Genomic DNA, 57671 nt, shown 5'->3' on the forward strand with positions numbered 1-57671 from the left:
CTTGAGAGCCTACAAGGATAAGAATTTGAAGCTGTTGAAATGGCATTGGATGTCAGCAATTAAGATGCTTCAAAATTTAGTAAGGGACCCACAAGCATCCTATTAAATTCGTGGGGATCCCTCAGCTTCAGAATCAACTTTATCCTGCGTTAAATCTTGCTACGGTGAATCAAGGCTTAATATTACAATTAGATCAAACGATCCAATCGGCTATTACAACAGGCGAAGAAGATGCACTAGATGTTGCCAATACTATGGTGTTGCAAATATCAGCTAACTTACGTCAGCTCGTCGATTTACAGCCCCAAGAAACCAATGTAACTCGACAACTTAATAAGGACGTAAACCTCTACTATAATAATGCTCGCAGTTTAGCTGCTGAGTTTATTAAAGATGATGTCGACTTTAGTAAAATTCAACGTCAGGCGGCGGAAAATGCTAAACGATATCAATTATTGGTTGAACAATTTTCTGAAAAGAAATCGATTTTATCTGAACAATTTCAACAGAGTATTCAAGCAACTATTACGAGCTCAAACCAGGCAGAAAATAGCGTTTTACTCATAGGTGTTATTGCGACGTTGCTAATGGTGATTATGGGGCTACTCGTTAATCGCTCCATTATTAATACCATAGACAATGTGACTCAGTCTTTGCGCAATATTTCTGAGGGTGAAGGCGATCTTCGGTCGCAGATCCACTATGCAGGTAAAGATGAAATTGCTCAGTTGGTTTACTGGTTTAATCAATTTGTGTCTAAACTTCAATCTTCTATTGCCGATACAAAGAATACCACTGAACATTTAACCGAAGTAGCTGCAACGTTACTCAGTGGTAGTCAATACAGTGAACTCAATGTGCAGCAACAAAATGAAGCCATTGAGCAGATATCGCAGGCAATGAAAGAAATGTTTGTCAGTGTCACTCATATTGCTGAGTACGCCTCAAGTGCGGCACTTGAAGCAGAAAATGCCAACACTGAAGCAAAACAAGGCGGGATCATTGTTAATGAAGCCATTATTACTATTAATACCCTGGCTGAAGAAGTACAGCAAACTGCGGCTGTCGTTAATCAATTAGACGCATATACCCACAACGTTAATGACATATTAGACACAATCAGAAGTATTGCAGATCAGACAAATTTACTGGCCCTTAACGCTGCTATTGAAGCAGCGCGTGCTGGTGAACATGGGCGTGGGTTTGCAGTAGTTGCCGATGAAGTCAGAACATTGGCCTCTAGAACACAAACCTCAACTCAAGAAATCCAACAAGTGCTACAAGAATTACGCTCAACCTCTAAGCAAGCCGTTGACGCGATGGCTCGTGGTATTAACACTGCTGCAATAGGGGTTAAATCAGCCTCTTTAGCCGGTGAAGCGTTACAGCGTATTACAGAAAAAGTAAGTGCAATATCAGAAGTTAATGACCAAATTGCGGCTGCTACCGAGGAGCAACATACAACTTCAGTGTTGATCCAGCAATATGTAACTGAAATGGAAGTCGGTTCACAAAAAGTCAGAGTAACGACTGCGGATATGGGCGGTATTAGTGTCGATATTCAAAATGTAAGTGAAAGACTTCAATCTATTACCAGTCAATTTAAGGTATGAGATTGATTGTAAATGCAGTACCAAAAAACCAAAAATATAAGCCCAAAGGGCATATGAGTGATGATCAAGGAGTAACACCATGCAATTTAATTTAAAAATATTATCCGTTGCGATATCAATGGCGATAGTCCCAAGTTTAGCAGTGGCAGATGAAGCCGCTGATGCTAAAATTGCCAAACTAGAGCAGCAGGTACAAACGTTGCAGGCGCAGCAAAATGCAAGCCTAGCCGACAAGGTCCAATTTAACGGGTTTATTAGCGGAGCCTATATCAGCTCTGATAATGATGCTGGCTACAATAATGCTGATTCGAGTGCTAACTTTAGCGAAGACAGTAAATTAGGTCTACAAGGGACATTTAACATTTCTGACAATACTCAAGCAGTATTACAGCTAATGATGCGCGGTAAATACGACTGGGAAGTTGAAGCTGAATGGGCCTATTTATCCCATCGCTTTGACAACGGCGTTAAGATTCGTGGCGGTAAACTGCGTGTGCCTTTATTTATGTACTCTGATTACTTAGATGTTGGATATGCACAGCCTTTCGCGCGCCCACCACAAGAAGTATACGGTACCATCCCGTTTTCATCTTACACTGGTGCAGGTGTTTCTTATGATGTGGAATACGATGACTCAACACTAACAATGCAAGCATTTGGTGGTGAGTCCGACGTTAAAAACTCAGCGGTTGAATTAAGCAACCTTATGGGTGCTAACGTAAGTTGGACTGATGAAATTTGGACTTTACGTGCTGTATATGCACAAGCCAAATTAGATGGTCCAATTGTCTCAGAAGTAACAGTGCCTTTAGCCGCAGGTGTAAATACTCAAGCTAACTATACCGTATTAGAACTTAATGATGAGAAAGGTTCATTCGTTGGGGTGGGTGCAAGTTACGACAATGGTGAAGTGATTGCTATTACTGAATGGACTCGCTCAGAAATTGATAACGCTTACCCTGACACTGATTCTGGTTACTTAACGCTGGGCTACCGTATTAAGGAATTCACACCTTACGCTACAGTTGCATACATGAAGACTCAAGATAATGATGAGCGTCTGCCACTATCAACAGCGACTGCAATTCAAATGGTTGCATTTAATGCTGAGCGCATGGCTTACAGTATTGGTTTACGTTGGGATGCTATTGATAACGTCGCGATAAAATTTGATGTCACTTATGCTGAAGATTTTGGTGACACTTCAGGTGGATTCACGGGCAACAGCATCGACACATCAACAGGTAAGTTTACTTATGATGACACCTTGATTTACACCGTTAAATTCGACGCAGTATTTTAAGGAGTATGATAATGAAAAAGTTACTAACTATTTTAGCACTAAGTTTAACCGCTGTTACCTCCGCTAACGCTGCTGTAGTTGTTATTGGTAATCCTGCTGCTGCAGACATTTCAATTAATGACGTTAAAAAAGCTTTTTTAGGCAAAGGCAACTCTTCGGTCGTCGTTTACGAATTAGAAGAAGGCAATCCTATTCGCAGTGAGTTTCATCAAGCTGTTACAGGTAAGTCTGATGCACAACTAAAAGCATTTTGGTCTAAGCAAGTCTTTACCGGTAAAGGTACTCCACCACCTGCGGTTTCTGGTGCTGCAGCGATGAAATCTGCAATTGCAAGTAATCCAAATGCCATTGGCTACATTGATGAAGCAGACGTTGATGCCACAGTTAAAGTCATTATTAAACCATAAAGATAATGATCCTGTGATTTGCATGCATCAATAGTGTGGAAAGATAACCACCGATTTTTTTGATGATAAACCAAAGCATAAACCGAGCAATTATTGTGATTGCTCGGTTTTTTTGTTACAAACAAATCAAAAACCTTATGTTAATAATGTGTAAAATTAATATCAACATATAACAATCCATACCCAATAATTCATCAAAACCCGCTTATTCAGACAATAAACAAAAGAGGACAAGATATGAAGGGCATACCCCTTAAACCCCTTTTCGCCAGCATCGCGGTAATATTTGCACTAAATGCCTGCTCCATGTCAACCGTATCCCAAACGACCAATGACCCCACGCCATTAACAGCTGCACAAATAGAACAACAACATGCTGATAATCCGTTTTTTAAACCTTACGGTACATTTTTTGAAATCCCTGATTTTGCCAATATTACAACCGATGATTATATCCCAGCCTTTGAAGCTGGAATGACTGAGCTGCAAGAGCAAATTAGTACTATCGCAAATAATCCTCAGCCCCCAACTTTTGAAAATACGATTGAAGCAATGGAATTTTCGGGCGATTTACTAACCCGAGTATCATACGTATTCTTTAATTTGGCGGGCGCAGACACTAACGATGCGTTACAAGCTATATCCAAACAGATTTCACCTAAACTATCGTCATCACAAGATGATATTTTCCTAAATCCAATGCTGTTTCAACGAGTAAAAACTTTACATGAACAACGTAATAGCTTGTCCTTGAATACTGCACAGGCAAAATTACTGGAAGATACATACAAATCATTCACCCGAGGCGGAGCAAATTTATCAGCAGAAGATAAAATTACCCTCCGAGGTTTAAATGAACAAATTAGTAAGTTAAGCCTTACTTTTGGCGATAATTTATTAGCTGAAACCAATGGCTTTCAACTCATCATTGACAACCAAGAAGACCTTTCCGGTTTACCACAAGATGTGGTGGACACTGCAGCTCGTAAAGCTACAAAACTGGGTCATCCAGGTAAATGGATTTTTACTCCTCATCGCCCATCAATGACCCCATTTTTGACTTACGCTGATAATCGAAAACTGCGTGAAACCCTATTTAAGGCTTACCTTGCTCAAGCAAATAATGACAATGAATTCGATAATAAAAAGATTCTCGCCAAAATAGCCTCAATACGTTCACAACGAGCTCAGCTTATGGGATATCAATCTCATGCTCATTTTGTACTTGAATCTCGCACTGCTAAGACCCCAGAGAATGTCTATGCTCTATTAGATAAAGTGTGGCCAGCTGCATTAAAGCAGGCTAAAAGTGAAGTGGCAGACATGCAAGCGCTAGTCGATACCCAAGGTACCGATTTGACCATTGAAGCATGGGATTGGTGGTATTATTCAGATAAAATTCGCGTCGCTAAATACAGTTTCAATGAACAGCAAACTAAGCCCTATTTCTCACTTGAGAGTACCTTGAAAGGGGTATTCTATACCGCTAATCGTTTATATGGCATTACTGTCAAAGAACGTACGGATTTGCCCAAGTATCACCCAGATGTTCGTACCTGGGAAGTCTATGATAAAGACGGTAGCTTGCTCGCTATATTTATGGGCGACTATTTTGTCCGTCAAAGTAAGCGAGGCGGCGCGTGGATGAACGTATACCGTCAACAATATAATATGAATGGAGTAGAATCAAAGCCGATTGTGGTTAACGTACTTAACTTCCCTCGCCCAGCAGGTAATGAGCCAGCACTACTGACATTTGACGAAGCCAGTACTCTGTTTCACGAATTTGGACATGCATTGCACGGCATACTTTCTAATGTGACTTACCGTTCTCAATCCGGTACTAGCGTACCAAGTGATTACGTTGAGTTTCCATCCCAAGTAATGGAAAACTGGATGACACAGCCGGAAGTATTATCACAATTTGCAAAGCATTATCAAACGGGTGAAATTATCCCCCAATCTTTAATAAGTAAAATTCAAGCCGCTAGCCAATTTAATCAAGGTTTTGCCACTGTCGAATATATGGCTGCCACTTACTTAGACTTAGATTGGCATTCTCTTAAAGATAGCAAACTACGCGATGCGAAAGAGTTTGAATTGGCCTCATTAAATAAAATGGGCTTAATTAGCCAAATAGCCCCTCGTTATCGCAGCACATACTTCTCGCATATTTTTGCAGGCGGTTATTCGGCTGGATACTACAGTTACCTTTGGTCTGATATTTTAGGTGCTGATGCTTTCGAAGCGTTTAAAGAAAATGGAATTTTTGATCCAAAAACAGCTCAAAAATTCCGTGATAGTATTTTATCCAAAGGCGGCAGTGCAGATCCGATGGAATTATACAAACAATTTAGAGGTAAGGATGCAGGTATTGAACCGCTATTACGTAGCAGAGGTTTATTAAAAGAAAAACTTTAATATTAAAAATTGAATGATGATATTAACAATGGCTTCGACAGCCATTGTTAATATTGCCAAATTTAATATGGATATTTACTTCCTGGTAAACAGACTCTAAGTATTTAAAGGTATAAATTCTATTCATACCAAATCATAAAACAAGTTCATATTACATCCATTAATATCAATCCTTATCAAACACACAAAAAATTTACATGAAACGTATTAATAGCTTGTCGGCTTTTTATCACCTTTTACGCCTATTAATTGCACGAACGCACTCATTAATCATATTAATTTAGCGTTACATCACAATTTATTCATATCTTATGCTTATAATCTCCGCGGTGTTTTCATTTTATTATCAAAATAGTTAAGGATCGTTAACACTACGTAAGAGGCATAAAATAAAAATACGCCTCGGGGTCAAATAAATATAGAGAGTAAAATATGTTAAATAAAAAAATACTTGCTGTTGTCATCGCTGCCGCACTGGGGCTAGGTGGTTGTAATTCAGATGACGACAAGCAAGAAAATATTGTCGTTGCTGATATTAAGTTACGTGTAATGGAAACCACAGATCTTCATACTAATATGATGGATTACAACTATTACTCAGGCAAAGAAGATAAGACTATCGGCCTAGTGCGTACTGCCAGTCTAATTAATGCTGCACGTGCTGAAGTCACAAACTCTGTACTGGTCGATAATGGCGATTTATTACAAGGTAGCCCTATGGGCGACTATATTGCTAATAAATTCAAAACTGAAAGCAACATGCTTACCGATACTCACCCTGTTTACAAAGCGATGAATACGCTTGATTATGAAGTTGGTAACATTGGTAACCACGAATTTAACTACGGATTATCATTCCTTGAGCAATCGTTAGACGGTGCAAACTTCCCTTATATTAATGCTAACGTAATTTGTGCTGATAAAGATGGTTGCTGGGATGATGTATTATTCAGTGAAAACATGTTCACACCGTATATTATTAAAGACAAAGTCGTTACCGATGTTGATGGTAATGAACATACAATAAAAATTGGTTACATCGGCTTTGTACCACCACAAATTTTACAATGGGATAGAGCTAACTTAGACGGTAAAGTTGAAGTATTAGGCATTGTTCAAGCGGCGAATAAATTTGTGCCACAAATGAAAGCAGAAGGTGCTGATATTATTTTAGCCATTCCGCATTCAGGTATTGGTTCAAGTGAAAATCCTGGCGACCCATGGGCAGAAAACGCAACCTATGCATTAACCAACGTCGATGGCATTGATGCAATTTTCTTTGGTCACAGCCACTCTGTATTCCCATCTGCAACTTACAGCGACTTACCCAATACTGACGTAGACAAAGGTTTATTGAATGGCGTTCCTGCCGTAATGCCTGGCCGCTGGGGTGATAACTTAGGTGTCGTTGACTTAGTTGTACGCCAAGTAGAAGGAAAATGGACCGTAATTCATGAAGAATCAACGGCTAAAGCACGCCCAATTTACGACAATACTAATAAAGTAGCATTGGTTGAAGGTGAAGCTAGCTTACGTGATGCAATTGAAATTGAACACAATGGTACTATTGAATATGTTAGCCAACCCATTGGGGTTGCTGCCGCTAACATGTACAGCTTTTTAACGTTAGTTCAAGATGATCCAACGGTTCAGATTGTATCTAATGCTCAAATAGCGCGTGTTAAAACATTAATTACTGATGATCTAAAAGATTTGCCAATCTTGTCAGCATCGGCACCATTTAAAGCCGGTGGACGTTATGCTGAAGGAGATGCAAGCCAATATGTACAAGTTGATGCTGGCGACCTTTCGTATAAGAACGCTGCTGACTTATACCTATACCCAAATACTATGGTTGCAGTTAAAGCTACCGGTGCGGAACTAAAAGATTGGTTAGAATGTTCAGCCAACCAGTTTAATCAAATTGACCCAAGCGTCAGTGCTCCACAAAATTTGATTAATCGCGCAGGTCACCCAACTTATAACTTCGACGTTATTGATGGCCTAACTTACAAGATTGATGTAACTCAACCCACTAAGTTTGACCGAAGCTGTGCTGTCGTTAACGCTAATGCAAATCGTATTGTTGACTTAGCATACACAGCACCTGACGGAACGGTTATTACGGGTGATGAATTAGCAGCGATGTCGTTTGTTGTGGCTTCAAATAACTACCGTGCTTTTGGTGGTTCATTTGCGGGTACCGGTTCTGACCACGTAGTGCTAGAACTGCCAGATACCAACCGTGATGCATTATCAGCTTATATTACTGAGCAATCACAACCAAATGCGACTGGTGGATATGATGCTATGGTTGATCCATCAGCTGATTACAACTGGGATTTTAAAACTATTGATAATGCGACTGTTGCATTAGACATTCGTTTTGAAACCCAAGACAGCGATGTTGCTGACAAGTTTGTTGCTGATAATCAACAACGTAAAATGGTGAAGTTACCTAAAACAGCTGATGTTGTAGCTGGCTTTGCGATTTATAGCATCGATCTAACTACACCTGTTGCTGCGAAGTAATTACTCGCGGACTAAATGCAAAAAAGGCGCTTTATGCGCCTTTTCTATTTTTATTACTCAGTCCTGAAATATGGCCACACAACTTAAATACTGTAACTATCATTTAACCATTTAACAAATCACTTCCACGTTACTACTCTTCAAACAACTGCGCCATTTTTTGAATATGCACCAATGAAACTTGATGTTGATTTCGTTGCACACAAAGCTGTTGATGTTGGTCGTTACCTGGCTGCCCAACCAATACCACTTTAACTTGATAGCCTAACGCTTTTGCAGCGGCTTCATAAGCCATAAACTCCCATTTCGCGATATTAGTATTATCACAAATAACTATCGGTTCTTTACGCGCCAACGCCTGAATAAAAGCCGTTAAATTAGTCTGATGATATTGGCCGATTTTTTGCGGATTAAAGCGGTACTGCCCCTGTTGATAAAAATAGCGGTCTGTAGAGAACAGGCCATGCTGACGGATATGAATCGCCTGCTCAATGCCTTGAGAAGTAATAAATTGTTCAACCCAATAAGATTTACCACTGCCAGGTAAACCACGCATAATAATCGCCAGCTTTGTCGGCATCACGTCACTAACGGCTTGCTCTAATAATGCTTCACTCACTACCAATCACCTTACCCGCTAGAATATCGTCGACTAACTTAGGTAAGAGAGCACCCGCTTTACCGGTAAAATGATATTGAAACTGGCTATGACGGTCTGCAGGATCAAGGTTAACCTCTACGGTTTGAGCACCGTGGTGATTCGCACTATCGACAAAACCTGCCGCAGGGTAAACCGTACCCGATGTACCAATCGCAATAAATAAGTCACAGTGATCTAAGGCATCGTGAATTCTGTCCATACCAAAAGGCATTTCACCAAACCACACAATATGTGGCCGCAGGCGTTTCCCGGGTATGCAACAGGTGCAGCAATTATCAACACCGAAGGGTTCACGTAATACAAAGGTTTGTAGCGATTGTGGGCATCGACCTTTTGCTAATTCGCCGTGCATATGCAGTAATCGTTTAGAACCCGCACGCTCGTGTAAATCATCAACATTTTGGGTTATTACTAGCAATTCACCCGTAAATTTTGTTTCAAGTTTAGCTAGTGCTAAATGTGCTGCATTGGGAATGACATCATCATTGTGTAATTGTTGCCAGCGGCTATTATAAAAACGCTCAACTAATTCTATATCTCTTGCATAGCCTTCTGGGGTGGCAACATCTTCAATATGATGCTGTTCCCACAAGCCATGCTGATCTCTAAATGTGCTCATACCCGACTCAGCTGAAATACCTGCGCCGGTCAGCACTACAATTTGCCGGTACATTGTTTGTCCTTTATTGTGATGATGTAAAATAAAATGTAATGACTTTTAATACCATATCAAAAATAAGTGCTCAGGTTACAAAATGTTGTCATTAGACGGTCTAAAAATTCACATAAAATTCATGTTATAGATTTGATAATGATATCGGATAACAGAATAGGCACAATAATCCCTTAGTATAAGTAAGCTTATTGTGCGATCCATAACAAATACTATCAGCTTAAGTGACTGTTTTACTAAATATCCTCTATATAGGTTGATAAAGCAGCTTAAGAGGTTTATGTTTTTAGACTCAAGACATATAATGATTAGAATATCCACCGATGAACCGATTGGTTCTGCAATCAAGAGATTAGCAATGACAGATGGAAATCAAGCACTCAAAAAAGCCGGATTAAAAATAACCCTGCCGCGAGTTAAAATTCTAGAACTGATGCAATCCCCAGATAACCAGCATATCAGTGCGGAAGACTTATATAAGAAGTTACTCGAAATAGGTGAGGAAATTGGCCTTGCAACTGTATACAGAGTATTAAACCAGTTCGATGATGCGGGCATTCTAAATCGTCATCATTTTGAAAGTGGTAAAGCGGTGTTTGAAATGTCGACTCAACAACACCATGACCATTTAGTGTGTTTAACCTGTGATAAAGTGATTGAGTTTTCTGACGACGTGATTGAACGTCGCCAGGATGAAATTGCAATGCGTCATAACATCAAGCTGACTCACCATAGCTTGTACCTTTATGGTCATTGTACCAATGATACTTGTGATCACGCTGACGAATAGTCTGTATGTGAGCAACAAACAAACCAGCAAATTTGCTGGTTTGTTTGTTGGCTAACATTTATCATAAGCTTTCAGAGTTTACTTAAATCAATAATGTAAGCCATAGGCTAAAACTAAACACTGATAACAAGGTCGATAATACTACTGTGCTACCCAAAGTCGATTCATGCTGTTTAAGTTCAGTGGCAATAAGATAAGCGTTGACGCCAAGCGGAGAAGCACTGAGCAACACCAACATCGCAGTGCTTGATGTGGTTAGCTCAAATACAAACTGCGCCATAATATAAACTAATGCTGGCAATAAAATAATTTTTAAACAACTAGCCATTAAGGCTAAACGCCAATGTTCACCTATACGATAAAAACTTAAATTAGCACCTAGCACAAACAATGCACACGCCAAAGCGGGCTTAGCTAATAGCGCTAAACCATCATCTAATTGTTGTCCCAAGTTAATACTTAACGCATTAGCCAAAATGCCTAGTCCAATACTCATTACTACCGGATTAAGTACCATAGAGCGAGCAAACCGTCGCCACGAGAAACCTTGAGGCTGCGCTCGTGCCGCTAAGACAAAAGTCAGAGCAAACAAGGTGGCGCTATGAAAAGTAATGATCATAAATACCTGCCCAATCATTGCTGGGCCTAATGCAGCGATAATAATGGGTAAACCTACCAATACCGTATTGGAATAACTGGCACCCAACGCGAATACCGCACTGGCATCACGCCCCTGCAGCGCTATTGGACTAAAGAGGCGATTAATTCGGTAACCTATAGAAAACACTAACAACACTGGTAAATAAAAAGCTAGCAGTGCAAATGGGTCTATGCTTTGCGCCAACGGTGCTGCGAGCATATTGATAAATAGAAATGCCGGGATACTGACGTAAAAAGTGAACCTGCTTATCCCAGTAATGTGTTCTTTGTTAAAGAATCCAACTCGGGTTAATACATAGCCTAATAACACCATAAAAATTAAGGGGAAAATAATGCTGATGATGGCCATAATTACCTTGCAAAGAATTAAAGGAATCGCAACAGATTGTCTATTAAAATACTATTAAATATAACCGCTTGAAAAAATGAAGAAAAACCAATAAAAAAGGCGCCTAAGCGCCTTTTTATCAAGAAGGTATAATTACCAACCTGTTTTGATACGCAGTGCTTTACCAATGTCAGCTAAAGAGCGAACAGTCGTAACGCCAGCAGCTTCTAGAGCAGCAAACTTATCTTCAGCAGTACCTTTACCGCCAGCGATAATTGCGCCAGCATGGCCCATGCGCTTACCTTCTGGTGCAGTAACACCAGCAATGTAAGATACAACAGGCTTAGTTACGTGTGCTTTGATATAAGCAGCTGCTTCTTCTTCAGCATTACCACCGATTTCACCGATCATAACAATCGCTTCAGTCTGTGGATCGTTTTGGAACATTTCCAATACGTCGATGAAGTTAGTGCCAGGAATTGGGTCGCCACCGATACCTACACAAGTAGATTGGCCGAAACCTTCATCAGTAGTTTGCTTAACCGCTTCGTACGTTAATGTACCAGAGCGAGAAACAATACCGACTTTTCCAGGTAAATGAATGTGACCAGGCATAATACCAATCTTACATTCACCAGGAGTGATAACACCTGGGCAGTTAGGACCGATCATGCGAACGCCAGTTTCTTCAAGTTTCACTTTCACTTGAAGCATATCAAGTGTAGGGATGCCTTCAGTAATACAAACGATTAGCTCAAGGCCTGCATCGATTGCTTCAAGGATAGCGTCTTTACAAAAAGGAGCTGGTACGTAGATAACAGTTGCAGTTGCACCGGTTGCTGCTACAGCGTCTTTAACAGTGTTAAACACTGGAAGACCTAGGTGAGTTTGACCACCTTTTCCAGGAGAAACACCACCAACCATTTGCGTGCCATAAGCAATCGCCTGCTCAGAGTGGAAAGTACCCTGACCACCAGTGAAACCTTGACAGATTACCTTGGTATCTTTGTTAATTAAAACAGACATTATTTGCCTCCCGCAGCTTTAACAACTTGCTCAGCCGCGTCAGTAAGACTTGTAGCCGCGATGATATCAAGACCAGACTTAGCCAATACTTCACGACCTAATTCGGCGTTAGTACCTTCAAGACGTACAACTACTGGCACTTTAACGCCAACTTCTTTAACCGCACCGATAATACCTTCAGCGATCATATCGCAACGCACGATACCACCGAAGATGTTAACCAATACTGCTTTAACATTGCTGTCAGAAAGAATGATCTTAAATGCTTCAGCAACACGTTCTTTAGTTGCTCCGCCGCCAACGTCTAAGAAGTTAGCTGGCTTGCCGCCGTGTAGATTTACGATGTCCATTGTACCCATTGCTAGGCCGGCACCGTTAACCATACAACCTACGTTACCGTCTAAAGCAACATAGTTTAATTCAAATTTAGCTGCATGCGCTTCACGAGCATCATCTTGTGATGGATCATGCATTGCTTTAATTTTAGGCTGACGGAATAATGCGTTGCCATCAATACCAATTTTGCCATCTAAACAATGAAGGTTACCTTCAGTGGTGATAACAAGCGGATTGATTTCTAATAATGCAAAATCATGGTCATTGAACATGTTCGCTAGACCCATAAAGATCTTAGTAAACTGCTTCATTTGTGTTGGGTTTAAACCTAACTTGAAGCCAAGATCACGAGCTTGGAAAGCTTGAGGACCTGTTAACGGATCAATGATAGCTGTGTGGATAAGCTCTGGCGTATGTTCAGCCACAGTTTCGATATCAACACCACCTTCAGTCGACGCCATAAACACAACGCGACGAGTGCTACGGTCAACTACTGCACCTAGGTACAATTCGTTAGCGATGTCAGTACAGCTTTCAACTAGAATTTTAGCAACTGGCTGACCTTTAGCGTCAGTCTGGTACGTTACTAAGTTCTTACCTAACCAGTTTTCAGCGAATGCTCTGATTTCGTCTTTATTACCGGTAACTTTAACGCCACCTGCTTTACCACGGCCGCCTGCGTGTACTTGACACTTAACAACCCATAAGTTTCCGCCAATGTGACCAGCTGCTTCTACTGCTTCTTGAGCAGTATCACATGCAAAGCCTTCAGAGACTGGTAAACCATATTCGGCAAATAAAGATTTTGCCTGATACTCATGCAAATTCATGATGATCTATCCATATACTTCTAATCAAATCCAACTGGCTCAATATGAGCCAGCGACGAGGGTTTATCTACCTACTTACAGATCAAGTAGCAGACGAGTTGGATCTTCTAAGAAGTCTTTAATCGCGACTAAGAAGCCAACTGACTCACGACCATCAACAATACGGTGGTCGTAAGAGAGTGCTAGGTACATCATAGGCAGGATTTCAACCTGACCATTGACTGCCATTGGGCGATCTTTAATGGCATGCATGCCTAAGATTGCGCTTTGTGGCAGGTTCAAAATTGGCGTAGACATGAGTGAACCGAAAACACCACCGTTAGTCACAGTGAAGTTACCGCCAGTCATGTCTGCAACCGATAATTTACCGTCACGGCCTTTAATGGCTAATTCACGTACTGCTTTTTCGATTTCAGCTAAGTTCATGGTATCAGTGTCACGTAGTACTGGTGTTACCAGACCACGAGGCGTTGATACAGCGATGCTGATGTCGAAATAGTTATGATAAACAATGTCATCACCATCAATAGAAGCGTTAACTTCTGGGAAACGTTTTAGCGCTTCTGTCACAGCTTTGATATAAAAAGACATAAAGCCTAAACGAATACCATGGCGTTTTTCGAAAATGTCTTGGTACTGCTTACGAATATCCATGATTGGCTTCATGTTAACTTCGTTAAACGTAGTTAACATTGCCGTTGAATTTTTCGCTTCTAAAAGACGTTTTGCGATAGTTTTACGAAGACGTGACATTGGTACACGCTTCTCACTACGACCTTCTAACGGTGCCACAGGAGCAGCTGGTGCAGCGGCTTTAGCAGGAGCTGACTTAAGGAATGCATCTACATCATCCTTAGTTACACGTCCGCCCACACCAGAACCTTTAATTTTACTGGCATCAAGATTATGTTCTGCAATCACACGACGAACAGATGGGCTTAATGCATCATTAGATTCATCAGAAGCAGCTTCGGTTGTTGCCACGGCAGCAGGCCCTGACGCTTCAGCTTTAGTCACTTCTTGGCCAGACACAACACCAGCGACAAAATTAGCAATCACTTGCTCACCTAAAACGGTATCGCCTTCTTGGAATAACAATTCAGAAATTGAACCGTCTTCTGGTGCTACCACTTCTAACACAACTTTGTCTGTCTCGATATCAACTAAGTTTTGATCACGAGTAACCTGTTCGCCAGGTTTAACATGCCAAGTAGCAATAGTTGCATCAGCAACAGATTCTGGTAATACGGGTACCTTAATTTCGATACTCATGGAAAGCTTCCCTTATATAAATTATCTATTACGACAGTTTTAATGCGCTATTTACTAATGATTCTTGCTGCTGTACATGCAACCCAGGGTAACCACATGCTGGTGCAGCAGAAGCTTCACGACCGGCATAAGTTAATTGAGCACCTGCAGGAATATTAGCCCAGAAATGATGCTGACTACAGTACCATGCCCCTTGGTTTTGCGGCTCTTCTTGACACCAAACAAAATCAGTAACATGTTGATATGTTTCTAACGCCGCACGCAATTCCACATCAGGGAACGGATACAGCTGCTCAACTCGCACAATGGCAACGTTGGTCACATTCTCTTTACGACGCTTTTCAAGTAACTCGAAATACACCTTACCGCTACAGAATACAACGCGGTCAACTTGACTTGCATCTAAGGTATCTATCTCGCCAATGATATTTTGGAAAGTACCTTCGGCAAGTTCTTCTAAGGTAGACACCGCTAATGGGTGACGTAGCAAAGATTTAGGTGACATTACCACTAACGGGCGACGCATAGGACGCACAACTTGGCGACGCAACATATGATAAACCTGCGCCGGAGTTGATGGCACACACACTTGCATGTTGTGGTTAGCACATAATTGCAAGAAACGCTCTAAACGGCCACTTGAATGCTCAGGTCCCTGACCTTCATAACCATGAGGTAACAACATAGTCAGACCACATAAACGGCCCCACTTTTGCTCACCAGATGATAAGAATTGGTCAATCACTACCTGGGCACAGTTAACGAAGTCACCAAACTGCGCTTCCCAAATGGTCAAGCCACCTGGTTCTGCAGTTGCGTAACCATATTCAAATGCCAACACTGATGCTTCTGATAATACTGAGTCAATAATATCAATTGGCCCTTGTTCATCAGCCACATTACGCAAAGGTAAATAGGTAGAACCGTCTTTTTGGCTATGCAATACAGCATGACGATGGAAGAACGTGCCGCGACCAGAGTCTTGACCCGTAATGCGCACACGCTTTTTATCTTCAAGAATAGAAGCATAAGCTAACGTTTCAGCGAAACCCCAGTCCAATAACTTCTCGCCTTTAGCCATCGCAGTGCGATCAGCACAAATTTTGGCAACACGAGATTGAAGCGTATGATTTTCAGGAATATCAACTAACTTATTGGCTAAGTTTTGCAGACGTTCCATCGACATTGAACCGGCGTATTCTTCATCCCATTCGCGATTTAAATAAGGTGTCCAGTCAACTGTATGCAACGTCATAGGACGCCATTCTTTAACCACACAATCACCTGCATCTAATGCATCACGATAATGGTTAATCAGTCCGGTCACTTCATCTGCAGGAATGCTGTTTTCAGCTATCAACTTATCAGCATAAATTTTACGTGGCGTAGGGTGTTTTTTGATTTTAGCGTACATTAACGGCTGAGTAGCACTAGGCTCATCAGCTTCGTTATGGCCATGACGGCGATAACACACTAAATCAATCACTACATCACGTTTAAATTCATTACGATAATCCACTGCAAGTTGAGAAATAAACGCAACGGCTTCAGGATCGTCAGAATTGACATGGAAAATCGGTGCCTGAACCATCTTAGCGATGTCAGTACAGTATTCGGTTGAACGTGTGTCAGCTTGGTTTGATGTGGTAAAACCAACTTGGTTATTAACCACAATTCGAATACTACCACCAATAGTAAAACCACGTGTTTGAGACATGTTGAACGTCTCTTGCACAATGCCTTGGCCAGTTATAGCTGAATCACCATGAATGGTGATAGGCATAACTTGCAGACCATCTTTACAACCACGACGATCTTGACGAGCACGTACAGAACCAATAACCACTGGATTAACGATCTCTAAATGAGATGGGTTAAAGGCTAATGCTAAATGAACGTTTCCACCTGGCGTTTCAAAATCAGATGAGAAACCTTGGTGATATTTTACGTCGCCAGAACCGTGAGTGTCCGCATGCTTACCCGCAAACTCATCAAACAATTCAGCAGGACGTTTACCCAGCACGTTTATGAGCAAGTTTAAACGACCACGGTGAGCCATACCGACTACAATTTCTTTAGTTCCAGCTTCGCCTGCACGGTAAATGATTTCACGCATCATCGGAACGAGCGCATCACCACCTTCTAAAGAGAATCGTTTAGCTCCAGGGAATTTAGCACCAAGGTATTTTTCGATACCTTCGGCTGCATTCAACCCTTCAAGAATACGCTTTTTGACGCTGTTATCGTACTTGGCTTTACCTAATGTCGGTTCAAGACGTTGTTGGATCCAACGCTTTTCATCGGTATCAGTAATGTGCATGTATTCAGCACCTATCGAGCCACAATAGGTACTCTTTAGTGCATGAATAATATCAGCAAGCTTCATGGTCTCACCGCCGAGGGCGAATGAACCAGTATTAAACTGACGTTGCATGTCATCAACGGTTAAGCCGTGGTAAGCAGGATCCAATTCCTGAACAGCTTCACGCTTCCACAATCCTAATGGATCTAAATTGGCATTTTGATGGCCACGGAAACGGTGAGCATTGATCAGTTGCAGGACTTTAACTTGCTTCGCATCTAACTCTGGGTCGCCGACGCTAGTAGCGTTTTTTAAACGACCTTGTAAAGCTAAACTACGGAAATAGTCACGAACTTTAGAGTGAGCAGTTTCGGGTACTTCTACTGAGGCACCGTTAACCGGAGGGAGGTTATCAAAAACAAGCTGCCAATCAGGAGTAACTGATTGCGGATCTTCTTGATAGGCTTCATACATCTCTTCTACGTAGGTCGAGTTCGAACCACTTAAATGTGACGACTCGAGCCAGGCTTTCATGATGCCTTGGTGCATTGTTATTCCTTTCAAACTTGATACACGTGCTAGCCATAAACATAACAGTGAGTAACGTAAGTTACATCACACGTAGACTGAAATTATCGTAACAAGATAATAGCAGGAGGTATTACATAAACACACAAAAGAGCCATCTCCAATATTGAAGATGACTCTTAACAGAGCTAATAAGTCAAATTATTTTGCTCAGGTTTGTGCATTAAACAGCTCGCTTAAGCAGCATGGACTTAATGTGACCAATCGCTTTAGTTGGGTTTAATCCTTTAGGACAAACGTCAACACAGTTCATGATGCCATGACAACGGAACACACTGTAAGCATCATCTAGTTCAGATAAACGCTCTTCAGTGGCCGTATCACGACTATCAATTAAGAAACGATATGCATGTAATAAACCACTTGGCCCGATAAATTTATCCGGATTCCACCAGAAAGATGGACAAGCAGTTGAACAACATGCACACATGATACATTCATATAAACCATCTAAATGAGCACGCTCTTCAGGTGATTGTAAATGTTCACGAGCTGGAGCCTGTTCGTCATTAATCAGATAAGGCTTAATTTTTTCGTATTGCTTGTAGAACTGAGTTAAGTCTACAACCAAATCACGAACTACTGGCATGCCTGGTAAAGGACGGATTTCAATTTTCTTACCTTTAAAGGTAGATAATGGCGTAATACACGCTAATCCGTTTTTACCATTCATGTTAACACCGTCAGAACCACACACACCTTCACGGCATGAACGACGGAACGCAAGCGTTGAGTCTTGTTCTTTCAGTTTAATTAACGCATCTAACACCATCATGTCAGTGCCATCAGGCACTTCTAAGGTGTAATCCTTCATATAAGGCTTGGTATCTACATCAGGATTATAACGATACAATGCAAATGTTAATTTCATCTTTTGCAACTCCTGCCTAATAGGTACGTTTTACAGGTGGAAACGCTTCACGTAATTTAGGTGTCATGTTGACATCACGTTTGCTCATACCTTGAGTGACTGGGTTATACAAACTATGACATAACCAATTATCATCATCACGGTCTAAATAATCTTCACGAGAATGCGCACCACGGCTTTCAGTACGGAAGTTAGCTGCATAAGCAGTTGCCAGCGCTGTAGCCATTAAGTTGTCTAATTCTAAGCACTCAATACGTTGAGTATTAAATTCTGTTGAATTATCAGATAACTTAGCATTTTCAAGACGCTTTTGAATTGCTTGTAGCTGTTCTAAACCTTCAGCCATAGCATCTCCACTGCGGAAAACAGAGAAATTTAACTGCATACACAATTGAAGATCTTTACGGATAACCGCAGGTTCTTCGCCGTCTTTGTTGCTTTCCCAACGATTAAGACGAGCAAGTGATGCACTAATTTCTACGTCTGAAGCCGCTTTTGGATCAGGTGTAGCGTCTAACGCTTTACCTAAATGCTGACCAGCAGCACGTCCAAACACAACTAAATCAAGTAAAGAGTTACCACCTAAACGGTTTGCACCGTGTACAGATACACAAGCAATCTCACCAACAGCAAATAAACCTAATACATCTTGTTCAGTGCCGTCGTCATTCATACGAATAACTTGACCACTTACTTTAGTCGGTAAACCGCCCATCATATAATGACAAGTTGGCAACACTGGAATTGGACCATCAGCTGGATCAATATGAGCAAAGGTACGTGATAATTCACACACACCAGGAAGACGAGCTTCTAAGGTTTCTTTACCTAAATGATCAAGTTTTAGCAAACAATGTGGACCTAAAGGGCCGTCTAAACCACGACCTTCACGAATTTCAGTCATCATTGAACGTGCTACCACGTCACGAGATGCTAAATCTTTCGCGTTTGGCGCATAACGTTCCATGAAACGCTCGCCGTCTTTGTTTAGAAGATATCCACCTTCACCACGACAACCTTCAGTAACCAAAACACCTGCACCGGCAATACCTGTAGGGTGGAACTGCCACATTTCCATGTCTTGTAACTGAACACCAGCGCGTGCCGCCATGCCAACACCGTCACCAGTATTGATGTGAGCATTAGTGGTTGATGCATAAATACGTCCTGCACCACCGGTCGCTAAAATAGTCGCTTTTGCTTTGAAATAAACAATTTCGCCCGTTTCAATTTCAATTGCAGTACAACCCACCACTACGTCATCTTCGTTTTTAACCAAATCTAAGGCATACCACTCAGAATAAACGTCAGTTTTATGTTTAACGTTTTGTTGGTATAAACAATGAAGCAATGCATGACCTGTACGGTCAGCTGCAGCAGCAGTACGAGCAGCTTGCTCACCACCAAAGTTACGCGACTGACCACCAAAAGGACGCTGATAGATAGTGCCGTCTTCGAAACGAGAGAAAGGTAAACCCATTTGCTCAAGTTCGATAATCGCTTCAGGACCCGTTTGACACATAAACTCAATGGCTTCTTGGTCGCCGATAAAATCAGAACCTTTAACCGTGTCGTACATGTGTTGTTCCCAATGATCTTCGTGCGCATTACCTAATGCTACAGTGATGCCACCTTGAGCAGAAACGGTATGTGAACGAGTTGGGAATACTTTAGATAACAGCGCACAGCTCTTACCTTCTTTAGAAATCTGTAATGCAGCTCGCATACCCGCGCCGCCGGCGCCGATTACGATTACATCAAATTCGCGTACTGGAATACTCACTTAAACACCCCACACTATTACAATGCCTGACGCTAAATAACTAAAAGCGATCAACACAAAGGTAAACTGTAATACACCACGTAACGCTGTATGTTTGACATAATCAGTCAACACTTGCCATACACCAATCCACGCATGGATAAGTAAAGCAATCAAGGTTATTAGGGTAAAGACTTTCATTGGAAGTGAAGCAAACAAACCATTCCAAATCTCGAAAGTTAACGGGGCACTACACGCGATAAAGCCAACTAAAAAAATAGTATAACAAGCGAGGATCACTGCACTTGCGCGTAATAGAATATAGTCATGAACACCACTGCGTCCAAAACTTGCTGCATTTGTTACCATACCCAAATCCCCGCTATGATTGAAAAGACTACTGCTAACACAAACGTAGCCTTAGCTGATGAGACACCCGAAGCTAACTCTTCCCAATGTCCGGCATCCATAATCAAATGACGAATGCCACCTAATAAATGATAACCCAACGCGGTTAGAATGCCCCAAATGATGAACTTCATCACGAAACCATCGAACAAGGATTGTACGCTAGCGAACCCATCTGCTGATGTTAAAGTCGAATTTAACAACCAAAGAAGGATACCAATAGCAAATAGCATGATAACACCGGAAATACGGTGCAGTATTGATGCGATAGCTGTCGCAGGAAAGCTTATCGTCTGCAGGTCTAGATGGACAGGTCTTTGCTTTTTCACGTTCTGCTCACTCAGCTCCATTGAGCATTATTTTTTTTATGATCTATTTTTTGCTTAACCACTAAAGCTTGCACAAGGCAGAGCATTTTTTAAACAAAAAACAGACTACTCTCAAGCATCTAATCAGTTGAGAAACCACTATTTAGTGAGTAAATTGATCATTTCTAAACTGTGACGCTCGTCGCCCTTAGGGACGCAGGCAAGTATACTCGCGGGAATTGTCAAATACAAACCTCACATTATGCAAAATAAGTTTTTTTAGTATTTTTTTATTCTAATGCAAGCGCAGAGCGGTTTTCAGCGAACATATACCATGGTCTAACAAATTTAAACGCTTATTTAAATTGATCTGTGATCCCGATCCACTGTAAAGTAATGACCGCTTAACATGCCGCACTCATATAGAAGAATGAAGTAAGGAGAACGGGGTATGGCTGATAATATAGCCAAATTAGAGTTACCAGGAAACGATTCAATCGACCTACCTATTAAGAAAGGTACTGAAGGTTTTGACGTTATCGACATCAGTACACTTGGAAAAAAAGGGTATTTCACCTTCGATCCAGGCTTTTTAGCTACTGCATCTTGTGAGTCTGCTATTACATATATCGATGGTGAACAAGGTATCTTGTTGCATCGTGGATATGCAATTGACCAGCTTGCAACTGAATCTACCTATTTAGATTTATGCTACTTGCTTCTTTACGGTGAATTACCGTCTAAAGTTGATTACGAACAATTTGTTGCCACAGTGAAAGAACACACTATGGTACATGAGCAAATTGCATTCTTCTTCAGAGGTTTCCGCCGTGACGCACACCCTATGGCAATGCTATGTGGTGTAACCGGTGCATTATCTGCTTTCTATCAAGATTCTCTTGATGTTAACAATCCAAAGCATCGTGAAATTGCAGCTTACCGCTTAGTGTCGAAAATGCCGACAATTGCAGCGATGTGCTACAAGTACTCAATGGGGCAACCTTTTGTTTACCCACGTAACGATTTAAGTTATGCGGGTAACTTCTTGTCGATGATGTTTGCTACTCCGTGTGAAGAGTACAAAGTCAATCCTGTTGTAGAAAAAGCAATGGATCGTATTTTTGTACTGCATGCTGATCATGAGCAAAATGCATCTACATCTACTGTCCGTTTAGCAGGTTCTTCAGGCGCTAACCCATTTGCATGTATTGCAGCGGGTATTGCTTCGTTGTGGGGCCCAGCTCATGGTGGTGCTAACGAAGCTTGCTTAGAAATGTTAGAAGAAATCGGCAGCGTTGACCGCATTCCTGAGTTTATCGAGAGAGCGAAAGACAAAAACGATCCATTCCGCCTAATGGGCTTTGGCCATCGCGTTTATAAGAACTTCGACCCACGTGCTAAAGTGATGCGTGAAACCTGTCATGAAGTCCTTAAAGAACTTAAAGTGGTTGACCCATTATTAGACGTAGCAATGGAACTTGAGCGTATCGCACTTGAAGATGAGTACTTCATCTCTAAGAAGCTATACCCGAACGTTGATTTCTACTCTGGTATCATCATGAAAGCCATTGGTATCCCTAACGATATGTTCACAGTGTTATTTGCACTGTCACGTACTGTTGGTTGGATTTCACATTGGAAAGAAATGTTAGATCAACCAGGCCATAAAATCAGCCGTCCACGTCAGTTATACACTGGTGAGTCTGCGCGCGATTTTGTGAGCGTTGATAAGCGTTAATCTTTTGATTAACCAAACTAAAAAAGCGCCGAAAGGCGCTTTTTTGTGTCCGTTAATGAATAAACACAGGTTCTTTTCAAGATAAAAAAACGTCTTCTTTACAAATAAAAGTATTATATAAACAGGCTTCGAACGAATCAGAAAATAATATCGTTAACACTAAATTGAATACAACAGTATAAAAATGATTAACCGAAAAACGTGACTCATCGATTAATCACTGCTCATTGGAAATAGATACTTAAGCATAGTCAATTGAACATAGTCCCCAGTGAGGTTAGCGTTCAACACCCTTACTTAATCTTAATCTAATGAATAACATTATCAATAATAGTAAACCAAACCGAATATCAATTGTTCCGCCGCTGTAATTATTACTATGTTCCACCTTGGCAATTTTCTCTTCTTTAACTCTCACCTTAAATCGAGCTAACTCATCATCTAAGTTTTTAGTCATATCAGTGACCGCTAGATCAAAACCTTGCATCGATTTTTCTGCTAAGGTTTCATCAATACCTATGGCAGTAGTGCGTTTTTCAAGCTTACTGATCCCTGGCGCTCTAAAGAGCATTTTCCTACTTTTAATGTCAAATACTGCCGTATCGACAAATGTTTGTACGGTATTTTCATTGCCCGGAATCACATACATCCCCACGATTGTCCAATACAATAACGCGGCATTATTCTCTACCGACTGAGTCACTTGATCGTAAGACACCAAGGCCATTACGTCGACATCATATAAACGCCCAACTTGCTCTAATGTGTTAAAACCATCACCACCAGCAAGATAAGTACTCGGAATAACTTCAATGCGATCAATATAATCATATTGGACAAAAGCCGCTTTCACTTTTTCTAGTAATTCATATTGGTCCTTACTATGGACGGCCTCTTTTTGAAAGCCTGTAGACGGTACAAAGGCAATACCGACTTTTACCGGTAATGTGAGCAATGGAACTTCGGCGCTATGTGCTGAACGGTCATCTTTATTAGGATACAAAAAGTCCATCAGGCTGCTCGAAACAGACTGTTTTCCCGACTGCTGGCTCACCAGCATACTGCATGAAGACAATAATAAAACTGATGCCATCGTACCTAACCATGTTGTTTTTTTCATTTACGCTTCCCTTTTAAACTATTTTCCATTTATCGATAACAATAAATCTGTTTATTTCTACAACACGAAAATACATAAATAACCAATCACACCAAATGTTAATTATTTTCACTACCTTAACATTGTCAATTTCGCTAACCCTTAACTAAAAATACTATAAACCATTGTTATTTAAACACTATAAAAAGTGGCACAGTTAGTGCTTTGTTGTATTTAATTAACATTAGTTACAAGTGATAACGTGACGTTAACTCGCTTAAGAATAACAATAAGTACATTAGCGTCATTTAATTCAAAAAATATAACATTAGCAGGTACCCCATGGATAGGTTCATCAGCATGAAGAAAATGGCAATTCCTTTACTTTGTATTGCAGCATTAAGTGGTTGCAGCGGCGAAGTAGAACAAGCAAAAGAAGATGAAAAATTTGCTATCCCAGTTGAAACAGCACTGGTCACTACAGGCAATGTATCTTCTTTTTACAGCACCACCGCCACACTTGAGGCACCGGAAGAGTCTCATGTGATGAGCCGAATAGCTGGGATAATCGAAAAGATTAACGTTGAAGAAGGCGATCGAGTCACCAAAGGGCAAATACTTGCGGTAATTGATGCCAAACGTCAACGCTATGATTTCAATCGCTCAGAAGCCGAAGTACAGATTATTCAGCAAGAATTAAATCGTTTAAACAAAATGAACAACAAAGAGTTTATTAGCCAGGATCAGATGGCCAAACTCGAGTTCAACCTGCAAGCTGCTAAAGCACAGCGTGACTTAGCAGAACTGCAAGTTAAAGAAAGCCAAATCACCTCGCCTATTAATGGTGTCGTTGCTGCACGTTATGTTAAAACGGGCAATATGGCCAAAGAGTTCCAAGAGTTATTTTATGTTGTCAATCAAGACCAACTTCACGGCATATTACACTTACCAGAACAACAGCTTGCAAGTTTACGAGTTGGTCAACAAGCCAGTATTATTCAACAACATCAAGGTAGCGCTGCCCATATTATCGATGCAAAAGTACTGCGCATTAGTCCAATAGTGGATGCTCAAAGCGGTACGTTTAAAGTGACATTAGCCGTGCCAAATCAAGATGCTACATTAAAAGCGGGTATGTTTACTCGGGTTGAGCTTAAATATGATACCCATCTTGATGTACTTACCGTGCCTTATAACGCATTAATCAACCAAGACAACACTCAAGCTTTATATGTGATAAAAGACACCAAGGCACAACGACGTGAAGTCACCTTGGGATATCGTGAAAATAACACGGTTGAAATTTTATCGGGTGTTGAAGATGGCGAACAAATTGTCATCCGGGGCCAGCAGAACCTCAAAGATCAATCATTAGTGGAAATTATTACCCCACTTAGCTTCGCAGCTATTCGATAACGGAGCGGGATAATGTCAATAATTAACACTTCGGTTAAACGCCCCGTCACTGTATGGATGTTCATGTTAGCTGTGATGCTTTTTGGCATGGTAGGATTTTCTCGCCTCGCGGTAAAACTGTTACCCGATTTAAGCTATCCCAGCGTGACCATACGCACAGCCTATGACGGTGCTGCTCCGGTTGAAATTGAGCAGCTGGTATCAAAACCAATTGAAGAAGCGGTTGGGGTGGTAAAAGGACTGCGGAAAATAAGTTCAATTTCACGTTCTGGCATGTCTGATGTTGTGCTCGAGTTTGAATGGGGCACAAATATGGACATGGCTAGCCTTGAAGTGCGTGAAAAAATCGACACTATCGAGCTGCCCTTAGACATTAATAAGCCATTATTACTGCGTTTTAACCCCAATCTTGATCCCATCATGCGCTTAGCTTTTTCTGTACCCAATGCAGACGCGGAGCAGTTAAAGCAAATGCGAACCTTTGCAGATGAGGAGTTAAAACGACGTTTAGAAGCCTTATCCGGTGTTGCCGCCGTAAGGCTATCAGGCGGGTTAGAGCAAGAAGTTCATATTGAATTAAATCAACAAAAACTAAGCCAATTGAACCTTAATGCCGACCAGGTTAAGCGCCGTATAAACGAAGAAAATATCAACCTTTCAGCAGGTAAAGTGATTCAGGGTGATAAAGAATACTTGGTCAGAACCTTAAATCAATTCAATTCATTAGATGAATTAGGTCAAGTGATTATCTACCGCGATGGCCAAACGTTAGTGAGATTATCTGATATTGCGGTGATTAGTGATGCCTACAAAGAGCGCAGTGATATTACTCGCATCGGCGAAGTAGAATCGATTGAACTAGCCATATACAAAGAAGGTGACGCCAATACCGTTGCTGTTGCACAAAAGCTACGATCTGAACTTGAAAAAATCAATCTAGCTAATGAACACAATAAGTTAAAAGTAATTTACGACCAATCTGAGTTTATTGAAAGCGCAGTCAATGAAGTGACATCGGCAGCGTTATTTGGCAGCTTACTGGCGATGCTGGTAATTTACCTGTTTTTACGGGACATTATTGCCACATTAATTATTTCTATCTCGATCCCCTTTTCGGTTATTGCCACCTTTAACATGATGTATTTTGCCAATATCAGCTTAAACATTATGTCGTTAGGTGGTATTGCGTTAGCGATTGGTTTATTGGTCGACAATGCCATTGTGGTATTAGAAAACATAGACCGTTATAAATCTCAAGGCATGAGTAAAGTTGAAGCTGCCGTCACAGGATGTAAAGAAGTCTCAGGCGCCATTTTTGCTTCAACACTCACCACTTTGGCGGTATTTGTCCCTTTAGTGTTTGTAGACGGCATTGCAGGAGCCTTATTTGCCGACCAAGCGCTCACAGTCACGTTCGCCCTACTCGCCTCATTATTTGTTGCCTTAACAGCCATTCCCATGTTGGCATCACGTCAAGGTTTTACTAGCCTGCCGCAACCTATTGAAGTCGCCCAAAAACCTAAACCCACTAGCCGAAAAGGAAAAGTGGCCTATTACTTACTGGCTGTGCTGAGCTTTCCATTTAAACTCTTGTTTAGCTATTTGCCTTCAGGATTGTTAACCGCAATTATTGTCATTAGCCGTTTTGTAAGTAGTGTATTTGGACTGTTGCTCAAACCCATCTGCGCTGGTTTTAACTACTTATACCGCATAGTCGAATCAATCTATTTCCGTGTATTACATCACGCTCTTCGCCACCAAGTGTTAACCATTGTGTTAGCACTATTGGTGACCCTAGCGTCAAGCAGTTTGCTGCCTAAGTTAGGTGTCGAGCTAATCCCGCCGATGAATCAAGGAGAATTTTATGTCGAAGTATTATTACCACCAGGCACCGAAGTCAGTGAAACTGATGCTGTATTACAACAACTAGCCCTGTCGATTAAAGACCGTAAAGATGTGAAACACGCCTATAGTCAAGCCGGTAGCGGTGGGTTAATGACATCGGATACTGCAAGAGGTGGTGAAAACTGGGGCCGATTACAAGTGGTACTCGCAGACCCTTTAGCCTTTAATGCGGTTAGCCAGGTATTGCGTAACACAGCAAAAAACATTCCTGAACTAGAGGCTCAAATTGAACACCCTGAATTATTCAGCTTTAAAACCCCGCTTGAAATTGAGCTATCGGGTTATGATTTAGCTCAACTCAAACAAAGTGCAGACCAACTGGTTAATGCCTTGTCTGATTCTGACCGCTTTAGTGACATTAATACTACCTTACGTGATGGCCAACCAGAGATCAGTATTCGCTTTGACCATGCCCGTTTAGCCGCGCTGGGAATGGATGCTCCGACAGTTGCTAACCGCATAGCTCAACGTGTTGGTGGTACTATTGCCAGCCAGTTTACAGTACGTGATCGTAAAGTGGATATTTTGGTGCGCAGTGAATTAAGCGAACGCGATCAAATCAGCGACATTGAATCGTTAATTATTAATCCCAATAGCGCCCAACCTATTCCATTAAGTGCTATTGCCACTATCGATTTACAAATTGGTCCTTCAGCGATTAATCGTATTAGTCAACAACGAGTCGCTATTGTGTCGTCTAATTTGGCTTACGGTGACTTAAGCGAAGCGGTAATTGAAGCCCAGCAGATATTGGCTAAACAGCAGCTACCAAGTTCTATTCAAGCCAGATTTGGCGGCCAAAATGAAGAAATGGAGCACTCATTTGACTCATTGAAAATAGCCCTCGTTTTGGCTATCTTCCTAGTGTATTTAGTAATGGCCAGCCAATTTGAATCATTGTTGCATCCACTGCTAATCTTAATCGCTGTTCCGATGGCCGTTGCCGGCAGTATTGTGGGTTTATTCATTACCGGGACCCATTTGAGCGTAGTGGTATTTATTGGCTTAATCATGCTAGCAGGTATTGTGGTCAACAATGCGATTGTATTGGTTGACCGTATTAATCAATTGCGCCAAGAAGGTATTGATAAACTGACCGCGATTAATGATGCCGCGCAATCTCGTTTACGTCCTATCATGATGACAACCCTAACCACTACCTTAGGTTTATTACCAATGGCAATAGGCATTGGCGATGGCAGTGAAGTTCGTGCGCCAATGGCCATTACAGTCATTTTCGGATTAAGCATGTCAACCTTGCTTACATTGTTAGTTATTCCAGCTCTATATGCGCTATTTGACCGTAAACAATATACCCAAAGTGACGTTGAGTTTAATACAGCGGAGACGCCAGCATGAACATAACTCAACTGGCGATAAAGCGCCCCGTCACCACCTGCATGTTTTTCTTGGCCATTATGTTGTTTGGCATGGCGGCCAGTAGAATGCTGCCATTAGAAATGTTTCCAGGAATTGATATTCCACAAATTGTGGTGCAAGTTCCGTACAAAGGCTCCAGCCCTGCAGAAGTTGAACGCGACATCACTAAAGTGCTGGAAGAGTCACTTGCTACCATGAGCGGCATAGAAGAGGTGCGATCAGATTCAACCCAAGACGGTGCGTTTATTCAGCTCAACATGAAATGGGGTGAAGATGTTGCCACCAAAAGCCTAGAAGCGCGCGAGAAAATTGACTCGGTAAGGCATTTATTACCAAAAGATGTTGAGCGCGTCATGATCCAACAGTTCTCAACCGCCGATATGCCGGTGTTAACCATTCGCATATCAAGCGAGCGCGAACTCTCTAATGCATTTGATTTGTTAGACAAACAGCTTCGTAAACCGCTTGAACGCGTTGACGGCGTATCAAAAGTCACCCTTTATGGCGTTGAACAAAAGCAGATTGAAATCCGACTTGATGCCGATAAATTGGTCGCATCAAGCCTTAATAGCCTCGATTTACGATCGCGTTTACTGGCAGAAAACTTTGTCATCAGTGCAGGTACCCTAAGAGAAAACTCAAGGGTGTATCAAGTCTCACCAAAAGGTGAATTTACCAGCCTTGACGATATCAATAATCTGGTGATAGTGCCGGGTATTCGCCTGCAAGATATTGCGATGGTGAGCTATGCCCTGCCCGAGAAAATTGAAGGCCGACATTTAGATCAAAAATATGCGGTGGGTATTGATGTATTTAAGGAATCTGGTGCCAATTTAGTTGAGGTGTCTGACCGTGTACTAAGCGTTATCGAACAGGTTAAGCAAGATCAGCAATTTAATGGCATCAAACTGTTTATCATGGAAGACCAAGCCTATGGCGTTAAGTCCTCACTCAAAGACTTATTACTGTCTGGCTTAATGGGTGCGGTACTGTCATTTGGGGTGCTGTTTCTGTTTTTGCGCAATCTTAAAATGACCTTAGTAGTTATCTCATCAGTGCCGATTTCATTATGTATGACATTGGCTGGTATGTACTTTTTAGGCTACAGCTTAAATATTTTATCGATGATGGGATTGTTATTAGCCGTCGGCATGTTGATTGATAATGCGGTTGTCGTCACCGAAAGCGTGCTACAAGAGAAACAAGCTGGGCATATTGACGACACTTGTCAGATAAAAGCCAACCAACAAGCCGTGTTAACTGGCGTTGAAAAAGTCTCTTTGGCGGTTTTAGCAGGCACATTAACCACCGCCATTGTATTTTTACCGAATATTTTCGGCGTAAAAGTGCAACTGACCATCTTTTTAGAACATGTTGCTGTGGCCATTTGTATCTCGCTAGCGGCTTCATTATTGGTAGCGAAAACATTAATCCCACTGATGCTCAACCACTTTCACTTTGAAGTGCAGGCCGCTAATGACAACAATCGCTTAGGGCGTTTTTATCAACGTAGCCTCACGTGGATATTAACCCGACCAAAACGTTCTGGTGTCATCGCAGTGGCATTGTTGGTATCAACAGCATTGCCATTAAGTATGGTGCAACAAGATCAAGGAGATGGCGAAGGTAATGACCGTTTATACATTAATTACCAGCTAGAAGGTCGCCATAATCTAGCGGTGACCGAAGCCATGATTAATAGCATGGAAACGTATTTATACAGCAATAAAGACAAGTTTTATATTGATGCGGTTTACAGTTACTACGCCCCGCAAGATGCACAATCAACCATTTTATTGCAAAAAGACATCCCTATAGACATTGGTGAGTTAAAGAAAATGATCCGCGAAGGATTTCCTAAATTTTCGATTGCCACGCCACAATTTGGTTGGGGCAATGAAAATAATGGCATTCGTGTAACCTTAACAGGGCGCTCAACAACGGAATTAATTCGCATCAGTGAACAAGTGATGCCATTGCTCGACAATATTGAAGGCTTAGTCGATGTGCGCTCGGAAGTGAATGGCGCCCAACAAGAAGTGGTGGTGGTGATCAACCGAGAAATGGCTGCCCGTCTGGATTTAACCTTAAGCGATATAGCATCGAACATTGCCATTGCCTTAAGAGGTTCGCAGTTACGTTCGTTTCGCCATGATCCTAGCGGCGAACTACGCATCGAACTGGCCTACGACAAAAGCTGGCAGAACTCTTTAGAAAAGCTTAAGCAACTGCCGATTATTCGCCAAGGTGACCGAGTTTATACCCTGGACAGTTTAGCTGAAGCAACTGTGGTGCCTCGATTTGATACTATTCGTCATTTTAATCGCCAAACGGCTTTATCCATTGGCGCAAATCTTGAAGATCTCACAACCGAAGAAGCGCAAACTAAAATTACTCAGGTGATGGACTCGGTGAACTTCCCTTACGGGTACGGTTACTCGTTACGCGGTGGTTTTGAACGCCAAGATGAAGACCAGTCCATCATGGCGGTAAATATGATCTTGGCTATCGCAATGATTTATATCGTCATGGCGGCGTTATTTGAATCACTGCTGCTACCTACTGCTATTATCACTTCGATTATGTTCTCAATTACTGGCGTGTTCTGGGCATTGTGGCTCACAGGTACACCAATGTCGGTAATGTCGATGATTGGCATACTTATTTTGATGGGCATTGTGGTTAATAACGGTATTGTACTGGTAGACCAAATTAATCAGATGACACCCGATTTGGATAAGCTAAGTGATACCATCATTAACGTGTGTATTACTCGTTTACGTCCGGTATTAATGACGGTTGCAACCACAGTGCTGGGATTAGTGCCATTAGCCATGGGAGATACTCAGATAGGCGGTGGTGGGCCGCCGTATTCGCCAATGGCCATTGCAATTATTGGTGGGTTAACCTTTTCAACTGTCACCAGTTTGTACTTGGTACCATTATGCTATCAAGCGCTATATCTCGTGCGCCATAAAGCCGCAATTAGATTAGGGGTAGCCAATACATTTGCCCAAAAACTGTTGCCTTGGACCAAATAGTCCCGCACTTCAGTTCTGCTAGCGCTTCGTCATACTGACGAAGCGCGGTTTTATTAGACCAGATGTTAATTTAACCTGAGCTCGGGATAATAAACGCCTTTCAAACAGCCCTTTGTCCTGCTAACTGTGTTGAATCGACTTACAATAGGTAGCTATTGACGCGTCAATTCGCCTTATTAGCATAACAAATGACAAGCTTGAAAGTGAACTGGGTTAACATGCTGATTTTAAATAGCTAAGTTCATCCCTTATCCCGAGTTCAGGTTAATTTAGTAGAAATTATTGCGCCATAAGTGATCAACTTGTTACGCTAGGCAGTATTAATAACAATAACATAATTGCTATTACAGCAATGAGGGAGCGTCATGAAACTCACATTTCAACGTCACATCATCGGACTCAGTGCATTAGCTATGCTTGTATTAGCTCAAACATCAGCCATTGCTGATGATAAGTTCAGCGATGTGGTGATTAAATCTAAAAAACTAGACAATAATACTTACATGTTTATCGGGGCCGGAGGCAATATTGCGGTTTCTGCAGGAGATGACGGCATATTAATTGTTGATGATCAATTTGCACCTTTAGCCGATAAAATTACCGCTGCACTCAATGACATTCAACCTGGTCTGCCTAAGTACATCGTTAACACTCATTACCATGGCGACCATACAGGTGGAAACGCCCACTTCGGCCAAACAGGCTCTATCTTGGCTCATCATAATGTTCTCAAGCGTCTCAAAGCCGATAGCAGTACTCCTGCGTCAGCATTGCCCGTTATCACTTATGAAGACAATATCTCAATTCACTTTAATCAAGATACTTTAGAAGTTATCCATCTAGGGCCCGGCCACACCGATGGGGACAGTGTCGTCATGTGGCAAAAGGCCAATATTATTCACATGGGCGATTTATACTTTAAAGACCGCTTTCCATACATTGATTTAGCTGCTGGAGGCTCTGTAACAGGCTACCGTGAAAACGTTAGTCTTATCCTCGATCGTTTAGACAATAAAACTAAGGTAATACCTGGTCATGGTGCGTTAGCCGATAAAAATGCACTGCTAAAATTCAAGCATATGCTTGATGACAGTATTAATTGGATGCGTGGTGAAATTGAAATGGGCCATGATTTAGCCACCATCAAAAAACAGGGCGTGCCAGCAAAATATGCTAATTGGGCTTGGGAATTTATCTCGGCAGATAAATGGATTGAAACCTTATATCAAGACCTAGCCGCTAAATCTTAACTAGAAAATCCATATCGGCATATCGATATCACCGTCGACTTACATACAAAAAAGCTTGTTGTTTTAAGCAAGCTTTTTTGTATAAATACCAATGTAGTTAAAGACAGAACATCCACTATGCCAGTGTTAAAGGCGCTTGCCTGAAATGCCATAATACCCAATACACTGGCTTCAAATCTTTTCCGCCAAAATCCCGAAAAGGTCTTGCGAAATAATATAACCATTGCCAGGAAGCTAAAAATTGTTTGGCTTTTTGCCATATCGCTTCACCACCAGCTAAACGATAACAAGCTATAGCTTGGTTAATCATTCTGTTATTAGGCCCAATATAGCGATATAAGCTATGGATAAACACCAACACATCTCGAACTTGTTGTGAGACAACGGATTTATGCTGTTGATTCGCCTCAAAATCAATAAATTTAACCTCACCGGCTTGCCAGCTGATATCACGCAAAGCTGGACGGCCATGAGCAAGCTGCATAGAGTGCAGTTTCGCTAAAGCTACGCTGACATCATTTAAAATGGGTTGCCATAAAGCTTGGCTAGTATGGTCCAGCAGATAATTAATCGTATTGCCAACGTCTTCGACAACCATGTAACCGTCACCATAATCGACAACCGCAGGCACTGGTGCACCTAAATGACTAAGCGTATTTAATATACCAATTTCTTTATGTAAAGCAGCTGTTGAGTTTTGCTTTAATAAACGCATCGCACCTGCAAGATGCTCTACTTGCTTCAACCAATATCGCTTACCCTGATATTCGAAAGGTACGATACGCTCGCCACGGTGTTCGCGATAAACCTTAGCTACATGTTGTTGAAAACCATTATTCTCAGTCATAAAACAACCTAGTCATCGACTCACTATTACTGATTGCTAAATTATCTTCCTAACGTTTATATAACTCAATTAAACCAATAGTTTTTAGTACTTTTTCATAAAATATTAGCCATATATATAAACTTCATACATAGCTTGTATACAAACTAAAAACACAAAAGATACATTTAGTTACCATCGATGTTAATCAGTATGAATATCAGATCAATTCATCATTAAATAGAACACACGATAAATGACCATAAGTAATGACCATAAGTAATGACTAAGGTTAAAATGATTAGATAAACGGAACTAAGAGCAAATTGTTGATAGCTGAATAAGAAAAATGTTGTAGCTCAATATAATGGCTTTCCTCAAAAAAAAAGCGCCCTTTTGGGCGCTTAATCATTCTTGGCACTACCGATATGTTATTCAGTCACTATCGCTGTAGCACGATTTTCTAACAATACCGGAATACCTTCGGTAATAGGATACGCTAACTTATCAAATTTACAGATCAGCTGTTGCGACTCTTTGTCGTAATCTAGCTTTCCTTTACATACTGGGCAGGCCACAATTTCGAGTAATTTTTTATCAAATGCCATGAGACAATCCTTTTTTAGTTTGAGCCACTTGCTGTAATTGGCTCAACAATGCGTGATCAAATTCTGAGTTAAGCTTCGCATTTACAGGTAAATACCACCAGTTTGATTGTGCAAAATCGCGACATTTAACCGCATCTTTTTCAGTCATTAATAATGAATGCTGTACGGATAAGTCACTTAATTGCTTTTGATCAAAAGCTTGGTGATCTGCGAACTCAACTGTTTTTACTACTTTATAACCTAACTGGCTAATACTATTAAAGAAACGTTGCGGGTTACCAATACCAGCCATCGCAACGACACTATTTTGCTGATTAAACTTATCTTGTAGATTGTTGTCAACCAGACAAAGCGGTGCAGGTTCTAGTGCCATCAGCACTTCACCGTTTTGAGCTGGTCCGCCATTATTTATCACAAAATCAACTGAATTTAACCGCCACAAACCTTCACGTAAAGGACCGGCGGGTAACATGCAGTGATTGCCATAACGACGCTCTCCATCCACTAAAGCAATTTCGATATCGCGGCCTAAGGCATAATGTTGTAAGCCATCATCACTAATAATTACATCAACATCAAAGTCTGTTAATAATGTTTGCGCAGCGCTCACTCTCTTGGCGCCGACAACCATAGGCACTTGAGTGCGAGCCACTATCATTGCAGGCTCATCACCTACATCACTGGCTTTTGCATTAGGAGTAACAGCAGCAACACCATCAACATTAACCCCATAACCTCGGCTTATTACACCTGGCTTGTAACCGTGTTGGCGTAACAGTTCAATTAAATAAATTACTGTCGGGGTTTTACCACTGCCTCCCGCGGTGATATTACCCACCACTATTACGGGTACGGGTAATACTTGCGCTTGTTTAAACCCACAACTAAACAGTAACCGCCTAATAGTGGATATTAACCAAAATACCCCAGATAACGGCAGTAATAACCATTTAGCTTGATGACCTTGATACCAAATGCGATGAATAAGCTGTTGCATCACAACCACCTAATCATTATTGACTAAACTGCATCTGGTAAAGATTCGCATAAATACCGGCTTGGGCAATTAACTCACTGTGATTACCGCGTTCAACAATTTTCCCTTGATCGATAACCAAAATTTCATCAGCGCTTTCTATGGTTGATAAGCGATGTGCAATCACAATAGAGGTGCGATTATGACGAAGATTATCGAGGCCTTTTTGAATCGCTTTTTCCGACTCAGTATCCAATGCTGATGTTGCTTCATCTAAAATTAATACTGGCGCATCACGTAACATGGCACGAGCAATGGCAATACGTTGGCGCTGGCCGCCTGAAAGCAACACACCATTTTCGCCGACTTGGGTATCAAGACCTTCAGGTAAAGTATCAATAAATTCCATGGCATAGGCTAACTCTGCGGCATGCACTATTTGTTCGCGAGTCACTTCACCTGGGTAGGCATAGGCAATGTTATTGGCAATAGTGTCGTTAAACAAGGTAACTTGTTGCGACACTAGAGCGACTTGATTACGAAGTGATTTTAGTTGGTAATCATAAATACTGGTGTCATCAAGACGGATATCACCGGTTGATAAATTACCATAAAAGCGAGTAATCAAACTGGCAATGGTCGATTTACCAGAACCTGAACGACCTACTAATGCAACCGTTTTACCCGGCTTAACTTCAAAATTAATCCCGTTAAGTGCAGACTTTTCTTGGCCAGGATATGCAAATGTCACATTATCAAAGGTCAACTTACCTTCAACTCTATCAATACTAAATGCACCATTATCTGGTTCTGGTGGGGTGTCTAATAATTCAAATACTGTAGTACAAGCGGCAATACCACGCTGAAATTCCGCATTAACACGGGTTAAATTTTTAATCGGTTGAAGCATGGCTAACATGGCGCCTAAAATAGCCGCGAACGTACCAGCGGTTAAATCCGTTTTCATGCTATCCCAAGTGGCGGCATACAACACAAACGCCAATGCGAATGAACCAATCACCATAATAAGCGGCTGGCTGATTGACTGCGCAACCGCAAGTTTCATATTTTGGTAGCGGTTACGATCGTTAACTTGAAAAAAGCGTTCAACCTCAGTTTTTTGTCCACCAAACACTAATACGTTTTTATGGCCCTTAATCATCTGTTCTGTGGTTGCGGTTACACCGCCCATAGCAGATTGAATTTGCTTAGAAACCTTGCGAAAGCGCTTACTGACTACACTGATAACCACACCCATAATTGGGCCTATCACCAAAATGCATAATGACAATTTCCACGAATAGTAGAACATAATGCCTAACATACCGATGGCCGTCATGCTGTCTCGGACGATTGAAATTAGCGCACTGCCTGATGCACGAGCAATTTGCTCGGTATCAAACGTAACGCGCGAAATCAAATTACCGCTATTTTCACGGTCAATATAACTCACAGGTAAACGTAGGTAGTGCTCAAACACTTGTTGACGCATATCCATAATGAGCTGAGCACTCATGTACGACACACAATAGGTCGACACGAAGTTAGCCACACCACGCAAGCTAAACATTAAAATAACCGCGATTGGGGCCATTAACATAATGTCTTTATTGGCGTTAAAACCACCGTGCGTTGGTAAGTCGACACCGGCGACTATCGCAGGCGTTTGACTGAAGCCTTCATCAATAAACGGCTTAATAAATGCGATAAACGCTGCATCGACAGCGCCATAAGTAATAAGACCTAGAACAGCCATAATAAACATAGCTTTCATCGGTACGACATAGGCCATCAAACGTTTGAAAACGACCCACATTTCATTTTTAGGTGATGCTGACATTGAATCCAATACTTAACTAGCAAACATGAATAACATTCTACTCTGCTTTAAGTGACTCACCAAATCTAAACAAACGGTTATACCAAAATGGGGCAATTTGCTGACGGTAAGTGGTCACTTTGTAGCCTTCAGTTGTGAAGTTGATGCTTATTTGGCCGACATGGCCAGTTTGTAACATTTTACTGCCTTGTTGTTGATACCTCACCATAATATCTGGTTTAGGAAACCCATATTGATTAGAGAAGCCAGCGGTAAAAATTGCTAGTTTAGGGTTAACACTATCAATAAAGGCTGGGGTAGATGAGGTGCGACTACCGTGGTGCGGAACGAATAAAATATCGGCTTTAATATCTGCATTTACCGCCAAAAGTGCTTGCTCTCGTGGAGCTTCAATGTCTCCGGTTAACAACACCGTTGACTGACCGTCAAACAATTTAACCACGCAGGAACGGTTATTATCATTACTATTGGCGCTTAAAATATTTGGGATAAAACTCAATTGTACACCGCGCCACAATAATTCACCGTCACAAGTTTGTACGCTATGTGATGATTCAGTTAACGCTGACGCTGAAAAATCAGCAATTAATGCCGCCTGTGGAAATCGATCGACCAACACGTTTAATCCACCAGCATGATCGTTATCGTCATGACTCACAACAATATAATCAACATAACGGATACCTTTACTGGCCAAAAAAGGCAATATTGCACGTTGAGCATAACTGAACTCCCCATAAGCAGCACCAGTGTCGTAAATAATTCCGTGTTGCCCTTGTTGTAAAACCACTGCCATTCCTTGAGCCACATCGATGGCATGAAGTTGCCATGGTGTTGCACCTAACGAAGACGCTGGTGAAAACACTATCTCATGAGTCACTAACTTGTTCATGATGATGGGCAGCATCAGTACGGTCACTACAACGCTATAACTCCATTTTCGCTGACTCGGTACGTATCTGCGTAGCACCAACAACATCAATGCTAAAACAAAAAACATTCCCCCCGCTAACTCTTTCTCGGTTAGCACCAGTTGATTTAATGGTAAATCATCGCTCAGCTGTAATAACCATGCAAAAGGCTCCAAACTTAAATTAGCCCACTGAAATATCATTAAACTAAAACTTTGCAATGAAGCAATATCAATGCCTAGCACCCACAATATCCATAACGCCAGTAACCAAATGCAAAAACTCAACAGGGTTAGTGGAATAACCACCAAGCTAAACCAAGGCACCAGCAGCATATTCAACCAAATGCTATGAGGTGCAATGCCACCAAATAATATCCCTTGCAAAATGCCGAGCAACAGCGCTAAACGCCATTGAATCGACCACAAAATACCGAGTCCATGTAAAATTTTATCCTTCAGCAGCATAACTTTTTCAATACATCTGTCCGTCAAAGTAAGCTCGGGGACATCAATGCTTCGATTAACGAGAACAGGGTCTAGGTTAGATGGCTGATCTACCGAGTCTGGTTTCACCGACAATAGAATAATCACCAATGCCCCAAAAGATAACCACAACCCAGCACCTAACGATGCAAAGGGATCAACCAACAACACAAAAAATAATGCATAAGCAAGTCGATCCCAATGATGACTAAATTGTTTAATAAAACTAAATATCAACAATAAAAACAGCATCAACAATGCGCGTTGAGTGGCAATAGCAAAACCCGATAAGTAGCCATAACCTAAAGTAAATACTGCAGCAAATACCATTGCCAGTTGGATTTTACCCAAATGCTGCCATGAAAATGCATAGCGACTTATCCCAATCAAAATGCCATAAAACAATCCGAAAACTACCGACAGATGTAAACCTGAAATCGCGACTAAATGCCCTGCTCCGGTCTGTTGCAACTGCTGCCAACGTTGAGAGGTTAATGCGCTTTTATCGCCAAAAATCAAAGCGTGTAAAATATCGCCATGAGAAAACTGTCCCAATAAAGGTGATAATATTTCCATGATTTGTTGACGCATTGAGCTACTGTGACTAAGCAACTCTGCTTGCTTAACACGACCTTTAGCGACAATATGCTGGCTAATAAAATACTTTTGCTGGTTAAAACCGCCTTGATTTTGGATGCTTGAGATCCCTTTAACTTTTGCATTAAATTGCCATATTTGGCCAACAACAATTTTATCTGGCTTTTGCCATGTTAATCGGTAATATCGCTGCACATTATTAAGCGCCAACGTCTCAAAAAATGCGTCTTGATGGGGTTTTGCTATAACGCGCACATCAAAACTAATCCAGTCGCGGTTTTGGCTAACTAGTGATACTATCTGCGCCTTAAACTCGATTTGTTGCGACTTTTCAACATATTGATGCATATATAGACAATGAAATAACAGGCTCAGCCAAATGACGGCGAATAAACAGCCGGCCATAAGTGGCCCTTTGCGAAGACAAAGAAGCATAGCCAAGAATAGAATGGGCAAACACCATATTGGTGCCAGCGAAGGCCATAACATCGCTGATAAAGAACAGGCGCAAAAGCCATAGATAAATCGATTCATAATGAATTAGTTAAGACATTAATCGACAAATATGCCAAAAAAATTAATACAAAGATTTATGCCAAAACCAGAAACACTCCGTGAACATAAGTATTTGCGGATGTTTGGCAAACTATTGCACAAGCCTAATTTGTGGGCATTGAATCGCAAATCAGCTCCAGGAGCCTTTGCTGTTGGGCTATTTGTGGCTTGGCTCCCCATGCCATTTCAAATGGTTGTTGCTGCAGGATTTGCCATTATGTTTAACGTCAACCTTCCAGTTGCTGTGGCGCTGGTATGGATAACAAATCCACTGACGATGCCAATTATGTTTTATGGAGCCTACTTGTTAGGCACTAAAATCCTAGGACATAAAGCACAAGCATTTCAGTTTGAAGCAAGCTGGGCATGGATTGAAGCCTCAGTATCAACTATCGGCCCGCCTTTTCTTGTTGGTTGCCTAGCACTAGCCATTATCAGTGCTTTGGTAGGGTTTATTGTCATTAAAAGCATGTGGCGCTATTCAGTTCTGTTTAAATGGCAAAAACGTAAAGGTTAGAAAGCCTTCGATTGATTGGCGACGTTACCATGTACTCGTATTAAGGTCGCTGTAGCGGCCTTTTCTATGGGCTAAAGGTGTTGATTTAAACGCTGCTCAGCCAGCACCCATTATTGAAAACTCATTGGTTAGTACTAAATGACAGTATCACTGCAGAACAACAGATAGCTTGGTTAATAGATAAACTTGAACACTTTGGTGATTTACCTGTTGAGACACAAGTTTTTATCGGCTTAGAGGCCACCCAAGTGAGATTAGTAAAGCTATACTTGCTTGAGCAACAACAATTACCATTAAGTTCGATCAGTGCTACGGGATACTGGAAGCGAAATACTGATGCTGACACGTTTGGTAAACAAAAGCAGATGCAGCCGTTGTAGTGATGTTTTGTTTAGTTAAGCAAAGAACTGATTAAATGATGGGTCGTAAAAATCACACGTTTCGACTATTTATCATTTTAGTTTGTCATATGTGTGGCAAAACAAGGCGCTGTTTCTTATTTCTGGTTACGTCAATAGCATGTCCACTACCAATGAATGCAACACAATTAGCTGGTCAAAGGACTTTTTTGACGCGGTAGATTACAAGCGGAGGCTCGTTAGACTGCGATAAGCCCACACCACCAAATGCAGTGTAAGTAATCCACTGAAACTAACCGCAAAGAAAAGTAATGCAATGGATTCAACGGTCTTAGGCGTGTCCGCATAACAATACCACCAAAGTGGCCATGCAATTATGCTCAGTAAGGTTAATTGCCACATGCAACGTTTACAACGGCCAATTTTTTGTATAAAAACAGAGTCGGAACATTGGTTACAGGACATTACAGCTTTCTTTATCATTTATGCTCAGGATATTGATTATCAAACTCGCTCGCCAACATGGCATACAGATACTCGTCACCCCATGCGCCTTTAAAAAACACATTGTTAATAAAATGACCTTCACGACGAAACAGCAATTTTTCTAAAAGTGCTGCACTGGCTAGATTGAGGCAATCTGTTTGAGCAATAACTCGATGACGAGATAATTCTACAAACAAATATTGCAATAAACGAGTTAGCGCTTGTGCTGCTATTCCCTGCCCTTGAAATGCAGGAGCGATCGTAAAACCAACTTCAACTTGGCTGTCATCAATAAAATGTACCGCCAGATCGCCCATTAATAACTCATGCTGATCACTAATGGCTAATTGATACCATTGCCCTGCTTTAGCAAAATCTTGGTAATGGGTCGAATTGAATAAGCTTAGCGCATCTTGATAGTGATAATCGGTCCAACTCTGATATCGCGCAACATTAGGATCAGCTCTATAGGCGGTAAATGCCGTTAAATCACTAAGACTAAATGGCCTGATGATTAAACTACCCGAGGTTAACGTAGGACACTTTAGTGAATCTAAACTAGTATTGCTGGCCATATCAACCTCGTTTTTTATAAAGTTTATCTGCCCGCTAATGCAGTAGCTGGCGCAATTTCAGTCGCTTTCCACGCAGGGTAAATGGTTGCAATAAGGCTCATGAATACGCCCATTAACAATACAACTAATACATCTTGATAGTGTAATTCAGAAGGAAGGAAATCAATAAAATAAATATCCGATGCTAATAGTTGAATACTTAATACCTGCTCAATACCACTGGTAACAGCACTTAAATTATACGCTAGTGTGACCCCTAATATTCCACCAATAGTACACCCCATCACACCATTTAGCGCACCTTGTAAAATGAATATGGTCATTATGGCGCCACGAGATATCCCCATGGTCATTAATATTGCAATTTCAGAGGCTTTATCACGCACAGCCATAACAAGTGTCGACACAATATTAAAACACGCCACAGCAATAACCAGCGCTAATACCAAGTACATCACTAAACGCACTAACTGAATATCTTGGTAGATATGCCCTTGTGAGCGAGTCCAATCATTAATGTATAAATATTGTTCTTGGGCAAACCCCAAATCACGAGTAATGCTCGCTGCATTAAGTACATTAGCGACTTGAATGCGTACTCCGCTTACCGCAGTTCCTAGCGTTAACATATCGGCCAAATACTCCATCGATGCATAAGCTTGGATTGATTCAATTTCCCCGCCTACATCATATACACCAGAGACCACAAACCGATGGCTTTTGGCCGACGTTAACTGGCTGTTATTGGCATCTGGGGTGAACATAGCTAACGTGTCGCCGACATTAAGCTCTAATTTAGTCAATAAACTACGGCCTAAAACAATATTATTTTGATCGCCCTGTAATGACAACCACGCCTCTGTAGACATGTATTGTTTAATGCTCGACACATCAGCTTCATGGTTAATATCAATACCCGTTACCACCAGTCCTTGAAAACCACTCGGTTTTTGCACTAACCCTTGCAAACGAATAAACGGTGCTACACCAGTAATTTGTGGTAAGTTTTGTGCGCTTGTAGCAATTACCTGCCAGTCGGCGATGGGTTCATTCACACCAACAAGTTCACCATGAGATGCCACACCCAATAAACGTTGTTGCAATTCTTTTTCAAAGCCATTCATGGCCGACAACAACACAATCAATACACCGACGCCTAACGCAATACCCGCAGTTGAAGCAAATGAAATAAAACCGATAAAACGATTTGATTGCCTGGCACGGAAAAAACGCCAACCAATTGTTAATGGTAACCACTGACTCATTCGGCTTGCCCTGCATGATTAACAACTACTTGTAACACACCATCTTTCATGGTCAATTGACGGTCCATTTTAGCGGCTAATTTATGATCATGAGTCACAACAACAAACGCAGTATCAAATTGCTGAGCCAGCTCGCGGATCATCGCATAAACATTATCTGCACTACTGGCATCTAAATTACCCGTTGGTTCATCGGCTAACACTAACTTGGGCTTGTTTATTAATGCCCGTGCTATCGCCACACGTTGACGTTCGCCACCAGACAATTGCGCAGGAGTATGATGTAATCGATGCCCCAAACCGACACGATCTAGTAAGTTTTTAGCATCAACCAAAGCTTGTTTTTTTTCTCTACCTTGGATAAACGCAGGCATAGCGACGTTTTCAATCGCAGTAAATTCAGGTAATAAATGATGGAACTGATAAATAAAGCCTAAATCGTTATTACGCACTTGTGCTTGGCGCGCAGGAGACAATTTATATAAGTCTTCTCCATCAAGTAATACCTTACCCGACGTTGGCGAATCTAAGGTGCCCATAATGTGTAGCAAGGTACTTTTACCTGAACCAGAACTCCCCACTATGGCTAATTGTTCGCCTTTATAAACCGTTAAATCGACTCCAGACAACACATGGGTAGTCACTTCACCATCATGATATTGCTTGCTGACATGATTAACTTGTAATAACGCGGTTTGTATTTGACTCATTATTCGTATCTCAAAGCAGTTGCGGGTTGAACCCTTGCAGCCGATAGCGCAGGGTAAAGAGTGGCAAGTAAGGTAATTAATAGCGAGCCAACAATAATATAACTCATTTGATTTATCGACAATTGCACTGGTAATGTTTGCCCAACACCTAAAATAGCAACACCAAGACCGGATAAAATTTCATTTAAATTCAAGGTAACAGCAATACCGACAACCGTCCCTAGAATTAAACCTAACAAAGCATTTAATAATCCCTGTACAATAAATATACTCATCACAGACGATGTCGTGACACCTTGTGTTTTGAGTACAGCAACATCTGTGGTTTTATCGAACACCATCATGACCAATGCCGACACCATATTAAACGCGGCAACAGCAACGATTAAACTTAACATCAACGACATCATGTTTTTTTCCATCTTAACGGCCGAGAATAAGTGACCAAAGTCTTGGCGCCAGTCGCTGGTTTGGATTTCAATATTTTGTTTAGCAAAGCCAGCAACTACTTTGGGCGCGAGAGCTGGTGCAGAGAAAGGATCTTTTAAATAGACCCTTAGTTCATTAATGCTGTTGCTGTCTTGACGCATTAACTTCCGCGCATCTTCATAATGCACATAGGCAACACTTGAATCGACTTGCGAGCCCATTTCAAATACACCGGCAACGGTAAATTTACGTTGACTCGGCACCGGGCCCATTGGTGAATACACCACCCCGTCACCGCTTAACACTCTAACCTTATCTCCCGCTTTAACGTCTAATTTGCGGGCTAGATCGGTGCCGAGCACAATTGAATACTTGCCAGCTTGTAACGTTGAAAAAGCATCTGAATAAGTATGAGCCGCAATGCTCGACAATGATTGCTCAAGCTCTGGGTAAACCCCATACATTTGTATCGCTTGAATGTTACTGCTCGATTGGATCATAGCTTGCGTAGTCGCACTAGGCACAATGCCACGAATATTTTGTAATAAATATTTATCCGCCAACAGGCTTTGGCTACTTTGTTGCCAATCCCTAAATCCCATATCACTGATAAGGGTCATCTGCGGCACCGCCCCTAAAATGCGATTTTTTAGCTGGCCTTCGAGTCCATTCATCACAGAACTGACCACAATTAATGCTGCAACACCTAAAAAAATACCCGATACCGCAAAGAAGGTAATAAAAGAGGCAAAAGCATTCGCTTTTCGGGCTCGCCAGTAACGGTAGCCGATAAAAAATGAAAATCCTAAATTCATAAAAAAATACTAATCCTGTGCGCCTATTGGGGCGTATAAGTCAGACAATCAGGCAAAATGTGAATATGAAAACAACAAGCCAGCGTGTATGACTTGCTAAATCATTAAGTTGGGCACGATAATAGGGCTATTAGTGTGATAAATAAAGAGGCAAACCTTGATACCTGACAGCAATTCTTATTTTAGTGTGCCTCACCACTTTAATGTGTACTTAACTTCGTGGGATGCAAACCAAGCTTTACCCACAGATGATGAGCTCCGCGACATGCAATCTGTTGGGTTAAAACTACTGACAGAAGTGAAAAGTCTTGAAGCAAATTGTTTACTGCAACTGCGCAATTTAGACAATGATGCTAAAGCCGTGGTCGACTTTTTAAAGCTACAATCGCGTAAAGTCGATTTAGTATTGCAACACGTATTAGAAAAAGAAGTTCAAGATGGTGAGTTATTTAAAGGTGATCAATTTGGTGGCAGTGGAATTAGTATCATTTCATCACGCCCATTGGTTGTAAATGAACACGTTAAGACCCACATCTATTTGCATACAGAATTAGTGGCATTGTTGTGTCTGTGCCAAATACAAAGCTGCACCCCAGTATCAACAGATGACGCCACCGAAACCGCATATTGGCGTTGTGAGCTTGAATTTAGCCAGATACTTGAAGATGATATTGAGCAATTAGTTAAAGCAAGCTTGAATGTACAACAAAAAATGCTCAAAAAACGTAAACAGAATATCGATAAACAGCGTAGCTGAAGCCTCGCATCATTCAATACGACTTGATCGCAAACGGAACTGACAAAGATTTCAATGAACCTATTTAGTGTACTCACGCCGCCGAGTGTAAAAAAAGGCCAACAAACGCAAACTTTGGCAACATTGGGTGGCGTGTCGCAAGCCATCACCCTCGCCAATTTAATCAATAACCATGCTGGCACCAGTATTATTGTCACTCACGATACGCCTAGTGCGTTATCGCTTGAGGTCGAACTGAGTTATTTATTAAACCATATCAATGTGAATGTGTGTTTGTTCCCCGATCGTGAAACCTTGCCTTACGATAGCTTTTCGCCGCACCAAGACTTGATATCGCAGCGACTTGAAACCTTAGCCAATATTGGTCAAAGCCAGCACAATGTGGTCATAGTACCAGTAAATACCTTAATGGTTCGCCTACCACCTAAGTCGTTTATGACCGCCAATGTTATGGTGCTTAATAAAGGCGACACATACAGTTTACAGCAAGCCAGGCAACACCTTACTGATACCGGTTATCATATTGTCGATCAAGTATATGAACATGGTGAGTTTGCTATTCGTGGCTCTATTATTGATATTTTCCCTACCGGCTCAAAACAACCATTACGCATAGAGTTGTTTGATGATGAAGTCGAATCGATACGCTTTTTTGATGTTGATACCCAGCGTTCAGGCATGGCTCGCGATGCGATTCGTATGCTGCCAGCAAAAGAATTTCCCACCGACAGTAATGCTATTGAAGGTTTTAGACAACGTTATCGTCGTCGCTTTGAAGTGATTTCAAAAGAAGCTGAATCAGTTTATCAACTCGTTAGCCGTAATTTAATGCCCGCTGGCATTGAAAACTACTTACCGTTATTTTTCGATGACACTGCAACATTGTTTGATTATTTACCGCAAAACAGTCAACTCATCACCTTAGGCAATATTGAAAAAGCCAGCTTAGCGCACTTACATGAGGTCAACGTTCGCTACGAAGACCGACGAGTTGATCCACTAAGGCCGTTATTGGCGCCAAAAGAACTTTACTTGCTTAATGATGAATTATTCGCGGCATTTAAATCTTTTACTCGTACCCAATTATTACAGCAATATATTGCCACCGACACCAATAATGCCGGCGAGCCGCTAGCTGAAGTTGAACTTCCAACGCATACCCTCATCGCTAACGTTGAAACACTGCCAGACATCAATGCTAACCATAAACTCAAACAACCACTCATTGCGTTACAAGAGTATTGTCAGCAGCATCCAAAATTAGTGTTTAGTGCCGAATCGGAAGGCCGCCGTGAAGCCCTGTTAGACTTATTTGCCAAAATTGACATTAAACCCAAGCAGTTTGCTCATCTTAACGACTATCTAGCAGCCAAAGACAATATCGGTTTAATCGTGTCACCTTTGGCGCGAGGTTGTGTGCTAACCGACACCGCAAAAGGTGCCGTGAGCATCATTTGTGAAACCGAACTGTTTGGTCAGCGTATTTCGCAGCAACGTCGCCGCGAAAAGCAAAAGCAAGTTAGCACCGATGTTTTAGTTAAAAACCTAGCTGAACTTAAAGTCGGTCAACCTATTGTCCACTTAGAGCATGGTGTCGCGTTATACCAAGGATTAGAAACGCTCGATACTGGCGGTTTGGTTGCAGAATACTTAAAACTGGAATATTCAGGTGGTGACAAGTTGTATGTGCCAGTGTCGTCACTGCATCTTATCAGTCGCTATAATGCCAGCGGCGATGGTAATACTCACCTCAATAAGTTAGGTAACGAAACATGGGCTAAGGCCAAGAAAAAAGCCATAGAACGTATTCGTGATGTGGCCGCTGAATTGTTGGATGTCTATGCCCGTCGTCAAGCTCGTCCTGGCGATGCTATGAGTATTGATGAAGAAGAATACGCCCAATTCAGTCAAGGTTTCCCCTTTGAAGAGACCGTCGACCAAGAAAGTGCCATTCACGCAGTACTTGAAGACATGCAAGCACCACGCGCAATGGATCGCTTAGTCTGTGGTGACGTAGGTTTTGGCAAAACAGAAGTGGCCATGCGAGCAGCATTTGTTGCCGTGAATGCCGGTAAACAAGTGGTGGTGTTAGTGCCGACTACCCTGCTTGCCCAGCAACACTACGAAAACTTTAAAGACCGTTTCGCTGATTGGCCTATCGTTATTGAAGTGATGTCACGCTTTAGAACCGCTAAAGAACAAAGCAGTGTTGTTGAACAACTGTCTGAAGGTAAAGTCGATATCGTTATCGGCACTCATAAATTACTGTCATCAGAAGCTAACTTCGATAACCTCGGGTTATTAGTCATCGACGAAGAACACCGCTTTGGTGTGCGTCAAAAAGAAAAAATTAAAGCATTACGTGCCAATGTCGACATTTTAACCCTCACCGCCACACCGATTCCGCGGACATTGAACATGGCCATGTCGGGTATGCGAGATTTATCAATTATCGCCACTCCTCCGGCTAAACGTTTGGCAGTAAAAACCTTTGTGCGTGAATATGACAAAGCCACTGCACGAGAAGCCATTTTGCGTGAAATTTTGCGTGGTGGCCAAGTGTATTATCTGCATAATAATGTTGAGACCATTGAAAAAACGGCGCAAAATATTCGCGATTTACTGCCAGAAGCCCGCGTCATAACCGCCCATGGGCAAATGCGTGAACGCGATCTTGAAAAAGTCATGTCCGACTTTTATCACCAACGTTTTAACGTGTTGGTATGTACTACCATTATCGAAACCGGTATCGATGTGCCTAGTGCCAATACCATCATTATCGACCGAGCCGATATGTTTGGTTTAGCACAATTGCACCAGCTTCGCGGCCGTGTTGGACGATCGCATCATCAAGCCTATGCTTACATGATGACGCCACATCCTAAACGCATGACCCCAGATGCCCGCAAACGTCTTGCAGCCATTGAAGCCCTAGAAGATCTTGGCGCAGGTTTTTTACTCGCCACTCAGGATTTAGAAATTCGCGGTGCGGGTGAATTGCTCGGTGACGAACAAAGCGGCCATATCTCAAAAATTGGTTTTAGCTTATACATGGAAATGCTGGAATCTGCCGTAAAAGCCCTCAAAGAAGGAAAAGAGCCTTCTTTAGCCTATATGATGAGTGCCAAAGCAGAAATTGATTTACGCATTCCGGCATTATTACCTGAAGATTACGTCAGTGATGTTAATATGCGCTTATCATTGTATAAACGTATCGCTAACTGCGAAACCGACACCATGCTCGATGAACTTAAAGTCGAATTTATTGACCGATTTGGTATGTTACCTGTGCCAACCCGAAATTTAATGGCGATTACTCTATATAAACATCAAGCAACCGCGTTAGGTATTCATAAAATTGAAATGCACGCCAAAGGTGGCAGTGTCGAATTTGGTCAAGAAAATCACGTCGATCCGATGTTTATTATTGGTTTGTTGCAAAACCAACCACAAATCTATCGAATGGACGGGCCAAATAAGTTAAAGTTCAACATTCCTGCTGAGACAAGCAAAGAGCGTCTTGAGTTAATCAACACCCTGCTTGGACAGTTCGCTAAACATCAAATTTTGGAGACAAATAGTGCTTCGTAAACTTGCGATTTCTATCGCCGCTATCACAGCGCTATCCCACAGCTTTTCAGCCCATGCAGAATCATGGTTTGAAGTTGAAGTGTTTATATTTGAACGCCAACAACCGTCAGTTGAAAAATGGCTCAATGCTACACCGCCCAAACTCAGTAAAGACACGGTGGATATCATTACTCCAGTGATCAGTACCGACATAACCGGAGTAGCCGTTGGCTTAAATGGTTGTACTACAACCGACTGGACTAATGGCTCAAGTAACTGTAATGACCCAAAAGTCAGTAACAGTATCGCGGCTCATCCAAGCGAGGTTCCGTTTAATATCGGAGCCAACAAGCCGCAAACCGCTTATTTAGGTCAAGGTCCATTACTGCTGGCTCAAAGCCAGGGTAAATTTAATGACTTAATGAGAACCATTAGCCGCGAACCTTATGTTAAAAGCCTAGTGCATTTAACCTGGCAACAAAATATGCAGTCGCGCAGACGCGCTAAGCCTGTGCGAATATTCGGCGGAAAGGATTTTTCAAAAAGCTTTGAATATCATGGTTTAGCTGTCAAAAAGCCAACTCAAACAGAAGCCATGCCAAGCACAGAATTTGGTGCTTTAGGTAACTTTTATGAAGCGCCAAAAATAGGCCCTGTATGGGAGTTAGATGGCTCGATAAACATTTATCTTAGCCATTACTTGTATATTGAAAATAATCTGGCTTTGCGTAAACCGACTCAAAAAATGCTTGAATCAAGTCCTTTAGAGTTTAATGAATATGCGGCTCTAGACATTGAAGGTAAAAAGCAACTAGCACCTTATTTAGAAAGCATCCCACTTATTCAGAATCGCCGTGTGCGAAGTGGTGAGATCCACTACTTTGATCACCCGCAGCTGGGTGTCGTGATGCAAATTCGTAAAATGGCCCAACCTACTAATGTTAAACCAATTGATTTAACCGAGCGTGCTACCACTAGCCAACCAGTACCTTATACTGGTTAACAGCTCGATAGCTTAATACTAAAAAACCGGATCAATTGATCCGGTTTTTTGCTTAATGGCCTAGCTCATTTACTCGATAACCTCAACTCTGGAGAATTAATACATCCCTTAACTCGAGCTGTGGTTATTTAAACAATTTACAACGATTGAACAATGCGAGTGATGTCCATCGCCAATTGCTGAGCAGCTTGCCAACGTGTTTGCTGTTCAAGAGCCAGCAAGGATTGTGAAGTATTACCTTTTAGCGATAATGCGGTATGTGTAGGCTCTGCAGCCGGCCAATCAAACTCGGTTAATAAAGCATTAACGCCAACAGGATCATTACAGACCAAAATCATATCACAGCCAGCATCTAACGCCGCCTTAGCACGGCCAAGGTAGTTACCTGCAAAGCTGGCTCCCTTCATGCCTAAATCGTCAGAAAAAATCACCCCATCAAAACCTAATTGTTGACGTAAAATAGTTTGTAGCCAGTAAGATGAAAAGCCTGCGGGATTAGGGTCAATATTTGAATAAACCACATGCGCTGGCATCACGCCTTGTAGCTGCTGAGAACCTATCAAGTGCTTAAATGGCTGCATATCAAAAGCTTCCACTTGCTCTTTAGTCCTTGGATCAACTGGCATGGCAATATGTGAATCGGCAGCAACACTGCCATGGCCAGGAAAATGTTTTCCTACCGCAGCCATACCGGCCTCACTCATGCCAATGATGAACTGCTGTGCTAATGCACTGACTTCATCAGGAACCGCACTAAAACTGCGCTTACCAATCACTTCACTTATACCATTTACGTCTAAGACAGGTGCAAAACTTAAATCGATATCACACGCTAACAGCTCAACAGCCATTAAAAATCCGCACTCTTTCGCCCATTGTTTAGCTAATGTTAAATCGCCTTTAGCAGTAGGTAAAATATCACCCATGGCAGGTATTAAACTAAAACCTTCACGAAAACGTTGAACTCGGCCACCTTCATGATCTACCGCAATTAATAATTCAGGGCGAATACTGCGAACACTTTTAACCAATTCAATTAATTGATTTTTATTTTCACAGTTGCGGCTAAACAATATAATGCCACCTACCTGCGGATGCTGTAATTGCGCAGTTTCTGTTGCAGATACAGTTAAACCTGCAAGATCCATCATTAAATAGCTCAAATCTTTCCCTTATCTATAAAGCTGACTATCACGTCAGGTTAATCAAGTCACATTATGCATCAAGTATAAGGCAGGCTAATGTGAGAATAATGCATCAAAAAATCTAATGAACAGTCATTGATTAATGTGTGGGATACTCTACCAAGAATAGGAGATAAACCGCCAACATTACTTTTGACGATTATACTCACTTATAATGAAAACAATAAACGACTCAGCAAGGGTTAAACAACATGATTAGTGTATTTGACATGTTCAAAATTGGTATCGGTCCATCTAGCTCACATACAGTGGGTCCTATGAAGGCAGGTAAAATTTTTATACAGCATGTCGCTGATAATAATTTATTAGCGGATACTGACGAGTTACAAACAGAATTATTTGGTTCTTTAGGTCAAACAGGCAAAGGCCATGGTACCGGTAAAGCGGTCATTTTAGGGCTAATGGGTGAAGACCCAGAAACCGTAGATACCGATGGGATTGATGCCATTTTAGACGCAGTGTCTACGACTCAAAAACTCACTTTAGCAGACGGACGTCAGGTTAAATTTACTCGCGAGTCTGGGGTAACTTACCATAGACGCAAAACCTTGCCGGCACATGCTAATGCCATGACCTTATACGCATTATCTAAAGGCGAATGCATATACCAGCGTACCTATTATTCGGTTGGTGGTGGGTTTATTCTTGATGAAGATGAAATAACTCAACGTAATGCTTCTCCAGCAACGCCAATTGAACAAGCACCTTATGACTTCAACAGTGCACTGCAATTACTGCAATTGTGCTGCGACAACGGCTTAAGCATTTCATCATTAATGATGGCCAATGAGCTTAGCATTGCCAGTGAAGATGAGATCAAACAAGGTTTGTGGAAAATTTGGCAAACCATGAAAAACTGCGTTGAACGCGGTTATCAAAAGGAAGGCATATTGCCAGGCGGTTTAAAATTACGCCGACGTGCCCCAGCGCTCTACCGCCGCTTAAAAGCGGAAGGGAGAAATAACACAGACCCATTGACCGCTATGGACTGGGTTGATTTATTTGCTTTATCGGTTAATGAACAAAATGCAGCAGGCGATCGCGTTGTAACGGCCCCAACAAACGGCGCCGCAGGGATTATCCCGGCAGTATTGTGTTACTACGATATGTTTGTGCAAGAAGTCGATATCGATGTGTGCAGCCGCTATCTGTTAACCGCTGCTGCCATTGGTATTTTGTACAAGAAAAATGCCTCGATTTCTGGCGCTGAAGTGGGTTGCCAAGGCGAAGTGGGCGTAGCCTGTTCAATGGCCGCTGGTGCGTTAACTGAAATTATGGGCGGAACCGTAGAACAGGTTGAGAATGCCGCTGAAATTGGCATGGAACATAACTTAGGTTTAACCTGCGATCCAGTTGGCGGCCTAGTACAAGTGCCCTGTATTGAACGTAATGCTATGGGTGCAGTAAAAGCGATTAATGCTTCACGCATGGCACTTCGCGGTGATGGTAATCACAAAGTGTCATTGGATAAAGTCATTAAAACGATGATGGAAACCGGTAGAGACATGCGCAGTAAATACAAAGAAACCGCAAAAGGTGGTCTTGCGGTGAACATCGTCGAATGTTAATTAACGTATTCATTTAATCTGCTCAATTCTAAATGCCTGTTAGTGAACCTAACAGGCATTTTTGTATGCCTTCAACGGGTTGTTAATCTGTTAATGATTCATCGTAAAATCAATTAATTGAATGACCTGTTTACCCTTGCTCCAACCATATAAAGGGACGGTATAAAATGCATACGAGCACGCGCGAAACCAAAGAGAGACCTTTGCTCTTAGTGGGCCTGTGTAGGCTTAATATAAGCCTTGGTTCCCCAAAGTGGAACTGTCGAAAGGCTGTGTTTGAAGCTGCCCGATGTTTCTTTGGTAGAGTAAGAAACATACATTAGAGTTTGATTTTCAGCATCAAATATTCTTCTAATTTTCATGGTTTTGAAAAAAATACTTTTTGATTTTTTAAACACAACCTCACCTGATTTACTCTTATCTATTTTAGCAATCATATCAGTAGTGATCTCACCCGTTTGTCTGCAAGAAATAGAACTATCACTTGGGTCAGAAAAACTGAGGTTTTCTTCTATTGAGGCGATGTGACAAGTGACACCAGATACAATTTCATCTTTTAAAATATTCAGCTTTATGTCTTGTGTAGTAAACATTCCGAGTGAAACATCACCGACTTCATTGTCAGAACAAGCGGTAACAAGTGTCGTTAAACATAGCGCTATTAGTATTTTTTTCATCGGTAACACCTTGTAATATTATGAGATTATATAATCACAATAGACGGAGATAGAAATCATGAGTTATGTCATTACAAGCAAACTATTAAAGATAAGCCTGGAATAAACAATAAGTCCACATTGACGTTGTCACGACCACAGAACGCCACAGCAAACCATAATGACCAATATTTTTTCATTATGGTTTGCACGATAATCAAATTAATTGACCATATTTGTGGCTGGCAAAGCAAGCTTGTTACTATTCTATGATTATTTTAATAATCAACCATTAGTATAAAGATCCGCTTTTAACATAATCACCGCTCTTTACAAGCTAAGTGTAATGTTTTTTAGTTAAAGGCACTCTGAGCACAACGGGTTAAGCCTGCAGTTACCGAACCGAAATGGTCACCCACCACCACTTTGGCATTGGGGTAGACGCTTGCGATTTTATTGTATATTGCCGGGCTTCTTGCAGTACCGCCTGTTACATACACAATATTAGGAGTGGTTGGCATATCACAATCTTGTTGCTCTGCTTTAGCTATAGCCGTTTGCATTGCTTGTTTCATTAACGCTTCAACTTTCGCTAAAGGATCGTTAATGGCTTGCTCAAACTGTGCTGCGGTTAACGGGACTAACAGCCCCTTTTCAATAAAATCTAACGAACATTGAATGGTGTCATTGTCGGACAAACTGATTTTCGCCGCTTCAGCTTGGCGTACCACTTGATAACTCATTTGGTTCTTTTGTACTTTTTGCAAACGAACTAATAGTTCAGGCTGCTGCGCTTCTTTGATTAGCTGCTCAACTAACTTACGAGAGGGTAAACTAACAAAGTCACGTTGGGCACTAATATCATTGACGGCCACCGCGTTCCAAAAAGGCGTTCTTGGCATAGGTTTACCGTTAATCATTAACGTATCGGCACCAAAACTTGGCATCAACCCAGTCATCGCTAACGCAATATCTAAATCGTTACCACCAATCCGTTGACCTGAGTGCCCAAAACAGTCTGGGCTGCGGTCTTGTTGTTTAATGTAAGACGGCCCCATTTTCACCACTGAACAATCTGTCGTACCGCCGCCAACATCGACTACTAACACGGTATTGTCATCGCTTAGGTTTGACTCAAAATCCATACCTGCGGCTAAGGGTTCAAATAAAAACCTAACATCGGTAAAGCCTGAGCGAGTTGCCGCAAGGCGTAAAATGGTTTCAGCTTGTTGATTACTGTCTTCGCCACCTATGCCTTGGAAATTAACTGGTCGGCCTATCACCGCATGACTGGCCGAGCTAAGCGATTTCGCGTTTAACGCTTTGTCAGCTAACGTTTTCACATGTTGCATCATCAAGGTGACAATGTCTTCAAATAAGGCTATTTGTTCAACACGTAATCCGTTGGCACCTAAAAAAGACTTTGGAGAGCGGACATAAAAACCTTCTTCAGGCATGTCTAAATAAGCATCTATCGCAGCTTGGCCAACAAACACAGCTTGTTCATTGGGCGACAGATCAAGCTCATGACGCATTAGTTTTGCACGCATTAACTGAGAACTGCGCAAATGAGAGTACTCTGCTTTTAAGTGTTCTGGTAATCCTTGGTATACCGCCTCGGCAATAAGCTCGCGATCCATTGCGTACAACGTTGAAGGCATAAAATCCGAATGAGTTGATAATGGTAATAACGATACCGCATCATCAATCATTACCCCAATCGCACAGTTGGCACTGCCGTAATCAAATCCAACAAACATTGACTTACCTTCTGTCATCTAATCGAAAAAAGCGCTCAAAATAACACACTTACGCCACTTGCTAAACCATTTATCACTGTTTTATCTAAAGGTAAGTATCAATACTTAACTTTTTTTTACTTTGAGTGAATGTTTAAATACTTTACATTGAGTATATGCCGGCATGAATCTGCGCAAGAGAAGTTATCTACATTGTCGATTTAGGCTGGTCAAGATCATTACTTAATAAGTAAAATGGCTAAGTTACAGAGTAAAATATAAATAACTCATTGATTACAAATATTTTTTATTTTGGCATGCCAGTTGCTATAACTAGATGAATTACTCATGGATATATAGAATAATATTAAGGACTTTATTGTGAAAAAAATCATCATCATTATTGTTGCTGTCGTACTAGGTTACTTTATCAACCTCAAATTTGTTGAAATCGCATACTCATTAGGTTTCGCTGAATTGAAAAAAGAAACTCTATTGATTAATGATCAAAAAATGAAAGTGAAATGCGACTCTTATGCTTTAGGCTTTTTTGATAAAGTTAAACTTGAAAATAAGTTTCAGCAATGCATTAATGATTACCAAGCACAAGGCTATGTGATTATTGACCAACAAGCTGCGATGAAAGCGGTTTAAGGCTGGAAATAAAAAAGCTCAAGCATTAATGCTTGAGCTTTTTTATTGATTCACGGCACGATTAAAACGGCATTTTCATTCCAGGAGGTAATTGCATACCACCAGTCACTTCGGCCATTTTAGTCTTTTGATTTTCTTCAATACGACGAGCTGCGTCATTACACGCTGCGGCGATAAGATCTTCTAACATCTCTTTATCGTCTTCCATCAAACTTGGATCAATTTCAACTTTACGCACATTGTGGTTACCTGTCATGGTTACTTTAACCAAGCCAGCACCCGCTTCACCCGTCATTTCTGTGCGTGCAATTTCTTCCTGCACTTTAGCCATTTTGTCTTGCATCATTTGGGCTTGTTTCATTAAATTGCCCATACCGCCTTTTCCACCAAACATAGTCGTCTCTCTCTAATTAAGGTTGTTAGCAAGTCGTCATAATGGCGACAATCTTACTGAAATAAAATCGATTGGCAATATTACAGATACATTTTTGAGATGAAGATATATTCATTTTCTGTAAAACCACCCTATTTGTGTACTTATGAAACGCTGATGAGTGCAATATCCTGCGCTATTTGCCCTAGTTGCTCCGATGGATATTCAATCGTGTCACTGTCTAACTGAGCCGATAAGTGTTGGATCATCCACTGAACGTTGTCATCAAGCAAAATAGATTGTTGCGCTTGCGCAATAAGCTCCCGATGAAAACGTTTACGTAACTCAAGTGGTGTTTCTCGTTTTTGCACCACACCAATCTGGATTTCAACTTCAGTTGGTCGCTCAAGGTACTCAGATAATGCCACTTGTAATTGATCGATAGCAGTTTGCGCAGACAAATGTTTCTGGTCTGGTTTTAACACCAATACTATTGGGTTTGACAATGTTGGGCACACGGAGTTCACCCCTAATTGCCTAACCCTTCCGCCAACGGACACATTAGTCATTATTTTATACCAATGTAAATCAACTTCATCGCCTTGAATGCTGTGTGGTTCAAATTTGGCGAGCACATTAGATTGAATCACCGGCTCTGCATTAATGTTTTGCGGATCAGCAGCCAGTGAACGGGTTATTTGTGCGCTGGCCGGTTTTTGATGTTGATGACCAGCTTGCTGACTGACTGAACTCGATGGTTGAAATGTTGCTTCAACTGCGGGTTTAGTCTCTTGATTAATATCTGCAAACGCATTAACGATCTCACCCTCTTTGGGCGCGACCCAAGGAGGCCTATCATAATCGGCCACAACTTTAGACTTGTCTATTCCGTTGAGCGTTACAGATGATGCTTCGTTGGCTGTAGGTGCGCTAAACTCAGCCTGTTCTGACTTATCAGAAGACTCATTAGCGGCCGTTGTTGATGTTGATGCCGCAGCCGCTTTGCTCACTCTAGAACTGATTGTTTTTGTAGACTCTTTTTTGGCAAGTTCTTCTTGTTGCTGTAATACACCAACATCTGCAATGAGAGAATCTCGGCTGGCTAACACTTCATCTAAAAAGTCGTCTAAGTTATCATCTGCGCTAGTGAGGTTTTGACGAGCATTATCACTCATCAAGTCGCTGTTATTGTCAACAAGATGATTAACCGTTTTCGGTTCAGACATCGACTCCGAAGCTTCAGTAACATTGTTAGCTTCAGTTATCTCGTTT

45 protein-coding genes (1 of these 45 running past the window's edge) are annotated in these 57671 nt (G+C 41.5%); 18 read left to right on the forward strand and 27 right to left on the reverse strand.

Features of this window, described 5'->3' with window-relative positions; genetic code table 11:
• Nucleotides 1–110: 110 nt before the first annotated feature.
• From H5181_RS11975 to H5181_RS11995, 5 genes are all read left to right on the forward strand, one after another.
• Nucleotides 111–1613 carry a methyl-accepting chemotaxis protein gene (locus H5181_RS11975; RefSeq protein ID WP_310734283.1) on the forward strand — a complete coding sequence of 501 codons (1503 nt, stop codon included), beginning with the start codon at nt 111–113 and terminating at the stop codon, nt 1611–1613.
• 79 nt (nt 1614–1692) lie between these two features.
• A complete protein-coding gene (locus H5181_RS11980) occupies nt 1693–2916 on the forward strand; it encodes a hypothetical protein (RefSeq protein ID WP_182751127.1) in 1224 nt (407 codons plus the stop codon).
• Nucleotides 2917–2927: 11 nt separating this feature from the next.
• Entirely contained in the window at nt 2928–3323 is a 396-nt protein-coding gene (locus tag H5181_RS11985; protein ID WP_011637788.1) for a phosphate ABC transporter substrate-binding protein, read from the forward strand.
• 237 nt (nt 3324–3560) lie between these two features.
• On the forward strand, nt 3561–5744 hold the full coding sequence (locus H5181_RS11990; RefSeq protein ID WP_182751128.1) for a M3 family metallopeptidase: 2184 nt from the start codon (nt 3561–3563) through the stop codon (nt 5742–5744).
• A 432-nt stretch (nt 5745–6176) separates the two neighbouring features.
• Nucleotides 6177–8276, forward strand: coding sequence for a bifunctional 2',3'-cyclic-nucleotide 2'-phosphodiesterase/3'-nucleotidase (locus H5181_RS11995; protein ID WP_182751129.1), 2100 nt, complete (start codon nt 6177–6179; stop codon nt 8274–8276).
• Nucleotides 8277–8409: 133 nt separating this feature from the next.
• Here H5181_RS11995 and H5181_RS12000 read toward each other — a convergent pair whose 3' ends face one another.
• Nucleotides 8410–8856: an AAA family ATPase gene (locus tag H5181_RS12000; protein ID WP_182751168.1), complete on the reverse strand. Its 447-nt coding sequence runs from the start codon at nt 8854–8856 to the stop codon at nt 8410–8412.
• Nucleotides 8857–8887: 31 nt separating this feature from the next.
• Nucleotides 8888–9610, reverse strand: coding sequence for a Sir2 family NAD+-dependent deacetylase (cobB, locus tag H5181_RS12005; RefSeq protein WP_182751130.1), 723 nt, complete (start codon nt 9608–9610; stop codon nt 8888–8890).
• Nucleotides 9611–9968: 358 nt separating this feature from the next.
• On the opposite strand from cobB, the gene fur reads away from it, so the two are divergent.
• Complete coding sequence (gene fur / locus H5181_RS12010) at nt 9969–10400, forward strand: ferric iron uptake transcriptional regulator (protein WP_041413604.1); 432 nt, start codon at nt 9969–9971, stop codon at nt 10398–10400.
• 82 nt (nt 10401–10482) lie between these two features.
• Here fur and H5181_RS12015 read toward each other — a convergent pair whose 3' ends face one another.
• The 9 genes from H5181_RS12015 to sdhC all read right to left on the reverse strand — a co-directional run bounded on the left by H5181_RS12015 (nt 10483) and on the right by sdhC (nt 21133).
• Nucleotides 10483–11409 (reverse strand): AEC family transporter, encoded by a 927-nt coding sequence (locus tag H5181_RS12015; RefSeq protein WP_182751131.1) that lies wholly within the window; start codon nt 11407–11409, stop codon nt 10483–10485.
• Nucleotides 11410–11541: 132 nt separating this feature from the next.
• On the reverse strand, nt 11542–12414 hold the full coding sequence (gene sucD, locus H5181_RS12020; RefSeq protein ID WP_011637795.1) for a succinate--CoA ligase subunit alpha: 873 nt from the start codon (nt 12412–12414) through the stop codon (nt 11542–11544).
• Nucleotides 12414–13580, reverse strand: coding sequence for an ADP-forming succinate--CoA ligase subunit beta (gene sucC, locus H5181_RS12025; RefSeq protein ID WP_182751132.1), 1167 nt, complete (start codon nt 13578–13580; stop codon nt 12414–12416). Before sucC ends, sucD begins: the two co-directional genes overlap by 1 nt.
• 75 nt (nt 13581–13655) lie before the next feature.
• Nucleotides 13656–14852, reverse strand: coding sequence for a 2-oxoglutarate dehydrogenase complex dihydrolipoyllysine-residue succinyltransferase (odhB, locus tag H5181_RS12030; protein ID WP_182751133.1), 1197 nt, complete (start codon nt 14850–14852; stop codon nt 13656–13658).
• Nucleotides 14853–14880: 28 nt separating this feature from the next.
• The gene (sucA, locus tag H5181_RS12035) at nt 14881–17703 is read right to left on the reverse strand and encodes a 2-oxoglutarate dehydrogenase E1 component (RefSeq protein WP_182751134.1); all 2823 of its coding nucleotides are present in this window, start codon (nt 17701–17703) and stop codon (nt 14881–14883) included.
• A 202-nt stretch (nt 17704–17905) separates the two neighbouring features.
• A complete protein-coding gene (locus H5181_RS12040) occupies nt 17906–18613 on the reverse strand; it encodes a succinate dehydrogenase iron-sulfur subunit (RefSeq protein ID WP_011637799.1) in 708 nt (235 codons plus the stop codon).
• 16 nt (nt 18614–18629) lie between these two features.
• Nucleotides 18630–20396 (reverse strand): succinate dehydrogenase flavoprotein subunit, encoded by a 1767-nt coding sequence (sdhA, locus tag H5181_RS12045; protein WP_011637800.1) that lies wholly within the window; start codon nt 20394–20396, stop codon nt 18630–18632.
• On the reverse strand, nt 20397–20744 hold the full coding sequence (gene sdhD / locus H5181_RS12050) for a succinate dehydrogenase, hydrophobic membrane anchor protein (RefSeq protein ID WP_011637801.1): 348 nt from the start codon (nt 20742–20744) through the stop codon (nt 20397–20399).
• Nucleotides 20738–21133 carry a succinate dehydrogenase cytochrome b556 subunit gene (gene sdhC, locus H5181_RS12055; RefSeq protein WP_011637802.1) on the reverse strand — a complete coding sequence of 132 codons (396 nt, stop codon included), beginning with the start codon at nt 21131–21133 and terminating at the stop codon, nt 20738–20740. Before sdhC ends, sdhD begins: the two co-directional genes overlap by 7 nt.
• A 409-nt stretch (nt 21134–21542) precedes the next feature.
• On the opposite strand from sdhC, the gene H5181_RS12060 reads away from it, so the two are divergent.
• Nucleotides 21543–22829 carry a citrate synthase gene (locus H5181_RS12060; RefSeq protein ID WP_011637803.1) on the forward strand — a complete coding sequence of 429 codons (1287 nt, stop codon included), beginning with the start codon at nt 21543–21545 and terminating at the stop codon, nt 22827–22829.
• A 277-nt stretch (nt 22830–23106) separates the two neighbouring features.
• Here the strand turns inward: H5181_RS12060 and rhlP are convergent, their stop codons facing one another.
• Nucleotides 23107–23949: a rhombotarget lipoprotein gene (gene rhlP / locus H5181_RS12065; protein ID WP_011637834.1), complete on the reverse strand. Its 843-nt coding sequence runs from the start codon at nt 23947–23949 to the stop codon at nt 23107–23109.
• A gap of 321 nt (nt 23950–24270) precedes the next feature.
• On the opposite strand from rhlP, the gene H5181_RS12070 reads away from it, so the two are divergent.
• The 4 genes from H5181_RS12070 to H5181_RS12085 all read left to right on the forward strand — a co-directional run bounded on the left by H5181_RS12070 (nt 24271) and on the right by H5181_RS12085 (nt 32920).
• Nucleotides 24271–25344 (forward strand): efflux RND transporter periplasmic adaptor subunit, encoded by a 1074-nt coding sequence (locus H5181_RS12070; RefSeq protein WP_059746230.1) that lies wholly within the window; start codon nt 24271–24273, stop codon nt 25342–25344.
• Between the two features lie 12 nt (nt 25345–25356).
• Nucleotides 25357–28608 (forward strand): efflux RND transporter permease subunit, encoded by a 3252-nt coding sequence (locus tag H5181_RS12075; RefSeq protein WP_182751135.1) that lies wholly within the window; start codon nt 25357–25359, stop codon nt 28606–28608.
• A complete protein-coding gene (locus tag H5181_RS12080) occupies nt 28605–31670 on the forward strand; it encodes an efflux RND transporter permease subunit (protein WP_182751136.1) in 3066 nt (1021 codons plus the stop codon). The genes H5181_RS12075 and H5181_RS12080 overlap by 4 nt, the downstream gene beginning before the upstream one ends.
• Nucleotides 31671–32035: 365 nt before the next feature.
• A complete protein-coding gene (locus tag H5181_RS12085) occupies nt 32036–32920 on the forward strand; it encodes an MBL fold metallo-hydrolase (protein ID WP_182751137.1) in 885 nt (294 codons plus the stop codon).
• Nucleotides 32921–33035: 115 nt separating this feature from the next.
• Here the strand turns inward: H5181_RS12085 and H5181_RS12090 are convergent, their stop codons facing one another.
• From H5181_RS12090 to H5181_RS12110, 5 genes are all read right to left on the reverse strand, one after another.
• Nucleotides 33036–33767 carry a lipopolysaccharide kinase InaA family protein gene (locus H5181_RS12090; RefSeq protein WP_182751138.1) on the reverse strand — a complete coding sequence of 244 codons (732 nt, stop codon included), beginning with the start codon at nt 33765–33767 and terminating at the stop codon, nt 33036–33038.
• A gap of 410 nt (nt 33768–34177) precedes the next feature.
• Complete coding sequence (locus H5181_RS12095) at nt 34178–34354, reverse strand: Trm112 family protein (protein ID WP_011637840.1); 177 nt, start codon at nt 34352–34354, stop codon at nt 34178–34180.
• Nucleotides 34344–35351, reverse strand: coding sequence for a tetraacyldisaccharide 4'-kinase (gene lpxK, locus H5181_RS12100; RefSeq protein WP_182751139.1), 1008 nt, complete (start codon nt 35349–35351; stop codon nt 34344–34346). Before lpxK ends, H5181_RS12095 begins: the two co-directional genes overlap by 11 nt.
• 16 nt (nt 35352–35367) lie before the next feature.
• Nucleotides 35368–37170 carry a lipid A export permease/ATP-binding protein MsbA gene (gene msbA / locus H5181_RS12105; protein ID WP_182751140.1) on the reverse strand — a complete coding sequence of 601 codons (1803 nt, stop codon included), beginning with the start codon at nt 37168–37170 and terminating at the stop codon, nt 35368–35370.
• Nucleotides 37171–37207: 37 nt separating this feature from the next.
• Nucleotides 37208–39697: a DNA internalization-related competence protein ComEC/Rec2 gene (locus tag H5181_RS12110; RefSeq protein ID WP_310734284.1), complete on the reverse strand. Its 2490-nt coding sequence runs from the start codon at nt 39695–39697 to the stop codon at nt 37208–37210.
• 31 nt (nt 39698–39728) lie between these two features.
• Between H5181_RS12110 and H5181_RS12115 the strand changes: the two genes are divergently transcribed.
• Both H5181_RS12115 and H5181_RS12120 read left to right on the forward strand, forming a co-directional pair.
• A complete protein-coding gene (locus H5181_RS12115) occupies nt 39729–40235 on the forward strand; it encodes a DUF2062 domain-containing protein (RefSeq protein ID WP_182751142.1) in 507 nt (168 codons plus the stop codon).
• 92 nt (nt 40236–40327) lie between these two features.
• Complete coding sequence (locus H5181_RS12120; protein ID WP_259397042.1) at nt 40328–40615, forward strand: siderophore-interacting protein; 288 nt, start codon at nt 40328–40330, stop codon at nt 40613–40615.
• Between the two features lie 201 nt (nt 40616–40816).
• Here the strand turns inward: H5181_RS12120 and H5181_RS12125 are convergent, their stop codons facing one another.
• Genes H5181_RS12125 through H5181_RS12145 form a run of 5 tightly spaced genes read right to left on the reverse strand, consistent with a single transcriptional unit; the run spans nt 40817 to nt 44874 of the window.
• Nucleotides 40817–41059, reverse strand: a complete 243-nt coding sequence (locus tag H5181_RS12125; protein WP_082707380.1) for a DUF3624 domain-containing protein — start codon at nt 41057–41059, stop codon at nt 40817–40819.
• Nucleotides 41060–41073: 14 nt separating this feature from the next.
• Entirely contained in the window at nt 41074–41655 is a 582-nt protein-coding gene (locus H5181_RS12130; RefSeq protein WP_182751144.1) for a GNAT family N-acetyltransferase, read from the reverse strand.
• 23 nt (nt 41656–41678) lie between these two features.
• Complete coding sequence (locus H5181_RS12135; RefSeq protein WP_182751145.1) at nt 41679–42920, reverse strand: lipoprotein-releasing ABC transporter permease subunit; 1242 nt, start codon at nt 42918–42920, stop codon at nt 41679–41681.
• A complete protein-coding gene (gene lolD / locus H5181_RS12140) occupies nt 42917–43621 on the reverse strand; it encodes a lipoprotein-releasing ABC transporter ATP-binding protein LolD (RefSeq protein ID WP_182751169.1) in 705 nt (234 codons plus the stop codon). Before lolD ends, H5181_RS12135 begins: the two co-directional genes overlap by 4 nt.
• 8 nt (nt 43622–43629) lie before the next feature.
• Entirely contained in the window at nt 43630–44874 is a 1245-nt protein-coding gene (locus H5181_RS12145) for a lipoprotein-releasing ABC transporter permease subunit (RefSeq protein ID WP_182751146.1), read from the reverse strand.
• A gap of 157 nt (nt 44875–45031) precedes the next feature.
• Between H5181_RS12145 and H5181_RS12150 the strand changes: the two genes are divergently transcribed.
• From H5181_RS12150 to H5181_RS12160, 3 genes are read left to right on the forward strand one after another with little or no spacing between them, the layout of a single operon-like run.
• Nucleotides 45032–45631 carry a hypothetical protein gene (locus tag H5181_RS12150; protein ID WP_011637852.1) on the forward strand — a complete coding sequence of 200 codons (600 nt, stop codon included), beginning with the start codon at nt 45032–45034 and terminating at the stop codon, nt 45629–45631.
• Between the two features lie 54 nt (nt 45632–45685).
• Complete coding sequence (gene mfd / locus H5181_RS12155) at nt 45686–49222, forward strand: transcription-repair coupling factor (RefSeq protein WP_182751147.1); 3537 nt, start codon at nt 45686–45688, stop codon at nt 49220–49222.
• Nucleotides 49212–50204, forward strand: coding sequence for a peptidoglycan binding protein CsiV (locus tag H5181_RS12160; RefSeq protein WP_182751148.1), 993 nt, complete (start codon nt 49212–49214; stop codon nt 50202–50204). The genes mfd and H5181_RS12160 overlap by 11 nt, the downstream gene beginning before the upstream one ends.
• Nucleotides 50205–50341: 137 nt before the next feature.
• Here H5181_RS12160 and nagZ read toward each other — a convergent pair whose 3' ends face one another.
• Nucleotides 50342–51367 (reverse strand): beta-N-acetylhexosaminidase, encoded by a 1026-nt coding sequence (gene nagZ, locus H5181_RS12165; protein ID WP_182751149.1) that lies wholly within the window; start codon nt 51365–51367, stop codon nt 50342–50344.
• A 233-nt stretch (nt 51368–51600) separates the two neighbouring features.
• Between nagZ and H5181_RS12170 the strand changes: the two genes are divergently transcribed.
• On the forward strand, nt 51601–52977 hold the full coding sequence (locus H5181_RS12170) for an L-serine ammonia-lyase (RefSeq protein ID WP_182751150.1): 1377 nt from the start codon (nt 51601–51603) through the stop codon (nt 52975–52977).
• Nucleotides 52978–53186: 209 nt separating this feature from the next.
• Here H5181_RS12170 and H5181_RS12175 read toward each other — a convergent pair whose 3' ends face one another.
• Complete coding sequence (locus tag H5181_RS12175) at nt 53187–53654, reverse strand: CreA family protein (RefSeq protein WP_182751151.1); 468 nt, start codon at nt 53652–53654, stop codon at nt 53187–53189.
• Between the two features lie 332 nt (nt 53655–53986).
• Nucleotides 53987–55393 carry a molecular chaperone gene (gene yegD, locus H5181_RS12180; protein WP_182751152.1) on the reverse strand — a complete coding sequence of 469 codons (1407 nt, stop codon included), beginning with the start codon at nt 55391–55393 and terminating at the stop codon, nt 53987–53989.
• Nucleotides 55394–55753: 360 nt separating this feature from the next.
• Here yegD and H5181_RS12185 point away from each other — a divergent pair, with 360 nt between their 5' ends.
• Nucleotides 55754–56026, forward strand: a complete 273-nt coding sequence (locus tag H5181_RS12185; protein WP_011637859.1) for a hypothetical protein — start codon at nt 55754–55756, stop codon at nt 56024–56026.
• Between the two features lie 61 nt (nt 56027–56087).
• Here the strand turns inward: H5181_RS12185 and H5181_RS12190 are convergent, their stop codons facing one another.
• Nucleotides 56088–56420 (reverse strand): YbaB/EbfC family nucleoid-associated protein, encoded by a 333-nt coding sequence (locus H5181_RS12190; RefSeq protein ID WP_011637860.1) that lies wholly within the window; start codon nt 56418–56420, stop codon nt 56088–56090.
• A 143-nt stretch (nt 56421–56563) separates the two neighbouring features.
• On the reverse strand, nt 56564–57671 hold the final stretch of the coding sequence (gene dnaX / locus H5181_RS12195; protein ID WP_182751153.1) for a DNA polymerase III subunit gamma/tau. Its footprint extends 1721 nt past the window's final position; 1108 of the gene's 2829 nt are visible here — the last part of the coding sequence; its start codon lies beyond the right edge, outside the window — the gene reads right to left on this strand; it ends in the stop codon at nt 56564–56566.

This window comes from Shewanella sp. SG44-2 (assembly GCF_014164215.1).
GTDB classification, from domain to species: Bacteria; Pseudomonadota; Gammaproteobacteria; order Enterobacterales; family Shewanellaceae; genus Shewanella; species Shewanella frigidimarina.

Coding starts and splice junctions, on each gene's coding strand:
- H5181_RS12145 (WP_182751146.1), bottom strand. CDS start 44,874: ATGAATTTAGGATTTTCATTTTTTATCGGCTACCGTTACTGGCGAGCC.
- yegD (WP_182751152.1), bottom strand. CDS start 55,393: ATGTTTGTTGGATTTGATTACGGCAGTGCCAACTGTGCGATTGGGGTA.
- odhB (WP_182751133.1), bottom strand. CDS start 14,852: ATGAGTATCGAAATTAAGGTACCCGTATTACCAGAATCTGTTGCTGAT.
- cobB (WP_182751130.1), bottom strand. CDS start 9,610: ATGTACCGGCAAATTGTAGTGCTGACCGGCGCAGGTATTTCAGCTGAG.
- H5181_RS12115 (WP_182751142.1), top strand. CDS start 39,729: ATGCCAAAAAAATTAATACAAAGATTTATGCCAAAACCAGAAACACTC.
- msbA (WP_182751140.1), bottom strand. CDS start 37,170: ATGTCAGCATCACCTAAAAATGAAATGTGGGTCGTTTTCAAACGTTTG.
- H5181_RS11985 (WP_011637788.1), top strand. CDS start 2,928: ATGAAAAAGTTACTAACTATTTTAGCACTAAGTTTAACCGCTGTTACC.
- H5181_RS12130 (WP_182751144.1), bottom strand. CDS start 41,655: ATGGCCAGCAATACTAGTTTAGATTCACTAAAGTGTCCTACGTTAACC.
- H5181_RS12015 (WP_182751131.1), bottom strand. CDS start 11,409: ATGGCCATCATCAGCATTATTTTCCCCTTAATTTTTATGGTGTTATTA.
- H5181_RS12085 (WP_182751137.1), top strand. CDS start 32,036: ATGAAACTCACATTTCAACGTCACATCATCGGACTCAGTGCATTAGCT.
- H5181_RS12060 (WP_011637803.1), top strand. CDS start 21,543: ATGGCTGATAATATAGCCAAATTAGAGTTACCAGGAAACGATTCAATC.
- H5181_RS12125 (WP_082707380.1), bottom strand. CDS start 41,059: ATGTCCTGTAACCAATGTTCCGACTCTGTTTTTATACAAAAAATTGGC.
- H5181_RS11995 (WP_182751129.1), top strand. CDS start 6,177: ATGTTAAATAAAAAAATACTTGCTGTTGTCATCGCTGCCGCACTGGGG.
- sucD (WP_011637795.1), bottom strand. CDS start 12,414: ATGTCTGTTTTAATTAACAAAGATACCAAGGTAATCTGTCAAGGTTTC.
- H5181_RS12075 (WP_182751135.1), top strand. CDS start 25,357: ATGTCAATAATTAACACTTCGGTTAAACGCCCCGTCACTGTATGGATG.
- H5181_RS11980 (WP_182751127.1), top strand. CDS start 1,693: ATGCAATTTAATTTAAAAATATTATCCGTTGCGATATCAATGGCGATA.
- fur (WP_041413604.1), top strand. CDS start 9,969: ATGACAGATGGAAATCAAGCACTCAAAAAAGCCGGATTAAAAATAACC.
- H5181_RS12090 (WP_182751138.1), bottom strand. CDS start 33,767: ATGACTGAGAATAATGGTTTTCAACAACATGTAGCTAAGGTTTATCGC.
- H5181_RS12095 (WP_011637840.1), bottom strand. CDS start 34,354: ATGGCATTTGATAAAAAATTACTCGAAATTGTGGCCTGCCCAGTATGT.
- H5181_RS12070 (WP_059746230.1), top strand. CDS start 24,271: ATGGATAGGTTCATCAGCATGAAGAAAATGGCAATTCCTTTACTTTGT.
- H5181_RS12000 (WP_182751168.1), bottom strand. CDS start 8,856: ATGCCGACAAAGCTGGCGATTATTATGCGTGGTTTACCTGGCAGTGGT.
- rhlP (WP_011637834.1), bottom strand. CDS start 23,949: ATGAAAAAAACAACATGGTTAGGTACGATGGCATCAGTTTTATTATTG.
- sucA (WP_182751134.1), bottom strand. CDS start 17,703: ATGCACCAAGGCATCATGAAAGCCTGGCTCGAGTCGTCACATTTAAGT.
- H5181_RS12175 (WP_182751151.1), bottom strand. CDS start 53,654: ATGAAAAAAATACTAATAGCGCTATGTTTAACGACACTTGTTACCGCT.
- H5181_RS12190 (WP_011637860.1), bottom strand. CDS start 56,420: ATGTTTGGTGGAAAAGGCGGTATGGGCAATTTAATGAAACAAGCCCAA.
- H5181_RS12110 (WP_310734284.1), bottom strand. CDS start 39,697: ATGAATCGATTTATCTATGGCTTTTGCGCCTGTTCTTTATCAGCGATG.
- sdhC (WP_011637802.1), bottom strand. CDS start 21,133: ATGGAGCTGAGTGAGCAGAACGTGAAAAAGCAAAGACCTGTCCATCTA.
- mfd (WP_182751147.1), top strand. CDS start 45,686: ATGAACCTATTTAGTGTACTCACGCCGCCGAGTGTAAAAAAAGGCCAA.
- lpxK (WP_182751139.1), bottom strand. CDS start 35,351: ATGCAACAGCTTATTCATCGCATTTGGTATCAAGGTCATCAAGCTAAA.
- H5181_RS12135 (WP_182751145.1), bottom strand. CDS start 42,920: ATGAGTCAGTGGTTACCATTAACAATTGGTTGGCGTTTTTTCCGTGCC.
- H5181_RS12170 (WP_182751150.1), top strand. CDS start 51,601: ATGATTAGTGTATTTGACATGTTCAAAATTGGTATCGGTCCATCTAGC.
- H5181_RS11990 (WP_182751128.1), top strand. CDS start 3,561: ATGAAGGGCATACCCCTTAAACCCCTTTTCGCCAGCATCGCGGTAATA.
- sucC (WP_182751132.1), bottom strand. CDS start 13,580: ATGAATTTGCATGAGTATCAGGCAAAATCTTTATTTGCCGAATATGGT.
- sdhD (WP_011637801.1), bottom strand. CDS start 20,744: ATGGTAACAAATGCAGCAAGTTTTGGACGCAGTGGTGTTCATGACTAT.
- H5181_RS12040 (WP_011637799.1), bottom strand. CDS start 18,613: ATGAAATTAACATTTGCATTGTATCGTTATAATCCTGATGTAGATACC.
- H5181_RS12080 (WP_182751136.1), top strand. CDS start 28,605: ATGAACATAACTCAACTGGCGATAAAGCGCCCCGTCACCACCTGCATG.